Annotated in this window: 42 protein-coding genes, 1 tRNA gene and 3 pseudogenes; 22 read left to right on the plus strand and 24 right to left on the minus strand. The window is 70.9% G+C overall.

Translation table 11 applies throughout. The annotated features are described in order from the left end of the window. Window positions 1–153: 153 nt before the first annotated feature. Together MKW14_RS38795 and MKW14_RS38800 are read right to left on the minus strand one after the other, a co-directional pair. Window positions 154–520, minus strand: a pseudogene (locus MKW14_RS38795) (site-specific integrase); the annotation flags it as partial. A 261-nt stretch (window positions 521–781) separates the two neighbouring features. Next, a complete protein-coding gene (locus MKW14_RS38800; RefSeq protein ID WP_240871197.1) occupies window positions 782–1,384 on the minus strand; it encodes a hypothetical protein in 603 nt (200 codons plus the stop codon). A 441-nt stretch (window positions 1,385–1,825) separates the two neighbouring features. Here MKW14_RS38800 and MKW14_RS38805 point away from each other — a divergent pair, with 441 nt between their 5' ends. The 3 genes and pseudogenes from MKW14_RS38805 to MKW14_RS38815 all read left to right on the plus strand — a co-directional run. Continuing rightward, a complete protein-coding gene (locus tag MKW14_RS38805) occupies window positions 1,826–2,491 on the plus strand; it encodes a hypothetical protein (protein WP_240871198.1) in 666 nt (221 codons plus the stop codon). Next, window positions 2,488–2,976, plus strand: coding sequence for a DUF6023 family protein (locus tag MKW14_RS38810; protein WP_240871199.1), 489 nt, complete (start codon window positions 2,488–2,490; stop codon window positions 2,974–2,976). Before MKW14_RS38805 ends, MKW14_RS38810 begins: the two co-directional genes overlap by 4 nt. A 264-nt stretch (window positions 2,977–3,240) precedes the next feature. After that, a pseudogene (locus MKW14_RS38815) lies at window positions 3,241–3,315 on the plus strand (VOC family protein); the annotation flags it as partial. Between the two features lie 33 nt (window positions 3,316–3,348). Here MKW14_RS38815 and MKW14_RS38820 read toward each other — a convergent pair. Beyond that, the gene (locus MKW14_RS38820; RefSeq protein ID WP_240871200.1) at window positions 3,349–3,930 is read right to left on the minus strand and encodes an NADPH-dependent FMN reductase; all 582 of its coding nucleotides are present in this window, start codon (window positions 3,928–3,930) and stop codon (window positions 3,349–3,351) included. An 88-nt stretch (window positions 3,931–4,018) separates the two neighbouring features. Between MKW14_RS38820 and MKW14_RS38825 the strand changes: the two genes are divergently transcribed. Beyond that, complete coding sequence (locus MKW14_RS38825; protein WP_240871202.1) at window positions 4,019–4,525, plus strand: MarR family winged helix-turn-helix transcriptional regulator; 507 nt, start codon at window positions 4,019–4,021, stop codon at window positions 4,523–4,525. Between the two features lie 87 nt (window positions 4,526–4,612). On the opposite strand, the gene MKW14_RS38830 is transcribed toward MKW14_RS38825, so the two are convergent. After that, on the minus strand, window positions 4,613–5,443 hold the full coding sequence (locus MKW14_RS38830) for an alpha/beta fold hydrolase (RefSeq protein WP_240871205.1): 831 nt from the start codon (window positions 5,441–5,443) through the stop codon (window positions 4,613–4,615). A 193-nt stretch (window positions 5,444–5,636) separates the two neighbouring features. Beyond that, window positions 5,637–5,846 (minus strand): hypothetical protein, encoded by a 210-nt coding sequence (locus MKW14_RS38835; protein ID WP_240871207.1) that lies wholly within the window; start codon window positions 5,844–5,846, stop codon window positions 5,637–5,639. Between the two features lie 152 nt (window positions 5,847–5,998). Between MKW14_RS38835 and MKW14_RS38840 the strand changes: the two genes are divergently transcribed. From MKW14_RS38840 to MKW14_RS38885, 10 genes are all read left to right on the plus strand, one after another. Then, entirely contained in the window at window positions 5,999–6,739 is a 741-nt protein-coding gene (locus MKW14_RS38840) for an aminoglycoside phosphotransferase family protein (protein ID WP_240871209.1), read from the plus strand. A gap of 160 nt (window positions 6,740–6,899) precedes the next feature. Further along, window positions 6,900–7,784: a DUF2797 domain-containing protein gene (locus tag MKW14_RS38845; protein WP_240871210.1), complete on the plus strand. Its 885-nt coding sequence runs from the start codon at window positions 6,900–6,902 to the stop codon at window positions 7,782–7,784. Between the two features lie 160 nt (window positions 7,785–7,944). Continuing rightward, entirely contained in the window at window positions 7,945–8,820 is an 876-nt protein-coding gene (locus MKW14_RS38850) for an amidohydrolase family protein (protein WP_374116660.1), read from the plus strand. Between the two features lie 128 nt (window positions 8,821–8,948). Continuing rightward, a complete protein-coding gene (locus MKW14_RS38855; protein ID WP_059202906.1) occupies window positions 8,949–9,689 on the plus strand; it encodes a response regulator transcription factor in 741 nt (246 codons plus the stop codon). After that, complete coding sequence (locus MKW14_RS38860; RefSeq protein WP_240871212.1) at window positions 9,686–11,329, plus strand: sensor histidine kinase; 1,644 nt, start codon at window positions 9,686–9,688, stop codon at window positions 11,327–11,329. Before MKW14_RS38855 ends, MKW14_RS38860 begins: the two co-directional genes overlap by 4 nt. A 14-nt stretch (window positions 11,330–11,343) precedes the next feature. Beyond that, window positions 11,344–12,819 carry a bifunctional glycosyltransferase family 2/GtrA family protein gene (locus MKW14_RS38865; RefSeq protein ID WP_240871213.1) on the plus strand — a complete coding sequence of 492 codons (1,476 nt, stop codon included), beginning with the start codon at window positions 11,344–11,346 and terminating at the stop codon, window positions 12,817–12,819. Beyond that, window positions 12,816–15,068 carry a glycosyltransferase family 39 protein gene (locus tag MKW14_RS38870; protein WP_240871214.1) on the plus strand — a complete coding sequence of 751 codons (2,253 nt, stop codon included), beginning with the start codon at window positions 12,816–12,818 and terminating at the stop codon, window positions 15,066–15,068. The genes MKW14_RS38865 and MKW14_RS38870 overlap by 4 nt, the downstream gene beginning before the upstream one ends. Before the next feature lie 69 nt (window positions 15,069–15,137). Next, window positions 15,138–16,541: an MFS transporter gene (locus MKW14_RS38875; protein WP_240871216.1), complete on the plus strand. Its 1,404-nt coding sequence runs from the start codon at window positions 15,138–15,140 to the stop codon at window positions 16,539–16,541. 56 nt (window positions 16,542–16,597) lie between these two features. Next, window positions 16,598–17,359 carry a TetR/AcrR family transcriptional regulator gene (locus MKW14_RS38880; protein WP_240871217.1) on the plus strand — a complete coding sequence of 254 codons (762 nt, stop codon included), beginning with the start codon at window positions 16,598–16,600 and terminating at the stop codon, window positions 17,357–17,359. A gap of 174 nt (window positions 17,360–17,533) precedes the next feature. After that, complete coding sequence (locus tag MKW14_RS38885) at window positions 17,534–18,859, plus strand: IS4 family transposase (RefSeq protein WP_240871221.1); 1,326 nt, start codon at window positions 17,534–17,536, stop codon at window positions 18,857–18,859. Window positions 18,860–18,902: 43 nt separating this feature from the next. Here MKW14_RS38885 and MKW14_RS38890 read toward each other — a convergent pair whose 3' ends face one another. The 4 genes from MKW14_RS38890 to MKW14_RS38905 form a co-directional block, all read right to left on the minus strand. Then, window positions 18,903–19,376: a PPOX class F420-dependent oxidoreductase gene (locus MKW14_RS38890; RefSeq protein ID WP_240871225.1), complete on the minus strand. Its 474-nt coding sequence runs from the start codon at window positions 19,374–19,376 to the stop codon at window positions 18,903–18,905. A 48-nt stretch (window positions 19,377–19,424) separates the two neighbouring features. After that, window positions 19,425–20,246: a YceI family protein gene (locus tag MKW14_RS38895; RefSeq protein ID WP_240871226.1), complete on the minus strand. Its 822-nt coding sequence runs from the start codon at window positions 20,244–20,246 to the stop codon at window positions 19,425–19,427. 102 nt (window positions 20,247–20,348) lie between these two features. Next, window positions 20,349–22,823: an MFS transporter gene (locus MKW14_RS38900; protein WP_502628188.1), complete on the minus strand. Its 2,475-nt coding sequence runs from the start codon at window positions 22,821–22,823 to the stop codon at window positions 20,349–20,351. Between the two features lie 88 nt (window positions 22,824–22,911). Beyond that, the gene (locus tag MKW14_RS38905; protein WP_240871230.1) at window positions 22,912–23,418 is read right to left on the minus strand and encodes a MarR family winged helix-turn-helix transcriptional regulator; all 507 of its coding nucleotides are present in this window, start codon (window positions 23,416–23,418) and stop codon (window positions 22,912–22,914) included. Between the two features lie 195 nt (window positions 23,419–23,613). On the opposite strand from MKW14_RS38905, the gene MKW14_RS38910 reads away from it, so the two are divergent. Beyond that, entirely contained in the window at window positions 23,614–23,814 is a 201-nt protein-coding gene (locus MKW14_RS38910; RefSeq protein ID WP_240871232.1) for a hypothetical protein, read from the plus strand. Between the two features lie 9 nt (window positions 23,815–23,823). On the opposite strand, the gene MKW14_RS38915 is transcribed toward MKW14_RS38910, so the two are convergent. The 9 genes from MKW14_RS38915 to MKW14_RS38955 form a co-directional block, all read right to left on the minus strand. Beyond that, the gene (locus MKW14_RS38915; RefSeq protein WP_240871233.1) at window positions 23,824–24,579 is read right to left on the minus strand and encodes a hypothetical protein; all 756 of its coding nucleotides are present in this window, start codon (window positions 24,577–24,579) and stop codon (window positions 23,824–23,826) included. Window positions 24,580–24,977: 398 nt separating this feature from the next. Beyond that, window positions 24,978–25,868, minus strand: a complete 891-nt coding sequence (locus MKW14_RS38920; RefSeq protein ID WP_240871237.1) for an RNA polymerase sigma factor SigF — start codon at window positions 25,866–25,868, stop codon at window positions 24,978–24,980. Window positions 25,869–26,182: 314 nt separating this feature from the next. Next, window positions 26,183–27,091 carry an RNA polymerase sigma factor SigF gene (locus tag MKW14_RS38925; protein ID WP_374116661.1) on the minus strand — a complete coding sequence of 303 codons (909 nt, stop codon included), beginning with the start codon at window positions 27,089–27,091 and terminating at the stop codon, window positions 26,183–26,185. 164 nt (window positions 27,092–27,255) lie between these two features. Then, on the minus strand, window positions 27,256–27,549 hold the full coding sequence (locus MKW14_RS38930; RefSeq protein ID WP_240871240.1) for a Dabb family protein: 294 nt from the start codon (window positions 27,547–27,549) through the stop codon (window positions 27,256–27,258). A 12-nt stretch (window positions 27,550–27,561) separates the two neighbouring features. Next, window positions 27,562–27,738 carry a hypothetical protein gene (locus MKW14_RS38935; RefSeq protein WP_232655055.1) on the minus strand — a complete coding sequence of 59 codons (177 nt, stop codon included), beginning with the start codon at window positions 27,736–27,738 and terminating at the stop codon, window positions 27,562–27,564. Between the two features lie 84 nt (window positions 27,739–27,822). Then, window positions 27,823–27,907, minus strand: a tRNA-Ser gene (locus MKW14_RS38940). Between the two features lie 45 nt (window positions 27,908–27,952). After that, on the minus strand, window positions 27,953–28,378 hold the full coding sequence (gene tadA / locus MKW14_RS38945) for a tRNA adenosine(34) deaminase TadA (protein ID WP_240871241.1): 426 nt from the start codon (window positions 28,376–28,378) through the stop codon (window positions 27,953–27,955). Window positions 28,379–28,416: 38 nt separating this feature from the next. After that, window positions 28,417–28,950 carry a tRNA adenosine deaminase-associated protein gene (locus tag MKW14_RS38950; protein ID WP_240871254.1) on the minus strand — a complete coding sequence of 178 codons (534 nt, stop codon included), beginning with the start codon at window positions 28,948–28,950 and terminating at the stop codon, window positions 28,417–28,419. Between the two features lie 240 nt (window positions 28,951–29,190). Then, window positions 29,191–29,376, minus strand: a complete 186-nt coding sequence (locus MKW14_RS38955; RefSeq protein WP_133049738.1) for a hypothetical protein — start codon at window positions 29,374–29,376, stop codon at window positions 29,191–29,193. 96 nt (window positions 29,377–29,472) lie between these two features. Between MKW14_RS38955 and upp the strand changes: the two genes are divergently transcribed. Beyond that, complete coding sequence (gene upp / locus MKW14_RS38960; protein ID WP_240871242.1) at window positions 29,473–30,108, plus strand: uracil phosphoribosyltransferase; 636 nt, start codon at window positions 29,473–29,475, stop codon at window positions 30,106–30,108. A gap of 49 nt (window positions 30,109–30,157) precedes the next feature. On the opposite strand, the gene MKW14_RS38965 is transcribed toward upp, so the two are convergent. Together MKW14_RS38965 and MKW14_RS38970 are read right to left on the minus strand one after the other, a co-directional pair. Beyond that, the gene (locus tag MKW14_RS38965; protein ID WP_240871243.1) at window positions 30,158–30,796 is read right to left on the minus strand and encodes a LytR C-terminal domain-containing protein; all 639 of its coding nucleotides are present in this window, start codon (window positions 30,794–30,796) and stop codon (window positions 30,158–30,160) included. Between the two features lie 112 nt (window positions 30,797–30,908). After that, the gene (locus tag MKW14_RS38970) at window positions 30,909–31,205 is read right to left on the minus strand and encodes a type II toxin-antitoxin system VapB family antitoxin (protein WP_003999914.1); all 297 of its coding nucleotides are present in this window, start codon (window positions 31,203–31,205) and stop codon (window positions 30,909–30,911) included. Between the two features lie 104 nt (window positions 31,206–31,309). Here MKW14_RS38970 and MKW14_RS38975 point away from each other — a divergent pair, with 104 nt between their 5' ends. After that, window positions 31,310–32,899 (plus strand): helicase HerA-like domain-containing protein, encoded by a 1,590-nt coding sequence (locus MKW14_RS38975; RefSeq protein ID WP_240871244.1) that lies wholly within the window; start codon window positions 31,310–31,312, stop codon window positions 32,897–32,899. Between the two features lie 18 nt (window positions 32,900–32,917). Here the strand turns inward: MKW14_RS38975 and MKW14_RS41155 are convergent, their stop codons facing one another. The 4 genes and pseudogenes from MKW14_RS41155 to MKW14_RS38990 form a co-directional block, all read right to left on the minus strand. Then, window positions 32,918–33,040 (minus strand): hypothetical protein, encoded by a 123-nt coding sequence (locus MKW14_RS41155; protein WP_276623164.1) that lies wholly within the window; start codon window positions 33,038–33,040, stop codon window positions 32,918–32,920. 47 nt (window positions 33,041–33,087) lie between these two features. After that, complete coding sequence (locus tag MKW14_RS38980; protein WP_240871246.1) at window positions 33,088–33,390, minus strand: hypothetical protein; 303 nt, start codon at window positions 33,388–33,390, stop codon at window positions 33,088–33,090. 64 nt (window positions 33,391–33,454) lie between these two features. Beyond that, window positions 33,455–33,775 (minus strand): annotated as a pseudogene (locus tag MKW14_RS38985) (DUF308 domain-containing protein); the annotation flags it as partial. A gap of 38 nt (window positions 33,776–33,813) precedes the next feature. Then, window positions 33,814–34,425, minus strand: coding sequence for an HhH-GPD-type base excision DNA repair protein (locus MKW14_RS38990; RefSeq protein WP_240871248.1), 612 nt, complete (start codon window positions 34,423–34,425; stop codon window positions 33,814–33,816). A gap of 148 nt (window positions 34,426–34,573) precedes the next feature. On the opposite strand from MKW14_RS38990, the gene MKW14_RS38995 reads away from it, so the two are divergent. From MKW14_RS38995 to MKW14_RS39015, 5 genes are all read left to right on the plus strand, one after another. Then, window positions 34,574–36,652, plus strand: a complete 2,079-nt coding sequence (locus tag MKW14_RS38995; protein ID WP_240871249.1) for a penicillin acylase family protein — start codon at window positions 34,574–34,576, stop codon at window positions 36,650–36,652. Continuing rightward, on the plus strand, window positions 36,645–37,253 hold the full coding sequence (locus tag MKW14_RS39000; RefSeq protein ID WP_240871250.1) for a GNAT family N-acetyltransferase: 609 nt from the start codon (window positions 36,645–36,647) through the stop codon (window positions 37,251–37,253). Before MKW14_RS38995 ends, MKW14_RS39000 begins: the two co-directional genes overlap by 8 nt. Continuing rightward, on the plus strand, window positions 37,250–37,723 hold the full coding sequence (locus tag MKW14_RS39005; protein ID WP_240871251.1) for a cupin domain-containing protein: 474 nt from the start codon (window positions 37,250–37,252) through the stop codon (window positions 37,721–37,723). Before MKW14_RS39000 ends, MKW14_RS39005 begins: the two co-directional genes overlap by 4 nt. Further along, a complete protein-coding gene (locus MKW14_RS39010; RefSeq protein ID WP_240871252.1) occupies window positions 37,720–38,478 on the plus strand; it encodes an SDR family NAD(P)-dependent oxidoreductase in 759 nt (252 codons plus the stop codon). The genes MKW14_RS39005 and MKW14_RS39010 overlap by 4 nt, the downstream gene beginning before the upstream one ends. Before the next feature lie 129 nt (window positions 38,479–38,607). After that, complete coding sequence (locus MKW14_RS39015; RefSeq protein WP_240871255.1) at window positions 38,608–40,575, plus strand: copper resistance CopC/CopD family protein; 1,968 nt, start codon at window positions 38,608–38,610, stop codon at window positions 40,573–40,575. Window positions 40,576–40,922 lie beyond the last annotated feature (347 nt).

The raw sequence follows: 40,922 nt of genomic DNA on the forward strand, positions 1-40,922 counted from the left end.
GGGATCATCCCGGAGGGGGCTTTGTCGTGGTGTACAGCAGTGAAGTCCAGCAACGGTCGAGATCAGCCGGTGTCAGTGTCGCTGTCGGCGTCGGTGTCGGTGCCGCCCATCGCGGCGGACAGCTTGCCGAGCGCGGCCCGCACCTCTTCCTCGCTCCTCGGTCTTGGTCTCCCGATGAAGGATCTGACGGCCCGCGCGCTGGATCTGGTGATCGACGTACAGCTCACCGCTTTCGAAGTCGATGGACTTCCAGGTCAGTCCGAGGACTTCACCACGACGGAGCCCGAGGCAGAGCACCAGGACCCAGGCTGCGAACAGCGGATCTTCGCGCGCCACGGAATCGGCGAGGAAGCGCCCCGCCTCGACGACGGACCACGGCTTGATCCGCCGGCGACGAGGCTTCGGGACCTTGACCAGAGAGGCGACGTTCTTGGTGATCTCCTCCTCGGTCACGGCGTGCGTGAACGCGGCGCGCAGGGCGGCGTGCCGCCTGAACCACGCGGCGGGACGGGTACGACCGGGCAGGTCCACAGACTGCCCGACGCGCCGGAAGCTTACGGGGCCATGATCACTCGCGCCAAAGCAGCGGCACCCCAAAGCCGCTCCGCCGACCTTGGCATGTGTCTGCCACATCGCGCGGGGAACCACGGGGAATACCGGGGACCAGTGGCCTATCCACCTGACGCCAACGGCGCTCCGCCGCAGGTCATCCCACCATCCATCGCCAGGGAACCCAAGCTTCCCAAGCTGATGGCATGCGTTGCTCGGTCCAGCAGCCGAGTCAGACGAGGTCTCGCCAAAAGGGGACCGTTGCCCTCGGGTTCCAGTTCTCGTCGACGTCGCCGCGTGCCTCGTCGAATTCCTGGTGCATGTAGTCGGCCAGGTCCAGCCCGTAGTAGATGACATCGGTCTGCCACATCGAGAGCACCGGATGCCCGAAGCTTCCCCGCCCGGCCGGCAGGTATCGGTGGGCGTACACGGGCACCAGCACCGGCGCCGCCCCAAGATGACGCCTCGCCGCATCCAGTGCCGCCGCATCGTCAGGCGGACGCTCGCCCCAGCCGTCGTACCAGAACCGGTTGTGCTCAATGTCGAGGAGCACACCCTCGACCGGCCAGTCGAGCTGTCGACGCAAGCTGTCCAGGTCGCCACCCCGCCACTCCGGCCAGGGCCTGGACCAGGTCTGCCCTTCCTCGGGAGATACGTTGACCGGCAGGCCGGCTGCAAGGAATGCTCGGTGATCGTCTGCGAACTCGAAGCCGTACTCGCGCTCGATGCGCGCGAACTCGGCGTCCGTCAGTCCCGGCTCAAACGCATAGAGGCCCGTCTCTGCCAGACGGCGTGCGGCCTCCGCACCCAGGCGTGTTCCCTCATTGCTGATCACCGCCGCACGTTAGCGCCAACCGAAGCCCGCAGTCACCCAAGTTGTGCGCGGTCCCCGTCTCGGTTTCCGTCTCATTCAGCACGGTTCACGGCCGTTCAGGGGAGACCGGAAGCCGAGAGCGAGTGAGCGTCCAGCCGTCCATGAACGCAGGTGAACGCCCCTGCACTCACCCCAACGGCCCACCAACACAGTTGGAAAGCGTGTTGGGACAAGGTCGACGGCACGTCGGGCCCCGCCAGCCAGCAGACCCGGTCGGCTTGGTTTCGCGGAAGTCGTCACCGGTGAGGCCAAGACCCCCATCCCGATACGAGGGCCGAGCCCCCCAGTGGAAGCCTCAAGTCCTCCTCAGAACATCCACTTTGTCATTGTCGCGTGCATGATCATCACATACGGTCCAAGAGCTCGATCGCCACGGGGGCGGTCCACCAGAACAGGTGTCACATGGGCATCAGCTCACGGCGCGCAATGACCGGCGCTGCCACTGCACTGCTTCTTTGCCTCATGAGCGCGGGCACTGCCGCCGCTGAGGAGGCGCCGTCCGACAGCACGGCGTCTGAAAGCGCAGGTTCCGACAGCACGACGATATCTGCCGACCAGACGACAGACATCAACGACAGACAGGGGTGGGAAGACACCGACGATCAACCGCTCAGCGACAAGGCGCCGACCATGTGCGACAGAGCGGAGACGTGGTACACCATCACGTCGAAGAAGGCCGTCCACATTCCGTCGTGGTGGAACGGAACCAAGTACAAGGATGGACCAGGCGGCACGATGACCGTGTCCGTGACCAGGGGCGGCACCATCTCGGCCGATGTAACGGGCACTGGAGAGTTCGAGGCCAGCGACGTCGTTTATAAGGCCAAGGTCAGCGTCAGTGTGAAGATCGGCTTCAGCGTGAGCATCACTACCGGGCACACGTACTCTCACGACATCAGCAGGAACAAGTACGGCCATCTGCAGTACGGTTCGTGGGGGTACAAAATAACCTGGAAGAAGTGGCGTTCGAACAGCGGTAGCCGCTGTAACGCCGTTGAGATCGGTCATGGATCAGCGTCTTTGCCCACGTCCGAGACTGGCTGGAAGTACTGGGAAACCTCGTCATGACCGACTTGAGCCTGCGGGCATGGTCCACCGGATGCGCTGTGGCAGCATCGGCACTGTTCTTGGCCTCGTGTACCTCCGGCAGCGGTGAGCCTGCTAAAACGACGTCTTCACCCCACGCGGCGAGCGCGTCTCGGACCGCAACCAAGGCGCAGGAGAAGAAGCTCACCGACCAGGCCCAAGCGGCCCTTGCCGCCGTGCACAGCGGGAAAATGGTCGAGGCCGGCGCGGAGCGCATGACTGACGGCATCCACACAGAGCCCACGCTGAGCCAGGGCAAGACGTACAAGCTCAACCTGGTGTGCATCGGCAGCGGCAACGCACGCTTGACGTTCACGCCGGCGAGTACCGGGCCGAAGGCCGATGTGCCTTGCGATCAGTCAGTGGTGCAGCGACGGATCACCGCCCACAAGATGCCGGTCCGCATCGATGTCGACGGCGTCAAAGGGTCCACAGGTGTGATCGCCTGGCAGATCGACACCGTCTGATCGAAGCACCAGTGCGTACAGCAGCGAAGTACAGCAACCCCAGCAACCGACCACGGCCGACAGCCACTCTGCGAGACCGAACGACGGCCTAAATGACCGCCGTTGACCGTTCTCTGTAGAGCTACGGATCAGAAGGTTGCAGGTTCGAATCCTGCCGAGTGCACACAGCTCAAAGCCCCCTCGGGATCATCCCGGAGGGGGCTTTGTCGTGGGCTACTGCGACGCCGAGACCGTCATCCGCCGTCACTGCGACCATGATTGGCCGATGGGCCGTTCGGCCGCACTTTCACCTTCGCGGACCCGGACGGCTACCAGGTGCCCCTCCATGGCCGCGGCTGAGTCGGGCAGGCGTCCTGGGGGAGCCGAGGGCCGCTATGTCGTCGTGGTCGCCGTCACCGCTCGTACCGTGCGCAGCGCGTTCGACCAGCTGGTCAGCTGGTCGAGCATCGTGGCGACCGATGCCGGCAGGCCGTCGCCGGGGGTGAAGGTGCCGGAGGCGAAGGCGGGGAGCAGGGGGATGGCCGGCTGGGTGCGGACCGTGGCGATCTGGAGTTCGGCCAGGACGAGCCGCAGTGCCTCGGCGGCCCGGACCCCGGCCGCCCAGCCGCCGTAGCTCACGATGCCGGCGGCCTTGTCGTTCCACTCCCGGTAGACGTAGTCCAGGGCGTTCTTGAGGTCCCCGGGGAAGGAGTGGTTGTACTCGGGGACGAGGAAGACGTAACTGTCGAAACCGTCGATCAGTTCGGCCCACGTGCGGGTGTGGGCGTGCTGGTACTGCTGGTGGTTCGGGTTGCCGGGCTCGTCCAGGTTGCCGAGGTCGTGGTGGGCGAGGTCGATGAGTTCGTAGTCGGCGCCGCCGTGGGCGCGGGCGGTGTCGAGGAGCCAGGCGGCTATCCGGTCGCCGCGGCGTCCGGGCCTGGTGCTGCCGAGGATGATGCCGATACGGAGGGTCATTGCGGCCTTTCGGCGGAGAAGAGTTGACGTGACAACTCTAGGAAGGGTGAGTTGTCGCGTCAACTCTCTTCCGGGTAGCCTTGCCGGCATGGTGGAACCCGACGCGCTCAAGCCGGAGGAGTGGGATCTCTGGGACCGGTGGATGCACGCACAGCGCCTGCTCCTTCAGGAGATCGACCGGCGCTTGCAGGCCGAATTCGGCATCTCCAAGGCGGAGTTCAGCGTCCTCGTCACCCTGCTGAGGGCGCCCGGCCGTGAGGTGCGCGTCGTGGACATGGCGGATTCGCTCGGCTGGGAGAAGAGCCGGGTCTCCCATCAGCTCACGCGCATGGAGCGCCGCGGGTTCGTGGTCCGTACCGAGAGCGGGGCCAGTGGGCGGCGTACCGGGATCGGGCTGACGCCGGACGGGCGCCGCCTCGCGGAGCGCGCCGTCGTCGCGCACGCCGGCAACGTCCGCCGCTACTTCATCGATCAGCTCGCGCCCGAGCAGGCAGCGGCCGTCAGCGCATGGAGTGACCACATGATCGAGCGGCTCGAGCAGCAGGGCGAACGGGGCAGCGTCGGTGCCACGGGTGGCAGCGCCTCTCGCACGTGATCGGGTCTCCACGCGTGTGTGTGATGTCAGGTGACAGGCCCCGGAGCGATGCCCCGGGGCCTTCGGCGGTTCTTCGGGGACGGACCGTCAGGACTGGAGGAAGGCGAGGATGTCCGGGTTGAGGACGTCCGGGTGGGTCGACAACATGCCGTGCGGTAGGCCCTCGTAACTCTTGAGGGTGCCGTTCTTCAGGAGCTCCACCGTCAGCGGTGCCGAGTCGTCGTAGGGGACGACCTGGTCGTCGGTGCCGTGGCAGACCAGGACCGGTACGTCGATCTGCCTGAGGTCCTCGGTGAAGTCGGTCTCCGAGAAGGCCTTGATGCATTCGTAGTGGGCGTTGGCCGCGCCCATCATGCCCTGCCGCCACCAGTTGTCGATCAGTCCCTGCGACACCTGCGCGCCAGGGCGGTTGAAGCCGTAGAACGGGCCCGAGGGCACGTCGATGAAGAACTGCGCGCGGTTGGCGGCGAGGGCCGTGCGGAAGCCGTCGAAGACCTCGATGGGCAGGCCGCCCGGATTGCTCTCCGACTTGACCATGACGGGCGGTACGGCGCCCACCAGCACCGCCTTCGCGACACGGCCGGGCTTGGCGCGTGCGACGTAGCGGGCGACCTCGCCGCCGCCGGTGGAGTGACCGATGTGGGCCGCGTCCCGCAGGTCGAGCGCGTCGGTGAGGGCGATCACGTCGGCGGCGTAGGTGTCCATGTCGTGGCCGGTGGCGGACTGGCTCGAGCGTCCGTGCCCTCGGCGGTCGTGGGCGATGACCCGGTAGCCGTGCGCCAGGAAGAACAACATCTGGTTGTCCCAGTCGTCGGCGCTCAGTGGCCATCCGTGGTGGAAGACGACCGGCCGGGCGTCTCGCGGCCCCCAGTCCTTGTAGAAGATGGTGGTGCCGTCGTCGGTGATGACTGTACCCATCGCTGATCCTCCGCTCGCCCGGGCGTGCTCCGGTGGCACGGAGGTGTGGGGGCACGCCGGGATTGACGAATTCACGCCCTGGGGCGCGGTCTGGACGTACCCGGACCACAGTACGCGCGGGCTGCGAACGGCACACCCGCAAACGGGGGTTCCGGAGGGTGGCCGCGTCGGCCGCGAGGAACGTCCTGGCGGGTCAGGCCTTCGTGTCCGCCAGGTGTTGGAAGGCGCGGGTGGTGCGGGGGTGGGCGAGTTCGTCCAGGAGGTGGCGCCATTCGGGGTCGGAGAGGCTCGGGTGGGCCAGGTCCCAGGCGGTGAGGAGGAGGGTCAGTTCGCCCTCGTCAGGGGGCTCGGCGGGGGTCTGTAGGGTTGCCTTCGCGGTGGTGGTGGGCTCGGGCGGGTTCATCGGATGTCCCTTCGGCGCGTGTCGGCTTCGGTTCCACCATGCCGCTGTGGCGGCGCCCCCGCCATGAAGCCTCCCACCGGACGGGAGGTGTAGGTGGCCCTACTCCCGGGGGTTGCCCGCACCCCCGAGGATCCGTACCGGATGGTGACGTGGTGAGCGAGGAAGGCCGTACGGAGGCGGAGGTGCCGTTGGCCGGCGGGCGGATCACTCCGGGAGTGGTCCGGGTGGGGGACACGGTACGGCGGCCCGTCGGCGCCTCGTCCGCCTTCGTCGCCGAACTGCTGGGGCATCTCGCCGACGCGGGTTTCGCCGGCGCCCCGCGGCACCTCGGACTCGACGCCGCCGGACGGGACGTCCTCAGCTACCTCCCCGGCTGGGTCCCCGCCCGCTTCCAGCACTGGACCGACGCCCAGGTCGCCGCCGCCGGCGCCCTGCTGCGCGCGCTGCACGACGCCACGCGCGCGTGCCGCCTCGCAGGCGGGCACCCGGTCGTCTGCCACAACGACCCCGGCCCGAACAACACCGTCTTCAGGAACGGCCCGGACGGTGCACCGGTCGCCTTCATCGACTTCGACACGGCCGCACCCGGCGATCCGCTGGAGGATCTCGGCTACATGGCGTGGACCTGGTGCGTGTCGTCCAAGCGCGAGGCGTCGCCGGTCGCCGCGCAGGCCGCACAGGTCCGCGTCCTCGCCGATGCCTACGGACTCGGCCCGGACGCGCGTCCCCGTCTTGTCGACGCCATCATCGAACGTCAGTCCCGTAACGCCCGCTGGTGGGCGGCCAGTCGGCTCGCCCCACCCGCGGTCATCGCCGAGCGCGTCACCTGGTCCGAGCGCGAACACGCCTTCACGGCCGCCCATCACGGGTCCTTCGCCGCGGCCCTGCGCTGAGCCGGGTCCCGCCGGTTCCTGCCGGTCCCGCCGGTTCCTGCCGGTCCCGCCGGATTTCGCCGGAGTCGTACGGCTCGCTGCAGGCGCCCACGGGTCCCTGACCTGCGCGGATGCCGTCGCCGGAGCCCGTTGTCAGTGGTGGCGTCTACTCTCGGAGGCGATGGCACAGGCATGGAAGTGCTCGGGGCTGCGGTGGGCGGGCGGCGGTCCCGTGCTGGCGTGGGACGGTGGTCGGCGCAGCGCGCTGACCTGGGGGAAACGGGTGGCCTTCAGGGTCGCGGACGGGGGTGTGCGGTCATGTGTGGGAGCGCGGGGGCATGCGTGCCCGGTGCGGGCGGCGGTGCCGGGACGGAGTACGGGGGCGCGGTGCGAGGAGTGCGCGCGGCTGGACCGGGCGCACTCCGTGGCCGCCGACACCATCGCGGACGACCCGCGCCCGTACCACGTGTATCTGGCGTGGTTCGGGCCCGGCATGGTCAAGGTCGGGATCACCGCCGAAGAGCGGGGCTCGGCGCGGCTGCTGGAGCAGGGCGCGGTCTGCTTCAGCTGGCTCGGCCTCGGTCCGCTGATGGGGGCCCGGCGCACGGAGGAACTGCTGCGCGCCGCGCTCCGGGTGCCCGACCGCATCCCGTACGGCGAGAAGCGCGCCGTCCGTTCCCGGCTGCCGGCGTCGGCGGCTGAGCGGGCGGCCGAGGTGGAGGCGCTGCACGGCCGGGCCTGCGCACTGACCGCCTGGCCGGAGTCGCTGCGGCGGGAGTCGTGCCAAGTCGTCGACCATGTGGGGGCGTTCGGGCTCACCGGCCTCCCGGCCGCCACCGGGGAGGTGACCGAGCTGGCCGCGGGCAGCGGGGTGAGCGGGAAGCTGCTCGCGGCCGCGGGGCCCGATCTGCACCTCGCGACGGGACGCGGGGTCGTCGTGCTCGACACGCGGCTGATGACGGGGTGGGACATAGTGCCGAGCGGGGACGAGGAGGGCGTCACCGCTCCGGTCAGAGAGGTGAGGGGGGTGAGGGAGGCGGACGGCGTTCAGGACGGACTCTTCTGACGGACCGATCTGCCTGGCTGTTCTGCTCTGCCTGGCTGTTCCGCACACCCGGGCGTGGGTGCGGGTGAGGAGGGGATGAGAGATCGAGGTAGAGGTAGAGGGGTAGAGGGGTAGAGGCTGGATACCGGCGCGAGCGGGTTCGAGAGGGCGTATGGCTGAGATGGCGGAGGCCGGGCAGGTCCGGCGGTTCTGGGAGCGGCTGGGGCTGCCGGGGCTGGTCGACGTGCACACGCACTTCATGCCCGAGCGCGTGCTGCGCAAGGTGTGGGGCTACTTCGACTCGCTGGGGGCGCTGACCGGCGGGGTGGAGTGGCCGATCACGTACCGCGCGGAGGAGGCGGAACGGGTCGCGCTGATACGGGAGTTCGGGGTGCGGGCCTTCACCGCCATGCTCTACCCGCACAAGCCCGGAATGGCGCGGTGGCTCAACAGCTGGGCCGTCGAGTTCGCCACCCGCACTCCCGACTGTCTGCACACCTCCACGCTCTTCCCGGAGGACGGGGTCGAGGCCTACGTCCAGGAGGCGGTCGACGCGGGGGCGCGGGTCTTCAAGGCGCACGTGCAGGTGGGCGCGTACGACCCGGCGAGCGAACTCCTCGATCCCGCTTGGGGGTTGCTCGCGGAGGCGGGCGTGCCGGTGGTGATCCACTGCGGTTCGGGACCCGCGCCGGGCAAGCACACCGGGCCCGAGCCGATCGCCCGCGTGCTGGCCCGCCATCCCCGGCTGCGGTTGGTCGTCGCGCACATGGGGATGCCCGAGTACGAGGACTTCCTCGACCTGGCCGAGCGGTACCGGGAGGTGCGGCTGGACACGACGATGGCGTTCACGGACTTCGGCGAACGGTTCGCGCCGTTCCCCGGGCGGGCCCTGCCCCGGCTCGCGGACCTCGGCGACCGCGTCCTGCTGGGCAGCGACTTCCCCAACATCCCGTACCCCTACCTCCACCAACTCCACGCCCTGGAGCGCCTGGACCTCGGCGACGACTGGCTGCGGGCGGTGTGCCACGACAACGGGGCGCGGCTGTTCGGACTGTGAGACCACTTCCGGAGCCCCTCGCGTCAAGGAGCTTCCCAGGGGTTCCCTGAGAGGCGCCTGTGCGTTTCTCAGAGAAATCACAGGTTGTCGAAAGGGTGCTCTCAGAGGATCCAGACAGTCTGTCCACCATGACCACGACCTCGCCCCAGGGGCGCACCGAACTGCTGAGGCCGGACGGGAGCCCCGTCCGAGTGCTTGTGGTGGACGACGAGCTGTCGATCACCGAACTGCTGTCCATGGCCCTCCGTTACGAGGGCTGGCAGATACGGTCGGCCGGAGACGGCACGGGAGCCATCCAGACCGCTCGTGAGTTCCGTCCCGACGCCGTCGTACTCGACATGATGCTGCCGGACATGGACGGGCTGACCGTCCTGGGGCGGCTGCGCCGGGAACTGCCGGACGTGCCGGTGCTGTTCCTGACGGCCAAGGACGCGGTCGAGGACCGTATCGCCGGACTCACCGCGGGCGGCGACGACTATGTCACCAAGCCGTTCTCCCTGGAGGAGGTCGTGGCGCGGCTGCGGGGTCTCATCCGCCGCTCCGGTGCCGCCGACCGGCGTTCCGACTCCGTGCTCGTGGTCGGTGACCTCACCCTGGACGAGGACAGCCACGAGGTGTCGCGGGCCGGGGACAACATCCACCTCACCGCGACCGAGTTCGAGCTGCTGCGTTTCCTCATGCGCAATCCGCGGCGCGTGCTCAGCAAGGCGCAGATCCTCGACCGGGTGTGGTCGTACGACTTCGGTGGGCAGGCCAATGTGGTCGAGCTCTACATCTCGTATCTGCGGCGCAAGATCGACGCCGGCCGGGAGCCGATGATCCACACGCGGCGCGGGGCCGGTTATCTGATCAAGCCCGCCGCCTCATGAGCGGGCGACGACGGCCGCGCACGCAGAAGCGACGAGCGGGACAGCCGCGCACCCTGCGGGCGCGGCTCGTCGTCGCGTCCGTGGTGCTGATCGCGGTGGTGTGCGCGGTGATCGGCACGGTGACGACGCTGGCGCTGAGGTCGCATTTGTACAACGAGCTCGACCAGCAACTGGGTGAGGTGGGCAAGCGCGCGTCCGGTGCGTTCGCACCGGGTGGTCCTGGCAAGGACGGCAACGGCATGCCCGGCCAGCAGGGCAACGGGCAGAACAACGCACCCACGAGTACCCATACGACCGACCTCAGCGACTTCGTCACCCGGGGGCCGCAGCCCGCGTCGTCGACGATCGCCGCCAAGGTCGTGAACGGCTCCGCCACCGAGGGCAAGGTGGGCCACAAGTCCACCTCCACGTTCTCGATGAGCGCGGTGTCACTCACCAAGGCCCAGTTGGCGGCCCTCAACTCCGTCGCCCGTGACGCCAACAAGCACACGGTGGACATCCCGGGTCTGGGCTCGTACCGCGTCTCGTACGTCCATGGCCCCAACGGCAACTACTACGTCGCTCTCCCCACCAAGGAGACCGACAACACCATCAACACCCTGATCCTCGTCGAGGTCAGTGTCACCGCCGCCGGTCTCGGAGCCGCCGTGATCGCCGGCTACGTGCTCGTCGGTGTCGCCACCCGGCCGCTGCGGCGGGTCGCCGCCACCGCGACCCGGGTGTCCGAACTGCCCCTGCACACCGGCGAGGTGAACCTCAGTGAGCGGGTGCCCGAGTCCGAGACCGATCCGCACACCGAGGTCGGCCAGGTCGGCGCCGCGCTCAACCGGATGCTGGACCACGTCCACGGCGCCCTGCACGCCCGTCAGCAGAGCGAGATGCGGGTACGGCAGTTCGTCGCGGACGCCAGTCACGAGCTGAGGACTCCTCTCGCCTCCATCCGCGGGTACGCCGAGCTGACCCGGCGCGGGCGGGAGCAGGTCGGGCCCGACACCCGGCACGCCCTGGGCCGGATCGAGTCCGAGGCCGGGCGGATGACCCTCCTCGTCGAGGATCTGCTGCTGCTCGCCCGGCTCGACGCGGGGCGCCCGCTGCAGTTCGAGCAGACCGATCTCATCCCGCTGGTCGTGGACACCGTCAGCGACTCCCGCGCGGCCGGCATGGACCACAACTGGCGGCTGGACCTGCCCGACGAACCGGCGCTGGTGTCGGCGGACGCGGCCCGGATCCAGCAGGTGCTGGTCAACCTCCTCGGCAACGCCCGCAAGCACACCCCGCCCGGCACCACCGTCACCGCACGCATCCAGCGGCGCGGCCCGTGGATGTGCGTGGACGTCGAGGACAACGGCCAGGGCATCCCGCCCGACCTGCTGCCGCACGTCTTCGAGCGGTTCGCCCGCGGCGACTCGGCGCGTTCGCGTGCCACCGGGTCCACCGGGCTCGGCCTCGCCATCGTGCAGGCCGTCGCGACCGCGCACGGCGGCGCGGTGACCGTGGACAGCGTGCCGGGCCGTACGGTCTTCACCGTCCATCTGCCGGCGCTCGCCCCGGCGGTCCCCCACCCGGCTCCTGAGACGGACTGGGAGTCGCACTCACAGGTGCAGCACAGTGCCGGCACATGGGTGCAACAGGGCACTTGACCAGAGTCGTTTCCATGCGAACCGATTCTTCTCCCGGCACCCTGCCGGCGCGGGAGCACCTCCCGGCCGGCGACGCCGGTACGCCTGTCCTGGACGTAGTGATCCCCGTCTACAACGAGGAGAAGGACCTCCAGCCGTGTGTGCTGAGACTGCACGACCACCTCAAGCGCACGTTCCCGTACGCGTTCCGCATCACCATCGCGGACAACGCGTCGACCGACACCACCCCGATGGTGGCGTCGCGGCTGGAGTCGGAGATCGCCGAGGTCAGGAACTTCCGCCTGGAGCAGAAGGGCCGCGGACGCGCCCTGCGCACCGTGTGGTCCGCCTCGGACGCCCCGATCCTCGCCTACATGGACGTGGACCTCTCCACCGACCTCAACGCCCTGCTCCCGCTGGTGGCCCCGCTGATCTCGGGCCACTCCGACCTCGCCATCGGCTCGCGGCTCGCCCGCAGCTCCCGGGTGGTGCGCGGTCCCAAGCGGGAGTTCATCTCCCGGACGTACAACCTGATCCTGCGCGGCTCGCTGCAGGCCCGCTTCTCGGACGCGCAGTGCGGATTCAAGGCGATCCGGCGTGACGTCGCCCAGGTGCTGCTGCCGCTGGTGGAGGACACCGGCTGGTTCTTCGACACCGAGATGCTGGTCATCGCGGAGCGCGCGGGTCTTCGTATCCACGAGGTGCCCGTCGACTGGGTCGACGACCCGAACTCCACCGTCCACATCGTGAAGACGGCGACCGAGGACCTCAAGGGCGTGTGGCGGGTGGGCAAGGCGCTCGCGACCGGTTCGCTGCCGCTGGACCGGATCACCCGCCCGTTCGGCGACGACCCGCGCGACCGCGAGATCCAGGACGTGCCGAAGGGACTGGCCCGCCAGCTCGTCGGGTTCTGTGTCGTCGGCGGTCTGTCGACCCTCTTCTACCTCGTCCTCTACAGCCTCTTCCGGCAGTTCGGCGGCTCGCAGCTCGCCAACGCGCTCGCGCTGCTGGTCTCCGCGGTCGCCAACACCGCGGCCAACCGGCGGCTGACCTTCGGGGTGCGCGGCCGCGGCGGCGCCGTCCGCCACCAGGCGCAGGGCCTCGTCGTCTTCGGCATCGGCCTCGCGCTGACCAGCGGCTCGCTCGCCGCCCTGAACGCGGCGACGTCCGACCCGGCGCACTCCACCGAGCTGGCGGTGCTGATCGCCGCCAACCTCGCGGCGACCGTGCTGCGCTTCCTGCTCTTCCGCGCCTGGGTCTTCCCCGAGCGCGACGACAGCCGGCCGTCCACGGTGGTGGCCGCGCACACCCCGTCCTCGCCGACGTACATGACGGCCCCCCTCCCGCAGTACCAGCCGCAGCCCCCGTTGCCGCAGCGCCCGGCCGCGCACCGCGGCCACGACACCACCCCGTTCCGCGCCGGCGAAGTCGCGGACCGCAGCTGGGAGGACGCCACGATGCATCTGCAGCCGGTGCGTCCGACCGACACCGATCCGAGGGACGCCCGATGACCACCCACTACGACCAGACGACGTATCAGGGGGGACCCGGTCCCTCCTCCTGGGGGCCGCCCCCCGCGCCCACGGTCACCACGGCCGTGCAGGAGCCGCCGGCCCCCACGGAGCCCCGGGCCGGTGAGCCGCAGCAGCCCTTCGTACGGAGACTGTGGCGCGGCCGCCCCGAGGACCCCCGCTGGGCGCGCCCGGCCTTCCTCGGACTGCTGGCCGCCACCCTCCTGCTCTACCTCTACAACCTCAGCGCCTCCGGCTACGCCAACTCCTTCTACTCGGCGGCCGTGCAGGCCGGCAGCGAGTCCTGGAAGGCGTTCTTCTTCGGCTCGCTGGACGCGGGCAACGCGATCACCGTCGACAAGCCCCCGGCGTCCCTGTGGCCGATGGAGCTGTCGGTCCGGATCCTCGGCCTCAACTCCTGGGCGATCCTGCTCCCCGAGGTCCTGATGGGCGTCGGCGCGGTGGCCGTGGTCTACGCGGCCGTGCGGCGCCGCTTCAGCCCCGGGGCCGGTCTGATCGCGGGCGCGGTGCTCGCGCTCACTCCCGTCGCGGCGCTGATGTTCCGGTTCAACAACCCGGACGCCATGCTGGCCCTGCTGATGGCGCTGGCCTGCTACTTCGTGGTGCGTGCCGTCGAGGACGGCAGGACGCGGTGGCTGGTGTGGGCCGGGGTCGCGATCGGCTTCGCGTTCCTCGCCAAGACCCTGCAGGCCTTCCTGATCCTGCCGCCGCTGGCGATCGTGTACGCGGTGTGCGCGCCGGTGTCGCTGAAGAAGCGGTTCGGACAGCTGGCCGCGGCGACGCTCGCGCTGGTCGTCTCCGGCGGCTGGTGGGTCGCGATCGTCGAGCTGTGGCCCGCGTCCTCCCGCCCCTACATCGGCGGTTCGCAGAACAACAGCTTCCTGGAGCTGACCTTCGGCTACAACGGCCTCGGCCGCCTCAACGGCGACGAGACCGGCAGCGTCGGCGGCGGTGGCGGGGGCGGCGGCACCGGCATGTGGGGGGCCACCGGCTGGAACCGGATGTTCAACTCCGAGGTCGGCGGCCAGATCTCCTGGCTGCTCCCGGCCGCGCTGATCCTCTTCGTCGCCGGCCTCGTCGCCACGCGCAAGCTGAAGCGGACCTCCGCCACCCGCGCCTCGTTCCTGGTCTGGGGCGGCTCGCTGCTGATGACCATGGTCGTCTTCAGCTACATGGCGGGCATCTTCCACCAGTACTACACGGTCGCTCTCGCCCCCTACATGGCCGCCGTGATCGGCATGGGCTCGGCGGTCCTGTGGGAGAAGCGCAGGGAGACCTGGGCCTCGATCACCCTCGCGGGCGCGGTCGTGGCGAGCGCGGTGTGGAGTTACGTCCTGCTCAACCGCACCTCCAGCTATCTGCCGTGGCTGAAGTACGTGGTCCTGATCGGCGGTCTGACCGCCGCGCTGGGCCTGATCTTCGCGGGCCGGATCAACCGGCAGCTGGCCCTCGGGGCGGCGGCCGTGGGTCTGGTCGCCGCCCTGGCCGGCCCGACCGCGTACACCATCAGCACCCTGCAGACGGGCCACACCGGCTCCATCGTCACGGCCGGTCCGGCGGGCGCGAGCATGATGGGCGGTCCCGGCGGCGGCGGTACGCGCGGCGGCATGCCGGGCGGCCAGAACGGCAACGGCAACTCCCAGAGCCAGAACCAGCAGGGCAACGGCTTCCCGGGCGGCGGCACGACGGGCAACGGCAACGGCGGCTTCGGCGGCATGCCGGGCCAGAACGGCAACGGCAGCACGCAGGGCCAGAACCAGCAGGGCAACGGCAGCACCCAGGGCCGGCAGAACGGCAACGGCTTCCCCGGCATGGGCGGCGACGGCGGTGGCATGGGCGGCGGCGGTGGCGCCGGCGGCCTGCTGAACGGCGCCAGCGTCTCCTCCGCGGCCAAGAAGCTGCTGGAGACGGACTCGTCCAAGTACACCTGGGTCGCCGCGGCCATCGGCGCCCAGAACGCGGCGAGCTACCAGCTCTCCACCGGCGACCCGGTGATGGCGATCGGCGGCTTCAACGGCACCGACCCGTCCCCGACGCTGGCCCAGTTCCAGAAGTACGTGGCGCAGGGCAAGATCCACTACTTCATCTCCTCCGGCACCGGAGGCGGCATGGGCGGCAGCAGCACTGGTACGTCCTCGCAGATCACCTCCTGGGTCGAGAAGAACTTCAAGAAGGTGACCGTGGGTTCGTCGACCTTCTACGACCTGACGCAGAAGGCGAGCAGCTGACCGGCGGCCCGAAGATCTGACGGAAAACGTGTTGTACACCGTATAGCAGCCAGCTATACGGTGTATGGCATGTCTCCGTCCCCCCACACCCCGGCCCAGGGCCACCCCCGCCGCTGGCTGATCCTCGGTGTCATCTGCCTGGCCCAGCTCACCGTGCTGCTCGACAACACCGTCCTGAACGTGGCGATCCCCTCCCTGACCCGGGAGCTGCACGCCGGGACCTCCGACCTCCAGTGGATGATCAACGCGTACTCGCTGGTCCAGTCCGGCCTGCTGCTGAGCGCCGGCAGCGCGGCGGACCGCTACGGCCGCAAGAAGATGCTGATCGCGGGGCTCGCCCTGTTCGGCATCGGTTCGCTGGCGGCCGGACTCGCGGGCTCCACGGGCCAGTTGATCGCCGCGCGGGCCGGTATGGGAGTCGGCGGGGCGCTGCTGCTGACGACCACGCTGGCGGTGGCGATGCAGATCTTCGCCCCCGAGGAGCAGCCGAGGGCGATCGGCGTGTGGGCCGCGGTCAACGCGCTGGGCTTCGCGGCCGGACCGCTGATCGGCGGGTTCCTGCTGAACCACTTCCGGTGGGGCGCGATCTTCCTGATCAACCTGCCGGTGGCGGCGCTGGGCCTGGTGGCCGTGGTGGCGCTCGTACCGGAGTCGAAGAGCCCGAGCGGCGACCGCCCCGACCTGCCGGGCGCGCTGCTGTCCACCGTCGGGATGGCCTCGCTGGTGTTCGCGATCATCTCCGGGCCGGAGCACGGATGGCTCTCGGGCCGGGTGCTGGCCCCGGCGGGCGTGGCCGTCGCCGTACTGGCCCTGTTCGCCTACTGGGAGAGCCGCGTTCCGCATCCCATGCTGGACCTGCACTTCTTCCGGGACCGCCGGTTCACGGGGGCGGTCACCGGGGCGGTGCTGATCACCTTCGGCATGGGCGGCGCGCTCTTCCTGCTCACCCAGCATCTGCAGTTGGTGCTCGGTTACGGGCCGCTCGAAGCCGGTCTCCGCACGGCGCCGCTCGCTCTCACGGTCGTCGCCCTGAACTTCTCGGGGCTGTCGGCGAAGTGGGCGGCGCGGCTGGGGACGCCGGCGTCCATCGCGCTCGGGATGGTGCTGATGGCGGGCGGGCTGGTGTCGATCGCCCTGCTGGACGCCGGGGGCTATGCCGGGACGCTGGTGGGGCTGCTGCTGATCGGGGGCGGGTGCGCGATCGCCAACCCGGCGATGGCACATGCGATCATGAGCGCGATTCCCCCGGAGAAGGCGGGGGTCGGGGCCGGCGTCAACGGCACCCTGGCCGAGTTCGGCAACGGCCTCGGCGTCGCCGTCCTCGGGGCCGTGCTCGGCTCCTCCGGAGGGCTGGCCGAGGGGCTGAGGGCCGGTCAGCTGGTGGGTGCCGTGGCCGTGTTGCTGGGCGGGTTCGTGGCGGCGGCGTTGCTGCGACGGGCGCGGCGGGCAGACTCGGAGATGGCGGTCGCCTGAGGGCCGGCCGCCGACCGGCACCTCGATGCGTGAACGGAAGTCTAGGAAGGTACGCCATGGTGAGGGCAGCCGAGCGGGCCGTGCGGACCAGTGTGTGGCTCGAGGGCAAGGTCCGTCGGGGCGGACGCGGCGGCGGACAGCCGTCGGGCCTGGACCGGGACCGGATCACCGAGGTGACCGTGCGGCTCCTGGACGCCGAGGGGCTGGCGAAGTTCTCCATGCGCAGACTGGCCGCCGAGCTGCACGTCACGGCGATGTCCGTCTACTGGTACGTCGACACCAAGGACGACCTCCTCGAACTCGCCCTGGACGCCGCCTACGGCGAACTCACCCTGCCCGACCCGGACACCGACGAGGACTGGCGCGAGCAGCTGCGCACGCTGGCGACGGAGTACCGCTCCCTGCTGGTCCGCCATCCCTGGCTGTCCCCGCTGGCGGGCACGTTCCTCAACATCGGCCCGAACTCGCTGGCCTTCTCCCGGGTCATGCAGCTGGTCATCCGCAAGACCGGCCTGCCGGTGCACGGCCTGACCGGCGCCATCTCGCTCGTCTTCCAGTTCGTGTACGGCTACGGCACCATCGAGGGCCACTTCATCGCCCGGTGCACGGAGGCGGGCATGACCCAGGACGAGTACTTCCAGCACGCGATGAGCGCGGTGACCCGGTCACCGGAGGCCGCCGAGATCGTCAAGGAGAACGAGGAGATCATGGCGGCCCGGGGCGGTGACACGGTGGAGGAGATGCGGGCGCGGGACTTCACCTTCGCCCTGGACCTGCTGATCGCGGGCATCGAGGCGATGACCGACAAGCCCCGCTAGCCCCAAGGCCGTGAAGTTATGGATCGGGTGGGGTTGTCCAGGGGGCCTTGAGGTGCGGTTTCGGCGGACGTGAGGAGCGGAGCCCCGGTAGAACTGGCAGTCGACCAAGACAAGCCGTTCACAGGACCGGAGGCTCCGCTGTCCGAACAGTGTGCCATCACGCGTACCGTCACGGTGGCCGGAGGCCGGTTTGCGCCCGGTCACCTCGGTGAACTCACCCAGCTGGTGCCCTTCGAGATGGTCGATGCGGCGCTGAGTGCGACCAGGACGGTGCAGTCGCGGCTGCGGGATCTGCCCTCCCGGGTCGTGGTGTACCTGGTCCTGGCCGGGTGCCTGTTCCCGGAGGCCGGCTGTCCGGGAGTGTGGCGCAAGCTCACGGGAGCACTGGCCGGGCTGCCGGTGGTCTCGCCGTCGGCGAGTGCGCTGGCCCAGGCCCGACGCCGCGTCGGCAGCAGACCGCTGCGGTGGCTGTTCGACCTGCTGCGGGGCCCGGCCGCGACCGCGCACGGGCCAGGGATCCGCTGGCACGGCCTGCTGGTGGCTGCACTCGACGGCACCACCCTGACGGTCCCCGACACCCCCGCCGTCATGACCCGGTTCACCAAGCAGGCCGGCAACCACGGCGGGACCGGATACCCACAGGTCCGCCTGCTCGCCCTGGTCGCCTGCGGCACCCGCACCCTCATCGACGCGGTGTTCGGACCCACCACCGCGGGCGAGACCACCTACGCCCCGCGCCTGCTGCCCAGCCTGCGGCCTGGGATGATCCTCCTCGCCGACCGCAACTTCGGCGCCCAAAAGCTCGTGGCCGACATCGCTGCCACCGGCGCCGAGGTCCTGGTCCGGCTCAAAAACGGCCGCCGCATGCCCGTCCTGGCCCGCTACCGGGACGGCTCCTGCCTCTCCGCCCTGGGCGGCCTTCCCGTCCGCGTCATCGACTGCGAGATCACGGTCACCACCACCGCCGGGAAGCATGCCGGCCTCTACCGGCTGGCCACCACCCTGCTCGACCACCACCGCCACCCGGCAGCCGAACTGGCCGCGCTGTATCACCAGCGCTGGGAGATCGAAACGGCCTACCTGGAACTGAAGTCGACCATCCTCGGCGGCCGGGTCCTGCGGGCCCGCACCCCCGACGGCATCGAGCAGGAGATCTACGCCCTGCTGGTCGTTTATCAGCTGCTGCGGACCGCCATGGCGGACGCCACCAGCACCCGGCCCGGCACCGATCCCGACCGCGCCAGCTTCAGCATCGCCTGGCAGACCGCCCGCGACCTGGTCATCCAGGCCGCGGGCGTCATCGCCGACACGGTCATCGATCTCGCCGGCACCATCGGCCGACAGGTCCTGGCCGGCTTGCTGCCCGCACGGCGGCTACGCGTCAGCCCCCGCATCGTCAAACGCGCGATCTCCAAATACCAGGCCCGCGGCCCTCACATCGACCGGACCAGCTACAAAGCCACCACCGGCATCAACATCCTCGCGCCCACAGGCCCTTGACAACCCGCCCCCACCGCAAACTTCACGGCCTTGCCGCTAGCCCTCAGGCGTCCGGCGTGGCCAGCCGTGCCGGGAAGCCGCCGGTGGCCACCGGCCCCCACCGCTCCGGCGTGACCCGGATGATGGACTTGCCCTGCTTGACCATCGCCTCCCGGTACTCGTCCCAGTCGGGATGCTCACCGGCGATGTTGCGGTAGTACTCCACCAGCGGCTCCACGGAGTCGGGCGAGTCGATGACCTCCGCGGTGCCGTCGATCTGGACCCAGGGCCCGTTCCACTCGTCGCTCAGGACCACCAGGCTGACCCGGTCGTCCCGCTTCGCGTTCCGCGTCTTCGCCCGCTCGGGGTACGTGGAGACCACGATCCGCCCCGAGTCGTCGACCCCGCAGGTCAGCGGCGAGGCCTGCGGGCTGCCGTCGGCGCGTCGGGTGAGCAGGATCGCGCGGTGCCGCGGCCGTACGAAGTCCAGCAACTCGTCCAGCGAGACGGTCGTGTTCGTAGCGATGTTCGGTGCCATGGGGCCAGCCTAGGCGGACGGCCCCCGCTCGGCCCGCTCCCGCCGGGCCTACGCCTGCGGCAGGGACTCCCCCTGTACGGCCTGGATGTCCAGCTCCACGCGCAGTGTCGTGCCGATGGCGGCGATGCCCGCCTGGACGATCTGGTTGTAGTTCATGGCGAAGTCCTCGCGCCGCAGTTCGGTCGTCGCGCGGAAGGCGGCGCGTGTGCCGCCCCACGGGTCGGCGCCCGTGCCCAGGTAGGCGAGGTCCAGGTCCACCGGCCGGACCACCCCGTGCAGGGTCAGTTCCCCGTGCACGGTCCAGCGGTCGGAGCCCGCCGCTGTGAGCCCGGAGGACCGGTAGGTGATCTCCGGGTGCTTCTCGGCGTCCAGGAAGTCCGGCGAGCGCAGATGGTCGTCGCGCATGCCGTTGCCGGTGTCGATGGAGGCCGCCCGGATCACCGCCTCCACCCGCGACTTCTCCACCTCGTCCGGCGCGATCTCGATCCGCCCGGCGAAGTCGGTGAAGCGGCCGTGGACGCTGGAGATGCCCAGGTGCTGGGCGATGGCGCCCACCGAGGAGTGCGCGGGGTCGATGGTCCACGGCCCGGGCGGCGGCAGCTCGGTGCCGCCCTGCCGGGCCAGCGTCACGTTCCCGAGCTCGGCCCGGCCGCTCGCGGTGACGATCGCCGTGGAGGCGGCGGGCGCGTACCCGACGGCGGTGACGATGACGACGTACGGCCCCGGGGTCAGCGCGGTCGTGTCCCGTACGGCCCCCTCGGCGTCCGCCTCGGCCCGCAGCACCTGCGCGCCGGTCATGTCGGTCACCGTGACGACCGCGTGCGACACGGCCCATCCGTCCCGCGTACGGATCCTCGCGGTCAGTCCCATCCCGTTTCTCCCTGCGAAAGCTGTCGGTCTCAAGAGAACCGGCCCGTGGCGGGGACGCGTCCGAGAAGCGGAGCGCGTCACCACCACGGGCCGGAGTTCGAACTACTCGGCCGGGTGGGCCAGTTCGATGTCGTGGCCGTCGACCCCGCGGCCGTTCACCGTCAGGGCCGTCGCCACCGGCGGGTAGCCGGTCGCGATGACCGTGTAGTCGCCGCTGTTCAGGTCGGTGAAGGCGTACGCCCCGTCCGCCCCGGTGGTCGCGGTCCCCACGACGTTGCCGGCCGCGTCGACCAGCGTGACCCGCGCGTCCGCCAGCGGCCCGTGCGGCGCCCGTACGACACCCTGCAGCTGGGCCCCGGAGTCCAGGTCGACCTCGATCCGGGTCACCCCGGCCCCGCCGACCTCGACGGGCAGCGCCCGCGGCCGGAACCCGGCGGCGTTCACGGCGATGGTGACCTGCCCCGGCACCAGCTCGGCGAAGGAGAACTCGCCCTGCTCACCGGTGTTTCCGGTGGCCAGCAGATCCCCGCGCACATCGGTCACGATGACCATGGCGTCCTTGACCGGCAGCCCGTTCTCCGCGGCCCGCACCAGCCCGTTCAGCTCGCTGGTGCCGCTGAGCAGGATGTCGTACGACACCGGCTCGCCGTTCACCACGACCGTGGACGCCTGCGGCTGGAACCCGTCCGCGGAGGCGATCAGGACGTACGACCCGACGCTCGGCGCGTCCACCGCGTACGAACCGTCCGACTGCGTCACCGAGCGGCCCAGCTGCCGTCCGGCCAGCGAGATCAGCGTGACGGCGGCCTGCGGCACCGGCGCGCTCTCGGCGCCGCGCACGAAGCCGCGCACCGGGATCCCGCCGGAGCCCCCCTCGGAGGACGCCTCGGGCCGGGCGATGGTGGCCACCGCGGCGAGCTTCTGCGTGCCGTCGGCCGCGGTCTCCGTGTCGGACACGGCCCAGCTCGGGACGTGCCCGGCGGCGGAAGCCTGTGCGGCGACCGGGGCCTCGGCGGCCGCTTCGGCCTGCTCCGGGGCCGGCGTCCGCTCCGCGTCCGCGGCCTGCGCCAGGGCGCCCTTGGTCTTCAGCGGGACCTCCTTGATGAACAGGGTGATCAGGAACGCGACGGCCGCGAGGCCGCCGGCGATCAGGAAGACGTCGGCGATGCCGTGGCCGTACGCGCTCTCCATGAGGGTGCGGACGGGGGCCGGCAGCTTGCCCAGGTCCGGGATGCTGTCCGCGGAGGAGCTGGAACCGGCCAGCGCCGCCCGGTACTTGGGGTCGAGGGCGGCGACGCCGTCCGAGACGTAGTGGGTGATCCGGCGGGCCATCACCGCGCCCAGCGCCGAGACGCCGACCGCACCGCCGAGGGAGCGGAAGAAGGTGACCGTGGAGCTGGCCGAGCCGAGGTCGGACGGGTCGACCTGGTTCTGCGTGCACAGCACCAGGTTCTGCATCATCATGCCGATGCCGAGACCCAGCATGGCCATGAAGATCGACATCTTCCAGTAGGCCGTGTCGTACCGGATGGTGCCGAGCAGCCCGAGGCCGGCCGTCACCAGGACGCCACCACTGACCAGCCAGGCCTTCCAGCGGCCGGTGCGGGTGATGAACTGCCCGGAGACGGTGGAGGAGACGAACAGCCCGCCGATCATGGGGATGGTCATCACACCCGACATCGTCGGGGACTTGTCGCGGGCCAGCTGGAAGTACTGGCTGAAGAACACCGTGCCGGTGAACATCGCGACACCGACGAACAGCGAGGCCAGCGAGGCCAGCGTGATGGTGCGGTTGCGGAACAGCCGCAGCGGGATGATCGGCTCGCTCGCCTTCGACTCCACGAGCACGAAGACCAGACCGAGGACGATCGAACCGCCGACCATCGCGTAGGTCTGCCAGGAGATCCAGTCGTACTTGTCGCCGGCGAAGGTGACCCAGACCAGGAGCAGCGAGACGGCGGCGGCGACGAAGGTCGCGCCGGCCCAGTCGACCTTCACGTCCCGCTTCACGACGGGCAGGTGCAGGGTCTTCTGCAGCACGATCAGCGCGATGACGGCGAAGGGGACGCCGACGTAGAAGCACCAGCGCCAGCCCAGCCACGAGGTGTCGGTGATGACGCCGCCGAGCAGCGGGCCGCCGACGGTGGCGACGGCGAAGGTCGCGCCGAGGTATCCGGAGTAACGGCCGCGCTCACGCGGGGAGATCATCGCGGCCATGACGATCTGGGCGAGCGCGCTCAGACCGCCGACGCCGATGCCCTGCACGACACGGCAGGCGATCAGCATGCCCGGGTTCTGCGAGAGGCCGGCGGCCATCGACCCCAGTACGTAGACGACCAGGGCTATCTGGACGAGCGCCTTCTTGCTGTAGAGGTCGGCGAGCTTGCCCCACAGGGGCGTGGTCGCGGTCATCGCCAGCAGGGAGGCGGTGACGACCCAGGTGTAGGCGGACTGGCCGCCGCCGAGGTCGCTGATGATGTGCGGGAGCGCGTTGGTGACGATCGTGGAGGACAGGATCGCCACGAACATGCCGAGCAGCAGCCCGGAGAGCGCCTCCATGATCTGCCGGTGCGTCATCGGGGCGTCGCCGGCACCGGCCGCTCCCCAGTGCTTGGCATGAGCCCGCACACCGGCTGGTGTGGTCGTTGCCATGGGCTTCCTTTTCTTATGTGCTCGCGGGTGTACGGGTGGTCGGTTCGAGTGCGGGGGCGGGCGGCGGGAGCCGGGGCGGCAGCGCGGCGAGGCGGCTGTCGTCGAAGCTGGCGCGCAGCCTGGCCATGAGGCCGGTGAGCTGGGCGACCTCCTCGTCGCTCCAGTCGGCGAGCCGCTCGGCGAGCAGTTGCGTGGTCCGCTCGGACAGCGCCTCCAGGCGGGCGAGGCCCGCGGGGGTGAGGTGCACGATCCGGGACCGCTTGTCCGCCGGATCGGGGGAGCGGTCGATCCAGCCGCGCTCCGCGAGGTGCGCGACATGGCGGCTGGTGACCGACATGTCCACGGCGAGGAGGTCGGCCAGCTTGCTCATGCGCATGTCGCCGAAGCGGCCCAGCAGGGTCAGTACGGCGGCGCTGCCGCTCGGGCAGTCGGACGGCATGATCCGTCCGATCTCCCGCTTCACGGCACCGAAGGCGCTGAACTGGCGCATCAACTCCTCGTACTGCACCCGCTCGGCCATCACACCTCCCGCATTCGTTGCTTGGGGCAACCATAGAAGTTGTTGGTTGCTGCAGGCAAACAAATAGGGGTGTGATCGGTATAAAAACTTGGCAAAGACAAGTATTGCGAAAGTAAATGCGCAGGTGGGGCGGGTCGCCGGGGCCGGAGGGCCCCCACTTGGGTCCCCCTCGCCTATTCGCTAGGGTCTCGGGCTATGGCTAACCCCCAGAACCCCCAGGGCAACTACGACCCCGCCGGCAGCACGCAGATGTTCCGTGCGTTCGTGGACGAGGGACCGCAGGGCCGGCAGCAGCAGGCCCCCGCCGCCCCCGCGGGCCCCCGCATCGGCCTGATCGTCGGCGTCGTCGTGGCCGTCGCGGTCGTCGCCGCGGTGGCGTGGCTCGCCCTGATGTAACTCACCGCTCTACTTCCACTGGACGGTGACGTCGCGCGTCTCGACGTGCATGCCCAGCGGCACGCGCCAGGCGTCGACGCACACCGTCCAGGTCTTCTCCTTGCGCGCCCCGGCCCCGATCGGCAGCGGAAGCCGCTCGGCCGACTCGACCGTCCCCCAGTCGATGCCGAGCAGCCCGATGATGTGCGTCCCGAACGTCACCGTGCCCGAACGCACCGCGGTTCCGCCCGAGTTGACGAAGGTCAGCTCGACGTCCTCGCACCACCGCCGGTCGGTGGCCGTACGCACCGGCTCACCCCAGCTCAGCGCGGCGGGCCCGACGGGGGCCGTCGGAGCGGGAGTTGCCGTCGCGGGCGGCGAAGTGGGCGCCGTACGACCGGACTCGGCACCCCCGACCTGCGCACCGGAAGTCCCGGCCGCCGGGGCGCTGCTCGGTGTGCCCCGATCCCCGGCGGCCGGGGTGCTCCCCGCCGGGTCCCCACTCCCCGCGCCCGAGCCGCGGTCGCCCTTCGCGGGCGCAGGCGCCCCACTCCCGCCCGTAGTCGCCCCGGGCCGCTCCAGCGGCACTAGCGTCACCCCGCCCGTCGGGACCGCCGAACCGGAGACCAGCGGACCGCCCACCGCGCCCGTGGCGGTATAGCCCTCGCGTTGGTCGCCCCCGCACGCCGCCAGTGTGGCGCCCAGGCAGACGACGGCCGCCGACGCGCCGATCAGGGCGCCTCGACGGCCACGTGTCCATGTCGTCCCGGGAGTCGCTCGCAGCATCGCGCCATGGTGGCTGACGCTCCGTCAAAAAGGAACCCCCGGGGTTCCGTTCCGCTCTCAGCCGGAGTTCCGTGGACCGCCGCCCGCGCCGGTGGCGGTATAGCCCTCGCGTCCGCCGCCAGCGCATGCGGCCCAGGCAGACGACGGCCGCCGATGCGCCGGTCAGGGCGCCTCGACGGCCGCGTGTCCAGGTCGTCTCGGGAGAACCCCCGGGGTTCCGTTCCGCTCTCAGCCGGAGTTCCGCGGACCGCCCACCGCGCGCGGTGGGCGGTATAGCCCTCGAGCCCGCCGCCACCGCATGCGCCCAGGCAGACGACGGCCGTCGACGCGCCGGTCAGGGCGCCTCGACGGCCGCGTGTTCATCTCGTCCCGGGAGGACCCCGGGTCCCGTTCCGCGCTCAGTCCGAGATCAGGCCCTCGCGCAGCTGGGCCAGGGTGCGGGTGAGCAGGCGGGAGACGTGCATCTGGGAGATGCCGACCTCCTCGCCGATCTGCGACTGGGTCATGTTCGCGAAGAAGCGGAGCATGATGATCTGCCGCTCCCGGGGCGGGAGTTTGGCCAGCAGCGGCTTCAGGGACTCGCGGTACTCGACGCCCTCCAGCGCCGTGTCCTCGTAACCCAGCCGGTCCGCCAGCGAGCCCTCGCCGCCGTCGTCCTCCGGGGCCGGCGAGTCCAGCGAGGACGCGGTGTACGCGTTGCCGACCGCGAGGCCGTCGACCACGTCCTCCTCGGACACGCCGAGCACGGCGGCGAGTTCGGGGACGGTCGGGGAGCGGTCCAGCTTCTGCGAGAGCTCGTCGCTGGCCTTGGTGAGGGCCAGGCGCAGCTCCTGCAGCCGGCGCGGCACCCGCACCGACCACGAGGTGTCGCGGAAGAACCGCTTGATCTCGCCCACGACCGTCGGCATCGCGAAGGTCGGGAACTCCACGCCCCGCTCGCAGTCGAACCGGTCGATCGCCTTGATCAGGCCGATCGTGCCGACCTGGACGATGTCCTCCATCGGCTCGTTGCGCGAGCGGAACCGGGCCGCCGCGTACCGCACGAGCGGGAGGTTGAGCTCGATCAGGGTGTCCCGGACGTACATGCGCTCGGGGCTGTTCTCGTCCAGCGCGGCCAGCCGCAGGAAGAGGGAGCGGGACAGGGTGCGGGTGTCGATGGCCTCCGAGGAGGCCGGAAGGGCCGGGGCCGGCACGGCCTCCAGGACCGTGACGTCGTCGAGAACGGCGTCGGGCGCGGTCTCGCTCTTCGTGAGCGTGAGCACCTTCGAGCTGCCCTGATCTGCGGACATGCCACCCCCTCTGGGTCGCGGGACGGTCGCGGCCGAACCTCCCCTGGCGAGGAGTTCAGCCTTCACCTGAATACCGGAGCCGAAGCCGCGGCAAACGCACTGGCGGAAGAATGTCACATGTCGGCAACACGCTGTAGTGACATGTCGACATGCGAGATGCGAAACGGCCCTGGAAAGAGGGGGTCTGAGCGTTTTTCGGCACAGAACTGTCGGGAACGTCCCTGGTGAGCGATTCGCTCGTACCGGTTACCTCTCGATCCTGCTTGCGAACTGGGGCGTTCCGGTGTGTTCCGGAGCGTGCGCCCGTGCGCCTCTTATGCCTCGATCCGATTCGCGGATCGCAGCCGCTGGAAGCTACGCGCGAGTAGTCGGGAGACGTGCATCTGGGAGACCCCGAGTTCCGCGCTGATTTGCGACTGGGTGAGATTGCTGTAGTAGCGCAGCAGAAGGATTCGCTGTTCGCGTTCCGGGAGTTGGACGAGCAGATGCCGGACCAGATCGCGGTGCTCGACGCCGTCCAGGGCCGGGTCCTCGTAGCCGAGTCGGTCCAGCAGTCCCGGCAGCCCGTCGCCCTCCTGCGCGGCCTCCAGCGAGGTGGCGTGGTAGGAGCGGCCGGCCTCGATGCAGGACAGCACCTCCTCCTCGGTGATGCGCAGCCGCTCGGCGATCTCGGCGGTGGTGGGGGAGCGCCCGAACGCCGTGGTCAGGTCCTCCGTCGCGCTGTTGACCTGCACCCACAGCTCGTGCAGCCGGCGCGGTACGTGGACCGTGCGGACGTTGTCCCGGAAGTACCGCTTGATCTCCCCGACCACCGTCGGCATGGCGAAGGTCGGGAACTGCACGCCCCGGTCCGGGTCGAAGCGGTCGATGGCGTTGATGAGCCCGATGGTGCCGACCTGGACGACGTCCTCCATAGGCTCGTTGCGGGAGCGGAAGCGGGCGGCGGCGTAGCGCACCAGGGGGAGGTTGGCCTCGATGAGCGCGCCGCGCACCCGGTCGTGCTCCGGGGTGCCGGGCGGCAACTCCTTGAGCTCGGCGAAGAGCACCTGGGTGAGGGCCCGGGTGTCGGCCCCGCGGCTGCGCGGCGCGGCGGCGGGGGCCGCCGGGGGTTCCGTGACGGCTTCCACTGCGGCTTCCCCGACGGCTTCGGCGTCGGCTTCGGCGACGGCTTCCTGGGGAGGCGCAGTACTGGCCGACACGGTCAACGCCACCTCTTCATCGATCAACTCATCTGTCAAAAGCGGTCATAGCATCACAAGAGATGTGCACTATGTGCAAGCACCTCATAACGATGTGTTACGCCGTGTTGAGGGGCGAGTTGGTGCGAAAGACGCACGAAAGCCTCCCGCCGACGGGCGGGAGGCTCGGTGTCGCTGAGCGTCCGGGCTCAGTACTCGTAGTCGGCGATCACCCAGGTGGAGAACTCCTTCCACAGGGTCACACCGGCCTGGTGCTCGGGGTGCCCCACATAGGCGCGCAGCGCGGCCGCGTCCTCGAACCCGGAGTTGATGGCGAAGTCGTAGGCGATGGGACGGTCGCTGAGGTTCCAGCCCAGTTCCCAGAAGCGGATCTCCGGGATCCTGCCGTCCAGCGAGCGGAAGGCCTCGACGCCCTCCACCACCCGCGGGTCGTCGCGCTCGACGCCCTCGTTGAGCTTGAACAGGACGAGGTGGCGGATCATGTGCGCTCCTGGCTAGTGGGCCCCGTTGGCCAGCCAGGTGAAGAAGTCACCGATGGCCTTCGCGGCGTCCGAGATGCCCTCGAACCCTATCTGGACGTAGTCGGCGGCCTTGGCCGGGTCTGTGATGATCACGTACAGGGCGAAGACCACGAGCACATAGACGGCGATCTTCTTCGCGTTCACCGCCATCGCGGCCTCCCCTGGTCACTCGTAGCCCAACGACCGCACATGATCGCACGAAGGGCCCCGTCTTTCGACGGGGCCCTTCAGAAGCGGTAGCGGAGGGATTTGAACCCTCGGTGACTTGCGCCACACTCGCTTTCGAGGCGAGCTCCTTCGGCCGCTCGGACACGCTACCGAGGGAGACCTTACAGCACCGTGAGCCGTGCTCAGAAATCGGTATTCAGCGGCCCCGGAAGAACTCGGTGAGAAGCCGGGCGCAGTCCTCGGCGAGCACGCCCTCGATCACCTCGGGACGGTGGTTGAGCCGCCGGTCGCGTACGACGTCCCAGAGGGACCCGGCCGCGCCGGCCTTCTCGTCGCGGGCGCCGTAGACCACCCGGTCCAGGCGGGACTGCACGATCGCGCCCGCGCACATCGTGCAGGGTTCGAGGGTGACGACGAGCGTGCACCCGGCGAGCCGCCACTCGCCGAGGTCGGCGGCGGCCCTGCGGATCGCGAGGACCTCGGCGTGCGCCGTCGGATCGCCGCTCGCCTCGCGCTCGTTGTGTCCGGCGCCCAGCACGGTCGTACCGTCCGAGGCCAGGACGACGGCGCCCACGGGCACGTCGGTGCCCGCCCGTCCGGCCTCGGCCAGGGCGAGCCGCATCGCGGCCCGCCAGCGGTCACGTACGGGGTCCGCCGCCGTCAGCGGACGGTCTCCAGGACCTCCGAGGCGCCGAGGGCCTCGGCGATCGCGGTCAGCGCGTCCTCGTCCAGCGAGCGCAGCTCCTTGGCGCTGACCCCGAGGTCGTCGAGGATCTCGGCGTCGCCGACGGGGCTGTGCGGCACCGCCTCGGCGGACGGGGTGTCGTCGTCCTCGCCGTCGTCCTCGTCCTCCCCGTCCTCGGTGCCGTCGAGGTCGAGGGCGTCCAGGTCGGGACCGTCGTCGCCGGGCTCCCTTCCGAGCAGTTCGTCGGTGAGCAGGATCTCGCCGTAACTGCTGCGGGCAGCGGCGGCGGCGTCCGAGACGTAGATACGAGGGTCGTCCTCGCCGTCGATGCGGACGACGCCGAACCAGGCGTCCTCCTGCTCGATCAGAACGAGCACCGTGTCGTCCTCGGCCGCGGCCTCCCGTGCGAGGTCGGCCAGATCCGACAGCGTCTCCACATTGTCGAGGAGCTCTGTGTCGCTCGCTTCCCACCCGTCTTCGGTGCGCGCGAGCAGTGCGGCGAAGTACACCGTGACTCTCCCACTGGTCATAGGCGTGCCGGTTGGGGGTCCCCCCGGCGGAGGCTTGGGCGGGGAAAAGCCGGGGCCGAGCCCCACCCACTCGGAATCGTGGCAGAAACAATGCGTTCAGGGGACGTCTTCGGCTCCCTGTGTCCGCCCGTTTTGATCGACCACCAGCGGGATCGTACGCGGCGAATCCCGTGCGCACGCACCCGGTCGGTCCTTTGCGTCTCCCCCGGCCGCTCGCGGCTACCAGCGGAAGGTGCGCATACGCATGGCGTGACGCAGCCGGGCGACCTTGGCCCGCCGCGGCTGCACGCGGTCCCGCAACTCGCGCGCCTCGGCGCGTTCCCGCAGGAACTGGGCCCGGCGGCGCCTGCGCTCGGCGTCGGTCTGCTGCTGTGACGCGTCCTGTTGGGACTCAGGCTCAGGCATAGGCTCACCACCCCGACGTGCGTCCCTCCCACTTTCCCCCTGATGGGCGGTTTGATGCCAGCGCGAGGGCGCATCGAGCGCGGTTACTGTTAGGTCATGCGTCTCCACGTCGTCGACCATCCCCTGGTCGCCCACAAGCTCACCACGCTGCGCGACCAGCGCACCGACTCCGCGACCTTCCGCCGTCTCGCCGACGAGCTGGTCACCCTGCTCGCCTACGAGGCCACGCGCGACGTGCGCACGGAGGCCATCGACATCGAGACCCCGGTCGCCCGGACCACCGGTGTGAAGCTGTCCCGGCCGCGCCCGCTGGTCGTGCCGATCCTGCGGGCCGGACTCGGCATGCTGGACGGCATGGTCCGGCTGCTGCCGACGGCCGAGGTGGGCTTCCTGGGCATGATCCGCAACGAGGAGACGCTGCAGGCGTCCACGTACGCCTCCCGCATGCCCGAGGACCTCTCCGGCCGCCAGGTCTACGTCCTGGACCCCATGCTGGCCACGGGCGGCACCCTGGTGGCCGCGATCCATGAGCTGATCAAGCGCGGCGCGGACGACGTGACGGCCGTGGTCCTGCTGGCCGCCCCCGAGGGCGTCGAGCTCATGGAACGCGAACTGGCGGGCACGCCGGTCACGGTCGTCACGGCCGCGGTGGACGAGCGCCTGAACGAGCACGGCTACATCGTGCCGGGCCTGGGCGACGCCGGCGACCGGCTGTACGGCGCGGCCGAGTAGGACGGCCTTTCAGCGGCCCTTCTTTTCAGCGGCCCTTCTTCGAACTTCTTCAGCAGCTCTTCTTCGAGGACGTCGGCGTCGGCTGGGGCCCGGTCAGCGTGGCCAGGGCCTTGTCGGCGTCCGCCGTGCTCGTGAGGTTCTTGAAGGCGTCCCCGATGATCAGGTCGACGTCGGTGCCCTTGCGGGTGTCGGTGCGCTTCTCGGCGGCTGCCAGCTGTGTGCCGAGCACGGGCAGCGAGGTGTTCACCGCGGACGCGGGGCCGAGCAGTATCCCGGCGCCCTTGACCTTCTTGTCGTAGTCCTTGCTCGCGTTGCCCACGTCGCCGATCTTGAAGCCGCGCTTGCGCAGCTCGTCGGCCGTGGTCTTGGCCAGCCCGCTGCGGGTGGTGGCGTTGTAGACGTTCACGGTGATCTGCGCGGGCTTCGGCAGCGAGGCGGACGTCTTCGCCGACGCGCTCACCCGCGTCGAGCAGTCCGACTTGGGCCCCGCGGCGGAGGCCTTCTTGTTGCCGCCGGTGAAGACGTCGATGAGCTGCAGCGTGCCCCAGCCGATCACCCCGAGCGCGACGACGGAGGCCACCACGGCGAGCACCAGCCGGCCGCGCCTGCGGCGCTGTCGCATCCGTGGGTACTTGTCCCCCGTGATCCGGTACTTCCCGCCCATGCCCGGGGGAGTCAGCATGCTCATGAGCGCAGCGTAGTGCGCCCGAGCGGCGATGCCTACTAGATGATCATTCGACGCCGCACAGGTGAACCCGAAAGGGCCAAGCCCTTGCCGAACCGCCTCACCGCGGCGCGCGTCAGTCCAGCTCGAGCACGCGCGCGTGCAGTACCTGGCGCTGCTGGAGCGCCGCCCGCACCGCGCGGTGGAGGCCGTCCTCCAGGTACAGATCGCCCTGCCACTTGACGACATGGGCGAACAGATCGCCGTAGAAGGTCGAGTCCTCGGCCAGGAGGGTTTCCAGGTCGAGCTGCCCCTTGGTCGTCACGAGCTGATCGAGGCGGACCGGGCGTGGCGCGACGTCCGCCCACTGCCGGGTGCTCTCCCGGCCGTGGTCGGGGTACGGCCGGCCGTTTCCGATGCGCTTGAAGATCACACGGAAAGCCTACCGGTCCAGACGTTCCGGGCGCAGCCATGGAGACGGAGTGCGACGCTGGAAAAGACGTCGCAAAGCCGGGCACAAGGGAACAGGGGTCCGAGATGAGTGACAGCGAGACCATGCCTGGGGCCACCGCTGCCGAGGCGCCCGGAAGCGCGCCCGCCCTGCCCCGCGAGGCCCTGGAGATCGCCTCCGGTTACGCCTTCTCGGGACCGGCCCTCGACCTGGGCGCCCTGCTCTGGGACGGCGCCTGTCTGCCGGACGCGCAGGTCCGCATCCCGCTGCCGATGCTCAACCGCCACGGCCTGGTCGCGGGCGCCACCGGCACCGGCAAGACCAAGACCCTCCAACTGGTCGCCGAGCAGCTCTCGGCCCAGGGCGTGCCCGTTTTCCTGGCCGACGTGAAGGGCGACCTGTCCGGGATCTCCGCGCCGGGGCAGCCGGACGAGCGCGTGACGGGACGCGCCGGCCAGGTCCATCAGCAGTGGACGCCGGCCGGCTTCCCGGCCGAGTTCTACGCCCTCGGCGGACTCGGTCACGGCATCCCCGTACGGGCCACGATCACCAGCTTCGGCCCGGTGCTGCTGTCCAAGGTGCTCCAGCTCAACCCGACCCAGGAGCAGTCCCTCGGACTGATCTTCCACTACGCCGACCAGAAAGGGCTGGAACTGATCGATCTGAAGGACCTGAGGGCGGTCGTCGCCTTCCTCACCTCCGACGAGGGCAAGGCCGAGCTGAGGACCGTCGGCGGGCTGTCCACCGCCACGGCCGGCGTCATCCTGCGCTCCCTCACCGCCTTCGAGGCACAGGGCATGGCCGACTTCTTCGGGGAACCGGAGTTCGACACCGCCGATCTGCTGCGGACCGCGCCGGACGGGCGGGGCGTGGTCTCGGTCCTGGAGCTGCCCGCCGTGCAGGACCGGCCGCAGCTGTTCTCCACCTTCCTGATGTGGCTGCTGGCCGACCTCTTCCACGACCTGCCCGAGGTCGGCGACGCCGAGAGGCCGAAGCTGGTCTTCTTCTTCGACGAGGCGCATCTGCTCTTCAACGACGCCTCGAAGGCCTTCCTGGACTCGATCACCCAGACCGTCCGGCTGATTCGCTCGAAAGGAGTCGGCGTCTTCTTCGTCACCCAGACCCCGAAGGACGTACCGTCCGACGTCCTGGGCCAGCTCGGCAACCGCGTCCAGCACGCGCTCAGGGCCTTCACCCCCGACGACCAGAAGGCCCTCAAGGCCACGGTGAAGACCTTCCCGAACTCCGCCTACGACCTGGAGGAGCTGCTCACCGGGCTCGGCACGGGCGAGGCCGTCGTGACCGTCCTCAGCGAGAAGGGCGCCCCCACCCCGGTCGCCGCGACCCGGCTGCGCGCCCCCGAGTCCCTGATGGGCCCGGTCGACACGGGCGCCCTCGGCCGGGCGGTCAGGTCCTCGCGGCTGTACGGACGTTACGCACAGGCTGTGGACAGGGAGTCGGCGTACGAGAAGCTGACGTCCGACAAGCCCGCCGGCGCCAAGGGACCGGACGAGATGAGGGAGGCGGCCCGGACGCCGAAGCCCAAACCCCAGCCGTCCATGGTCGAACAGGTCGTCGGCAGCGGCATGTTCAAGTCCCTGGCCCGCTCCGTCGGCACGCAGATCGGCCGCGAGATCACCCGCTCCCTGTTCGGGACGGCCCGGCGCAGGCGGTAGCCCCGCCGGGCCGCCGGGTCAGCGGTCCCGTTCCTGCGGGGACCGCTCGGGCTCCGGTCGATTCACTTCAGGTTTCGGTGTGCTGCGCGCGGCCTCGGCGCGCAGCAGGGCGCGCAGGACCGCGTACGGGTCGGTGGGCATGGCTGTGTTCCTCGCGTAGGTGCTGACGTTTTCCGGAGCGGGGTCGGTCAGCAGCGCAGGACCACGGTGCGCAGGGCGTGCGGTGCCCGGGGCAGGACGGCCGTCGCAGTCACCCTGGGCTCCTCGGGAGCCGGGTCCGGCAGCGGCGCGGGCCGCAGGGGTACGACCGCCCGGGCCGCGGCGCGGACCACGGGAGGCAGGGCCGCCTCGGCGGCGTCGCACTGGACGCACTCGGCCGGCACCGGGACCGGAGCGGCCGTGTGGGTCTCGCCGGGCACCAGGAGGGCGAGCAGCAGCACGAGGACCCGCAGCCAGGTGCGGCTGCGCGGGAGGTCTCGTGCGGTGCTCACGGCAGGTGTCTGCCCCGACACGCGCGGTGATCGACCTGCGGGGCCCAGGATCCGCCCGTACGGGCTACACCGTGCGCGGGACCCGGTCCGCCCGGCCCTTGATGCGCAGCGCGGTGACGATCTCGACCACGCCGACCGCGACCGCCAGGACGGCGACGGACTCGAAGGGGGAGTCGATCAGGACGATCCCGGCGACGAAGGTCGGGACGCCGAGCAGCGCCTGCCAGTCGCGGGCCGGCATCGCCGGGTCGTGCGCGGCGGCCAGGGTCTGGGTGATCCCGCGGATCAGCCGGCCGATGCCGATCCACGGGGCCGGCAGCAGGATCGAGCGCATCGGGCCGCGTAGGCAGAACAGGCCCAGCAGGATCGACAGGGAGCCGCTGAGCCGGTCGGCTGACGCCTGTTTCCCGGCGGTCTTCGCGGCTACTTCCCGGCGGACTTCCCCGCCTTGGCGGACTTCGCGGCTTTGGCGGCGGCCTTCATCTCCTGTTTGTGCGCCCGCACCCGGGCCAGCGACTCGGGCCCGGTGATGTCGGCGACGGACCGGAAGGACTTCGCCTCGCCGTAGGCCCCGGCGGCCTCCTGCCACCCGTCGGGCGTCACGCCCAGCTGCTTGCCGAGCAGGGCGAGGAAGATCTGCGCCTTCTGCCGGCCGAAGCCGGGCAGCTCCTCCAGGCGTCGCAGCAGCTCACGCCCGTCGGCCACGCCCTTCCACACCAGCTCGGCGTTGCCGTCGTAGTGCTCGACCAGGTACTGGCACAGCTGCTGGATCCGCTTGGCCATGGAGCCGGGGTAGCGGTGCACGGCCGGTTTCTCGGAGAGGACCGCGGCGAAGGCCTCCGGGTCCTGCGCGGCGATCTCGTGCGCGTCCAGGTCGTCGGCGCCGAGCCGGTCCGCGATGGTGCGGGGTCCCTTGAACGCCCACTCCATCGGGACCTGCTGGTCCAGCAGCATCCCGACCAGCGCGGCGAGCGGGGACCGCCCGAGGAGCGCGTCGGCCGCGGGGTCCTGGGCGAGGTGAAGGGTGACGTCCATGACCCCGATCATCCCTCGGTACGGGGCGGAGCTCCATGTGAGCGCGGGGCCCGCCCCTGTCTCATCGACCCCGCACACCTCCCGTACGATTCCGACACAAGTTGTTAGGCAAGCCTTACCTAAAAGATCAGACCCGAAGGGGAACAGGGTGGCGACCGAGATCCACCGGGACGCATGGGGCATCCCGCATCTGCGGGCCGACGGCGTCCGTGAACTCGCCCGCGCGCAGGGGGTGGTGACCGCCCGGGACCGCGCCTGGCAGCTGGAGGTAGAGCGGCACCGCGTGCGGGGCACCTCGGCCTCCTTCCTGGGCCCGGAGGCGCTGTCCTGGGACGTGTTCGTCCGCCGCGCCCGCCTCGACGACACCGCCCGGCGCTGCTGGACGGCCCTGCAGGAGCGGGACCCGGAGACCGTGGAGTGGGTGGCCGCGTACGTCGACGGCGTCAACCAGGAACTGCCCGCCACCACCGCCCCCGAGTTCGCCCGGACCGGTCTCGCCCCCGGCCGCTGGGAGCCCTGGACCCCGCTCGGCGTCTGGCTCGCCACGCACATCCTGTTCGCGGGGTTCCCGGCGAAGCTCTGGCGCGAGCAGACGGTACGGCACCTGGGACCGGCCTCGGTGGCCCTTTTCGCCACGGACGGTCCCGCCACCGCCGGCAGCAACGGCTGGCTGGTCGCCGGGGCGCGGACCACGACCGGGCACGCGGTGATCGCCGGCGACCCGCACCGCTTCATCGAGGACCCGGGCGTCTACCAGCAGATCCATCTCTCCTGTCCCGAATTCGACGTCGTCGGCCTCGCCGTCCCGGGTGTCCCGGGCATCGCCCACTTCGGCCACGCCGGCACGGTCGCCTGGGCCATCACCAACGCCATGGCCGACTACCAGGACCTCTACCGGGAGCGGCTGCGGCGGACGGGCGCGGGCGTGGAGGCCCTCGGCCCGGACGGGGTGTGGCGGCGGGCGTTCCGTCAGGTGGAGACCGTGGCGGTGGCGGGGGAGGCGCCCGTCGAGGTCGAGGTGCTCGAGACGGAACGGGGGCCGGTGATCGCCGGGGGCCCGGAGGGGCTCGACGGCGGGGTCCCCGACGGCGAACCCCTGGCCCTCGCCCTGCGCTATCCGCCCCGGGTGACCGAGGACCTGGGCTTCGGCGCCCTCCTCCCCCTCCTCCGGGCCCGCCGGGTCGCCGATGTCGACCGGGCCCTGGACCTGTGGGCCGAGCCCGTCAACGTCGTTCTGGCCGCCGACACCGAGGGCGGAGTCCTGCACCGGGTCGCCGGCCACGTCCCCCTGCGCTCCGAGGCCAACCGCACCCGCCTCGTCCCCGCCTGGGAGCCCGGCCACGAGTGGCGCGGCCGGCACGAGACCCCTCGCGCCGAACTCACCGGCGCCGTAGCGGTGATGGCCAACCAGCGCGGCCTCGCCACCCCTCTCGGCGTCGAGTTCGCCCCGCCCCACCGCGCCGACCGCATCGCCGCCCTGCTCGCGGAGAAGGACCACTGGTCGGCCGCCGACATGCCCGCGATCCACACCGACACCCATCTCGCCTCCGCCGGACCCCTGTTGGACCACCTCGCGGCCCTGACCGACCTGACCCCCGAGGCCACCGCCCTGCGTGACCGTCTCCTGGCGTGGGACCGCCGGATGGACGCGGACAGCGCCGACGCCGCCCGCTACGCGGCGGTGCGCGGCGCGGTCGTACGGCAGCTCGCCGCACACCCCGCCTTCGCCGCACTGGCGGCCCCGCCCGCCTACCCGGAGGTCCTCCTCCCCTGGCTCGCCCTGCTCCCCCGCATCGCCTTCGCCCTCGAACACCTGCTGCGCGCCGAGGAGTTGTACGGCGTCGACCGGTCCGCGGCGGTGGCGGCGGCCCTGGAGGAGGTGGCCGCCCGGCCGCCCGCCGCCCCCTGGGGCGCGAGCCACCGGCTCGCTCCCTGGCGTGCGCTCACCACCACCTCGTACGACGAACCCTCTCTCTCCGGCGACCACGACTGCGTGCTGTGCACCTCGGCCGTGCCCGGGCTGACCGACCTGAGCGCGCGGGGCCCCGCCGCCCGCTACGTGTGGGACCTGGCGCGGCGGGAGGACAGCCGGTGGGTGGTGCCCTTCGGGGCCTCCGGGATGCCCGGCTCGCCCCACCACCGCGATCAACTCCCCCTGTGGGCCGGGGGAGATCTGATCCCGGTCGTCACCGACTTCGAGCAGCTCACCAAGGAGAGCGATGTCTGATCCGTACGAGTCCCGATCCGCCGTCCACGAGCAGCGTCTGGACGGCTTCGGCACCGTCCGGGTCCTGCCGCTGGACCCGGACGCGGACGCGGAGGTCGTCCACCGCTGGGTGAGCGAGGAGCGGGCCGTGTTCTGGGGGATGAACGGGCTCGGCCGGGAGGAGGTCGCCGAGATCTACGCGCACATGGCCGCTCTCGCCACCCATCACGCCTTCCTGGTCGTCCACGACGGCGACCCGGTGGCGCTGCTGCAGACCTACGAGCCGGAGGCCGACCGCGTCAGCGAGTGCTACGCGGTGCGGGACGGGGACATCGGGATCCATCTGCTGCTCGCGCCGGCGGGGGAGGGCGGTGCCCGGCCGGGGTGGTCGGGTGCGCTGCTCACGGCCGTTACGGCGTACGTCCTGCCGGGGCTCGGGCGGCGACGGATCGTCGTCGATCCCGATGTGCGCAACGAGAAGGCGATCGCCCGTTTCCTGCGGCAGGGCTTCGAGGCGGGCCCGGTGGTCGTGCTGCCGGAGATCGACCTCCCCGACGTGCGCCTGCCCGAGAAGACGGCTCAACTGGCATTCCGCGACCGGACGGTAGCCTTCCCCGGGTGACTCCCGAAGAGCTCATTTCCCATTACGGCCTGGAGCCGATCCCGCGCGAGGGCGGTCTGTTCCGCCAGACCTGGGCGGGACCCGAGCGACCCGACGGACGGCCCGAGGGGACGGCGATCGTCGCGCTGCTCACGGCGGACGACTTCTCCGCCCTGCATCGCCTGCCGACCGACGAGATCTGGCACTTCTACCTCGGCGACCCGCTCGAACTCCTGCTCCTCGCCCCCGACGGCACCTCCCGGACGACGGTCCTCGGGCCGGACGTCCTGGGCGGCCAGGGGATCCAGTTCACCGTGCCGGCCGGCACCTGGATGGGCGCGCGGGTCCTCGCGGGCGGGGCGTGGACCCTGTTCGGGTGCACGATGGCACCCGGATTCACCTTCGAGGGCTACGAGCACGGGGACGCGGACGCTCTCACGGCGCGGTATCCCGACCGGGCGGCCCAGATCGCGGGACTGTGCCGGCCATGAGTCTACTCGAAGGACAGGTCGCCCTGGTCACCGGCGCGGGCGGCGGCATCGGACGGGGCATCGCGCTGCGGTTCGCCGAGGAGGGCGCGGCGATCGCCCTCCACTGTTGTACGTCAGTCGAGGCGGCGCGTGAAGTGGCCGCGCGGATCGAGGACTCGGGCGGCCGGGCCGTCGTCCTGCGCGGGGATCTCAGCGACGAGGACGTGTGCCGGCGGGTGGTGGGCGAGGCGGCCGAATGGGGCGGCGGGCTGCACGCGCTGGTCAACAACGCGGCCGTACAGCCGACGCAGGAGCTGCCCGGGATGACGGCCGGTGACTGGCGGGCGGTCGTGGACACCAACCTGTCGAGCGTGTTCGCCTGCACACAGGCCGCCGCGGAGGTCATGCGGGAGCGCGACGGCGGTTCCGTCACCCACATCGCCTCCATCGAGGCACGCCAACCCGCCGCGCTGCACGCCCACTACAGCGCCTCCAAGGCGGCCGTCGTGATGCACGCCCGGTCGGCGGCGCTGGAGTACGGGCGGTTCGGCATCCGCGTCAACACCGTCTCGCCCGGCCTGATCGGACGCGAAGGGCTGGCGGAGGCCTGGCCGGAGGGCGTGGAGCGGTGGCAACGGGCCGTGCCGCTCGGGCGGTTGGGGCGGGCGGAGGACGTCGGGGACGCCTGCGTGTTCCTCGCCTCGCGGCTGGCCTCCTGGGTGACCGGGCACGACCTGCTCGTCGACGGCGGGGTGTGCGCGCGGCCCACGTGGTGAGCACACGGCGGCTCACGTCCGTACGTATCGGGAAGGCGGCGAGTCCGACGACGGAGAGACGACGTGGAGTGTGAGGGTGTGGACGGCCGGGGACTCCGGCGACTCGACCGGCGTGGGCTCAGGGGGCTGTTGCTGCTCGGCGCCCTCCTGGTCCTGCTCGTCCTGGGTAGTGCGGGGCCCGCGTCGGCCCACGCGGCCCTCAAGTCCACCGACCCCGAGGACGGAACCGTCCTGAAGTCGGCCCCGCAGCGCATCACCCTCACCTTCACCGAGTCCGTCGGCCTGCTCGACGACTCCTTCCGCGTCCTCGACCCCGACAACCGCCGGGTCCGCATCGGCGGGGCCGGGCACGCGCAGGGCCGCTCCGACACGGCGAGCGTGACCCTGCCGGCGAAGCTGGAGCAGGGGACGTACGTGGTGGCCTGGCGGGTGGTGTCGGCGGACAGCCACCCCGTGGGCGGCGCGTTCACCTTCTCCGTCGGCAAACCCTCCGCGACGACGGCGAGCGTCGACACGGGTCCTGTCGAGAACCCGGCGACCCAGAGCCTGTACAACATCGGCCGCTATCTGGCCTACCTCGCCGTGGCCCTGGTCATCGGCACCGCCGCCTTCGCCCTGCTGTGCCGTCCGACGGACGCGCGCCCGCTGCGCAAGCCGCTGGTGGTGGGCTGGTGGATCCTGCTGGGCACCACCGTGGTCCTGCTGGTGCTGCGCGCCCCGTACGAGAACGGCACGGGCCCGGCGACGGCCTTCGACCCCGCCGCCTTCACCCGGACCCTCACCGGCCGTCCGGGCCTGGCCCTGCTGGCCCGGCTCACCCTGCTGCTGCTCGCGGCCGTGGCGTACGTACTGCTTCGCAAACACCCGGCGCGGGCCCGCCTGCTGCCGACGGCCGGAGCGGAAGAGGCCGGGCGGAGCGCGAGCCAGGAGCGGCCCGGGGGGCAGGAGGCCGGCGAGTCCGGCACCCGGTCCGAGGGCGCCGAACCTGAGGACCGCTCACAGGCTTCCACCGAGCCTCCGGGCGCCCAGGGTCCGCCGGCCCCCCGCCAGGCCCTCCAGGAGCCCGACAGCCCCGTTCCCGGCGCCCTTCGCGGCGCCCCGCGCCTCCCGCTCGTCGCCGCCACCGCCTTCGCCGTGGCCCTCGCCCTCACCTGGGCCGCCGCCGAACACGCCTCGGCGGGCATCCAGGTGCCCGTGGCGATGGTGTCCACGGTGCTGCACCTGCTGGCCATGGCGGTCTGGCTGGGCGGCCTCGCGGCGCTGCTGATCCAGCTGCACCGCACCGAGGTCCCCGCTTTTGTCGTGGCCCGATTCTCCCGCCTGGCCTTCGTCTGTGTGAGCGTCCTGGTCGCCACCGGCGTCTACCAGTCCTGGCGCGGCCTCGGCTCCTGGAGCGCGCTCACCGGGACGACGTACGGCCGGCTGCTGCTCGTCAAGCTGGCCGCCGTGGCGCTGCTGCTGGCGGCCGCGCAGGTCTCGCGCCGCTGGACGGCCCGGCTGGTCGCGGCGGGCGCCGAGACGGTCGTACGGGAACGGGTGCCGCAGCCCGTGGGCGGTCCGTCGCTGCCCGCCGCGCCGGACGCGCCCGCCTCCGCCGCCGACGGCTCCGTCCCGCGCCGCGCCCTCCGCCGGTCGGTGCTCGCCGAGGTCGCCGTCGGCGTCGTGGTGCTGGTGATCACCACCGTGCTCGGCGGCACCCTGCCGGGACGCGCGGCGGCCGAGGCGGAGGCCGCTCCCGCGACCGCCGGCGGGCTGCCCGCGGCCTCCGTCACGATGGTGCCCTTCGACGTCGGCACTCCCGGGGCGCACGGCAAGGTGCAGATCACTCTCGACCCGGGCCGGGTCGGCGACAACTCCGTGCAGGCCGTGGTCTTCGGCCCCGACGACGGCATCGTCAGCATCCCCGAGCTGCGGCTCTCGTTCACCCTCCCCGCCCAGAAGGTCGGCCCGCTGGACGCGAAACTCACCGATCAGGGCGGCTACTGGGGGACCAACTCGGTCACGCTGCCCATCGCCGGGACCTGGACGATGAACGTCACGGTCAGGACGTCGGACATCGATCAGGTGACGGTGTCGAAGACCGTGCGTATCCAGTAGGTCACCCTGCGTCCCGATCTGTTCGAATGATCGAACAGGGTGATCGCGGGTGTGACGGTTACGTTTCCACAAAGCTCCAGGGGAACTCTTGACCCATGACCGGATTTGGGGCTGTTATTACCGCCACGATGTTCGGTCGAGTTGATTTCTGGTCGGTTTCGACTTATTTCGACGTGGCGCAGTGGCGGCCGAACCCTGCCTTCAGGAGCCGTACATGGACCTCTCCCCCTCGGGTCTCTCTCTTCCTTCGCCCAGCCGGCGCAGTGTGCTGCGTGGTGTGGGTGGTGCCGCGTTGCTCGCCGGTGCGGGCATTCCGTTGCTGAGCGCGTGTGGCTCGGGCAGCGGCA

The sequence above is a fragment of the Streptomyces gilvus genome (assembly GCF_022513565.1).
Classification (GTDB): Bacteria; Actinomycetota; Actinomycetes; order Streptomycetales; family Streptomycetaceae; genus Streptomyces; species Streptomyces gilvus.

What these genes read in the sequence shown, in the direction of transcription:
- MKW14_RS38805 (WP_240871198.1), top strand. Translation starts at nt 1,826, where the DNA reads ATGGGCATCAGCTCACGGCGCGCAATGACCGGCGCTGCCACTGCACTG.
- MKW14_RS38810 (WP_240871199.1), top strand. Translation starts at nt 2,488, where the DNA reads ATGACCGACTTGAGCCTGCGGGCATGGTCCACCGGATGCGCTGTGGCA.
- MKW14_RS38820 (WP_240871200.1), bottom strand. Translation starts at nt 3,930, where the DNA reads ATGACCCTCCGTATCGGCATCATCCTCGGCAGCACCAGGCCCGGACGC.
- MKW14_RS38825 (WP_240871202.1), top strand. Translation starts at nt 4,019, where the DNA reads ATGGTGGAACCCGACGCGCTCAAGCCGGAGGAGTGGGATCTCTGGGAC.
- MKW14_RS38830 (WP_240871205.1), bottom strand. Translation starts at nt 5,443, where the DNA reads ATGGGTACAGTCATCACCGACGACGGCACCACCATCTTCTACAAGGAC.
- MKW14_RS38835 (WP_240871207.1), bottom strand. Translation starts at nt 5,846, where the DNA reads ATGAACCCGCCCGAGCCCACCACCACCGCGAAGGCAACCCTACAGACC.
- MKW14_RS38845 (WP_240871210.1), top strand. Translation starts at nt 6,900, where the DNA reads ATGGCACAGGCATGGAAGTGCTCGGGGCTGCGGTGGGCGGGCGGCGGT.
- MKW14_RS38850 (WP_374116660.1), top strand. Translation starts at nt 7,945, where the DNA reads ATGGCGGAGGCCGGGCAGGTCCGGCGGTTCTGGGAGCGGCTGGGGCTG.
- MKW14_RS38855 (WP_059202906.1), top strand. Translation starts at nt 8,949, where the DNA reads ATGACCACGACCTCGCCCCAGGGGCGCACCGAACTGCTGAGGCCGGAC.
- MKW14_RS38860 (WP_240871212.1), top strand. Translation starts at nt 9,686, where the DNA reads ATGAGCGGGCGACGACGGCCGCGCACGCAGAAGCGACGAGCGGGACAG.
- MKW14_RS38865 (WP_240871213.1), top strand. Translation starts at nt 11,344, where the DNA reads ATGCGAACCGATTCTTCTCCCGGCACCCTGCCGGCGCGGGAGCACCTC.
- MKW14_RS38870 (WP_240871214.1), top strand. Translation starts at nt 12,816, where the DNA reads ATGACCACCCACTACGACCAGACGACGTATCAGGGGGGACCCGGTCCC.
- MKW14_RS38875 (WP_240871216.1), top strand. Translation starts at nt 15,138, where the DNA reads ATGTCTCCGTCCCCCCACACCCCGGCCCAGGGCCACCCCCGCCGCTGG.
- MKW14_RS38880 (WP_240871217.1), top strand. Translation starts at nt 16,598, where the DNA reads ATGGTGAGGGCAGCCGAGCGGGCCGTGCGGACCAGTGTGTGGCTCGAG.
- MKW14_RS38890 (WP_240871225.1), bottom strand. Translation starts at nt 19,376, where the DNA reads ATGGCACCGAACATCGCTACGAACACGACCGTCTCGCTGGACGAGTTG.
- MKW14_RS38895 (WP_240871226.1), bottom strand. Translation starts at nt 20,246, where the DNA reads ATGGGACTGACCGCGAGGATCCGTACGCGGGACGGATGGGCCGTGTCG.
- MKW14_RS38900 (WP_502628188.1), bottom strand. Translation starts at nt 22,823, where the DNA reads ATGACGCACCGGCAGATCATGGAGGCGCTCTCCGGGCTGCTGCTCGGC.
- MKW14_RS38905 (WP_240871230.1), bottom strand. Translation starts at nt 23,418, where the DNA reads ATGGCCGAGCGGGTGCAGTACGAGGAGTTGATGCGCCAGTTCAGCGCC.
- MKW14_RS38910 (WP_240871232.1), top strand. Translation starts at nt 23,614, where the DNA reads ATGGCTAACCCCCAGAACCCCCAGGGCAACTACGACCCCGCCGGCAGC.
- MKW14_RS38915 (WP_240871233.1), bottom strand. Translation starts at nt 24,579, where the DNA reads ATGCTGCGAGCGACTCCCGGGACGACATGGACACGTGGCCGTCGAGGC.
- MKW14_RS38920 (WP_240871237.1), bottom strand. Translation starts at nt 25,868, where the DNA reads ATGTCCGCAGATCAGGGCAGCTCGAAGGTGCTCACGCTCACGAAGAGC.
- MKW14_RS38930 (WP_240871240.1), bottom strand. Translation starts at nt 27,549, where the DNA reads ATGATCCGCCACCTCGTCCTGTTCAAGCTCAACGAGGGCGTCGAGCGC.
- MKW14_RS38935 (WP_232655055.1), bottom strand. Translation starts at nt 27,738, where the DNA reads ATGGCGGTGAACGCGAAGAAGATCGCCGTCTATGTGCTCGTGGTCTTC.
- tadA (WP_240871241.1), bottom strand. Translation starts at nt 28,378, where the DNA reads ATGCGGCTCGCCCTGGCCGAGGCCGGACGGGCGGGCACCGACGTGCCC.
- MKW14_RS38955 (WP_133049738.1), bottom strand. Translation starts at nt 29,376, where the DNA reads ATGCCTGAGCCTGAGTCCCAACAGGACGCGTCACAGCAGCAGACCGAC.
- upp (WP_240871242.1), top strand. Translation starts at nt 29,473, where the DNA reads ATGCGTCTCCACGTCGTCGACCATCCCCTGGTCGCCCACAAGCTCACC.
- MKW14_RS38965 (WP_240871243.1), bottom strand. Translation starts at nt 30,796, where the DNA reads ATGAGCATGCTGACTCCCCCGGGCATGGGCGGGAAGTACCGGATCACG.
- MKW14_RS38975 (WP_240871244.1), top strand. Translation starts at nt 31,310, where the DNA reads ATGAGTGACAGCGAGACCATGCCTGGGGCCACCGCTGCCGAGGCGCCC.
- MKW14_RS41155 (WP_276623164.1), bottom strand. Translation starts at nt 33,040, where the DNA reads ATGCCCACCGACCCGTACGCGGTCCTGCGCGCCCTGCTGCGCGCCGAG.
- MKW14_RS38990 (WP_240871248.1), bottom strand. Translation starts at nt 34,425, where the DNA reads ATGGACGTCACCCTTCACCTCGCCCAGGACCCCGCGGCCGACGCGCTC.
- MKW14_RS39000 (WP_240871250.1), top strand. Translation starts at nt 36,645, where the DNA reads ATGTCTGATCCGTACGAGTCCCGATCCGCCGTCCACGAGCAGCGTCTG.
- MKW14_RS39010 (WP_240871252.1), top strand. Translation starts at nt 37,720, where the DNA reads ATGAGTCTACTCGAAGGACAGGTCGCCCTGGTCACCGGCGCGGGCGGC.